We start from the raw sequence: 57671 nt of genomic DNA, 5'->3' as shown, positions 1-57671 counted from the left end.
ACGTGATGTGGCAAAACGCCGGCATCCTACTGATTTATATCGCAGCTGCCGAAATCCTCACCCTGTTGTACTTTGTCATCCGTTACCGCCGCCAGTACGGGGCGTTGCATGAACATGCCGTAGCAAAAGAAGTTTAAAGTGACGGCCGAGCTGCGGGGGCAATTTTCCTCTGGCCGGCTCGTACCAAATTGGATGCCGAGCATGACATTTCCTCTGGCCGGCTCATAACAGATTTAACAGGCTGCCCGGTGTAATGGCCGGGCAGCCTTTCTATATAAACTGAACTTAAGTTTTTCGCGTCAAAATCCATTACGATCAGGATAAACATGGATTCTTGTAACACATAAAGAAGCAGTAAAATTGAGTTCAATTTATCTATTTCAGCCCGCACCGGTTCCGGAAGCATTCTATTGATTTTTGTAGATACCGCTGGTTTTTGGGATGCGCTTCCTTTTTTGGATAAAAGTGAAGACAGCTTGCCGTTTTTCAGATTCCTTCACGTAGAGCGCGGGAACAGTACAGGCTGCCGGTAAAGATTCCGCTTTTCATTTTTGTACTTGCCCCTCCCCCCATGCTATGCACCTGGCAGCAGCCATATTTAAGTCCAGGATAAAAAACCACAAAAACATATTTTCCATGCCAAAATTCCTGCGAATCTTATACAATAGAAGTAATACAAGCAAATGTGGTGAAACGAAATGGATCAGATCATGAAGAAAGTTGTCGAAGCGAGTTATCTGACGGCGGATTCGGCCGCCCAATACCGTGTGATTTTGCGCTTCTTTTATCGACAACATGAAAGGATGCGCGACTTTATTGCACCGGAGGAAGTGCTCGAATATCTGCGTTCGCTCCCGGCCTTCCAGGATTATGCGGAAGAACAGCTGCACCAGCAGTTGGCCCAGCTTGTGAAATGGAATAATCTGGTTGCTCGCCAGGATATGACCAATGCCAAAACAATCGAAGAATATAAGAAAAAAAGATTCCGCTACCAGTGCACACCTTACACGGTAGAAATCGAGCGGATGCTGATCCAGCTTGAAAAATTGGGAGACCAGTTCCAAGGATCGCTCGAACGTTCGCAATTTGACCGCCTACTCGCCTCTTTGGAAAAACTGGAAGAGGAACTGGAACAGCCATTGAATAAACCTGCAGCCGATTACATGCATATTTGGGATGACATTTTTCACTTTTTCGGGACCATCCGGACGAATACGGCGGATTACATCGCTTATATCAACAGCGAAAAGACGTCACAACGGATGCAGACGGAAGCCTTTCTCGTATATAAAAACCAATTTACGGCTTATTTGCGTGATTTTATCGTATCGTTGCAAAAAACTTCCCTGCAAATCAGGGGAAGACTGCGTGAACTGGATGGGCAAAGATTGGCACCGTTTTTTGAAAAACTCGTGGAACACAGGCGCCAAATTCCGCGATTGGAAGATACGGCAGCTTCCGAACAAGAATGGCTGGAAGAGTTCCACGAATACTGGGGGTCTTTGCGGCGGTGGTTTCTTGGGGGCAGCTCTTCCCAAAGTGAATTGGAAATGTTGCAGATGCAAACAAATGAGATGATCCGGAGAATGGCCCGTTATGTACAACGGATCAGTGAACGCCAGCAACATTTCCGGAGCCGGAAAAAAGATTATTTGCATCTGGCCAAATGGTTTGCCGAATGCCGCAATCTTGAAGAGGCCCATCAATTGTCATCGATCGTGTTCGGGACGATGACAGTAAGGCATTTGCACCTGGAGGAAGCGACAACGGACAATCTTCATGCCGAGACATGGGAAGAACAGCCGGAGATGCGGCAAATCAAGCCGCGAACGAACCGGTACCGCGAGAAAACAAAGCCGGGCGCTTTCCGATCTAATCATGAACAGAAAGAAAAACAGCGGCTCGCCTATTTAAAAGAGCGCGAACAGGAAAAACAGCTGATTGAAAAATACATGAAAAACGGAGAGATTCGCCTTGCAGAAATTGGAACCGTAGAACCGTTTGTCCGGAAAGTGCTGCTCGGCTGGATTGGAAAATCAATGGCAGCGAAAAACCATGAGGTAAAAACGGATTACGGGATGACCGTAAAAGTTGCGATGAATCCGGATCATCTCATCACACTCGATGCAGAAGACGGGAAACTGATCATGCCGGATGTCGTATTTGAACGATCAGGAGGAGAGCGCTGATGGATCCGTTACAAATTTTTGATGAAAAAGCGGTGCAGGGAATGGACTTGTTATTCCATCATTATTGGATTTTGCGGTCCGAGCACCCGGACTGGTACCAGCTCATCCGCGAACGCGAAAAAGTGCTGCGCCGTTACATCAGCGAGAAATTTGGCCTTAGGCTGATCATCCATCAGCATTTTATCAAACTCGAAAAAATCCCGGTGGAACCGGAAAGCTGGATGGGCATCCTGCATTTTCAGGAGCCGATGGATTATGCAATTTTTTGCTGTGCGCTCTCCTTTTTGGAAGGAAAAGCGGTGGATGAACAGTTTCTCTTGTCGGAAATGTGCCAGGAAATCCAAAACAATTATCCTGTAGAAGATGAGCTGGACTGGACGCTTTATCTTCATCGGAAGTCGCTCATCCGGGCAGTCCAAGCTCTGATGGAATTCAGTCTGATTCGCACAATAGACGGCGATATTTCTAGGTTCGACACTTACGAAGACCAGGAAGTCCTATATGAAGCGACCGTTTACAGCCGCTATTTTCTAAGAAGCTTTCCGGATGATTTTACAAGTTATCCGGACTGGACCGGGCTCCTTGAAGAAGACTGGAAACAAAATCAGGAAGATGAACGGCGTAAGCGGGTGTATCGGAAATTGTTTTTCTCACCTGGCCTGCACCGGAAAGATATGCAGGACCCTGATTTTCTTTATATCCGCAATTTCCGCAACCGGCTTTTGGAGGACATTGAAGAACACAGCCATTATAAACTCCATGTTTTCAAAAACACTGCATTTTTATCTGCCGCAGAACCGCGGAGTTACCATCATGTTTACCCGAATGCAAAAGGTTCCACGGATCTGATGCTGCAGTTGTCTAAGACGCTACACGACCATCCGGAAAAATATGTCCCCAATGAAGCGGGGGAAATTTTGCTTACGGCAGGCGAGTTGGAAGCGGTGATAGACGATATGCGCACCCGCCTTGAACGCGGGTGGTCGAAACATTTTCGAGATGCCGGTACAAAAGCGGTATGTGCGGAATTGCTCGAAATGATGAAAGAATGGATGATGGCGGAAACGGATGAAGCAGCGGGACTGATCCGGATAAAACCGCTGTTGGGCGTGCTTGCAGGCGAGTATCCGGCTGATTTTGAGAAAGGGGATGAGGAACCGTGACAGAAGGAAAATGGGTGATGAACCGCGCCGGCTTGTTAAATTTTTGGTATTATGACGATGAAGTTTTTGAATTTGCAGACGGAAAGCTGTTGTTGCGCGGCACAAACGGTTCAGGGAAATCGGTGACGATGCAAAGCATTTTGCCGGTTTTGCTGGATGGGAAAAAGACGCCTGATCGGCTTGATCCATTCGGCTCAAAAGCAAGGAAAATGGAAGATTATCTGCTTGGGGAAAAAGAAGTGTCCGGCCATGACGAGCGGACCGGCTACTTGTTTCTGGAATATCGAAAGCAAGGGACAAAGCAGTATATCACAACGGGGATCGGCATGCAGGCAAAACGGCACAAAACTTTAAAATCATGGTATTTTGTCCTGACTGACAACCGCAGGATCGGCTACAATTTTGAATTGGCACACACCCGCCAATCGGAACGGATTCCGTTGTCTGCAAAAGAGCTTGAAAACCGAATCGGGTCTGGGGGGCATCTTGTCCATTCGCAGAAAGAATATATGGAACTGGTGAACAAATATATTTTTGGTTTCCAGTCGATGGAAGCTTTTGAAGATTTGATCAAGCTTTTGATTCAGCTCAGAAGCCCGAAATTGTCAAAAGATTTCAAGCCGACGGTCATCTATGAAATTCTCGAGTCTGCGTTACCACCTTTGACAGATGACGAGCTTCGCCATTTGTCCGACACGATTGAAAGCATGGACGAAACGGAGCAGCAGCTTGAACAGCTTGAAAGAGAGCACGAATCGGCAAAAAAACTGGTGCGCCAATACGATCTTTACAATCAATATATTTTGGCAGAACGCGCCCAAAAATGGCAGGAGGCCGAAAGCAGGCTGCAGGAAGCAAAGCAGGAGGCCGGTACGTTAGCAGTTCGCTGTGAATCCCTGCGCGGAGTGATTGAAAACCTGACAGAAGATCAAAAACAGAACGAACAGAAACGCGACGTTTTAAAAGCGGAACAGGAACGGCTGCAGCACCATGAGGTATGGCGCCTTGAAAAAGAAAAAGGAGAACAACAGGCCAGGGCTGAAAAGCTAAAAAGTGAAGCAGCAGATCTGGAGAAAAAGTGGGAATTAAAGAAAAGCCAGCTTTTAAACATCCGCTTGGAACAGGACCGGTTGGAAACAGAAAACAGCAAGGATGGAGCCAGCATGCAGGAGACGCTGGATGAACTTGCACTGGATGCCGGAGAAGCGGCTTTCCCCCAGCACGAGATCAATGCCGGAGACTTTTCTCGGCATGAAGGGGAAGCTTTTGATTTTTCTGTTTGGAAACAGGAAATCAAACAGCACAGCGGACTTTTGCAAAAGTTGCAGCAACTGGCCGGAGAAGCGGAGCGGCTTCACGAGATGCATATGAAATTGCAGCGCCAGTCATCTGCCAAAAAGCAGGAAATTGACGAACTCCGTAAACAACTTGACCATTTGGAGAACTGGTTTACCGAACAAAAACAAGAACTGGAAGATGCCGTGTTTTTATGGATTGAACAGCATCCGGCCCTCCCCTTTACAGACGAACGACTCCGGCGCATTGCCGGCGCGCTGGACGGGCTCTATGAAGAAAACCGTTATGAAGCGGTCAGGGAAGAAATTGTGAAGGCGGCAAACGATTATATTTTGCAAGTGCAGAAGGAAATTTCCCGCGCGGAGCAGGCGCAAAAGGCAAAAGAACAGGAATTGGCTGAAGCCGAAGAAACACTTATGTATTGGAAAAACTTGAAACTTGCCAATCCGGAGCGCCCTCAGGATACGGAAGCTTTCCGCGCCGGTCTCGATGGAGCAGGGAAACGCTATCTCCCCTTTTATGCCGCGGTGGAATTCCAGGATCATGTGACCGAAGCCCAAAAAGCCAGAATTGAAGCGGCACTCCGGCAGACGGGAATTTTGGACAGCCTGATTACGGAAGAACCGGTTACACCTGTGCACGACCGGGTTATCCGTCCAAATCCGCACATTCTCGGCTACACACTTGCCGATTACTTAAAGCCGGATCCGGATAATGACAGCCCGGTATCAGCCGCACGCATTGACGAAGTGTTGCGCAGCATTCCGCTTGAACCGTCGGACAGCGGCTTTCACATTGATGCGGATGGCTCTTTTTCAGTCGGCTGCCTTGTTGGCCATGCTCCGGATGAAGGACCTTCCAAATTCATCGGCAGAACATCCCGGAAACGGTACCAGCAGGAAAAAATAAAAGAAACAGAGCAAACGATTGCTGAAATCCGCCTAGCCCTTTTGCAAATCGAAAACCGCCTTTCGGAATGGGCTAGGAAAGTACAAGAAGCAGAAGATTGGAAAGCGGGCATTCCAGATGACAAAGATTTACGCGACCTTGAAGAACAGATTGAAAAAACAGCGCGCAGCCTGAAACAGGAACAGGAATTTCTGACAGAAATTGACCGCGATTGGAAACAAGTATACCAGCATTTGCAAAACATCCGGCTACAGCTGCATGAGCAAGGAGCCGGCTTGAACCTTGTCCTTCAAAGCGGTCCGCTCGATGAAGCACTAGCAGCTGCGAAAAGTTATGAAGAACATCTTCACAGCCTGGAGCTCATTTTTCAACGTTTGTTTTCCGGGCGCAAAATGCTTGCGCGTCTTGCTGCGGATATCCTTGAAAAAGAGCAGGAACTCGATGAAATTCGCGGTGAAGAGAACATCCGCCGGTCAGAATGGGAGAAAACGGTGGCAAATATTGAAGCGATTGAGCAGCAGCTGAAATTGCAGGGGATTGATGAGGTTCGCGCCCGGATTCAGGCAGTCCAACACGAATATACCAGTACGGAGGAAAAAATCAGGGAGATCTACGAAGAAAAGCCGAAAAAAGAAGCAGAACTAGAAAAATGCACCACCAATTTGTCTCTTGCCAAAACGCGTACCACGTTTTGGACAAATATGGCGGCGGAATGGGAGAAACTCGTAAAAGCAGAACTTTCCCTCGGCTTCGTGGAGAGCGAGCACACAGAACCGGAAAGCATTTTGACGGCGTTTTCTGGTGTGCTGGAAAAGTATGACCGCGCAAAATTAAATGAAAACTTGACAAAAGTTTTTTTCAACGAACAGTCAAATTTAACAGAATACCGCATGTCTGAGTTTACAAAAGAAGCGGACCCGCCGGATTGGTTCGCTGAAAAACTCGATGACTATTACGAAACGTTCAAAAAGGAATGGGAAGGCTTGCGGGGCCGCCGCCTCATCCAGATGGAATACCGCGGCCGCAGGGTGAGCCCGTATACGGTACTCGAGTCTCTTGAAAAAGAACTTTTAAACTTGCAAAGTTATTTGGATGAGCAGGACAGAAGGCTGTACGAAGATATTATCGTCAATACGGTTGGCGTCATTTTGCGGAACCGGATCCAGCGGGCAGCCAAGTGGGTAAAAGAAATGGATGCGATCATGAGAAACCGGGATAATTCGTCCGGACTTACTTTTTCGATTGCCTGGAAGGAAAAAACGGCGGAGTCCGAGGATGAGCTCGATACAAAAGATCTTGTCGCGTTGCTGCAGCGCAACAGCAAGTTTTTAAACGAGGACGATTTGAACCGGATTACGAAACATTTCCGCTCACGGATTGCGGCTGCCAAAGAACTGATTGAAATCCGCAATGAAGGGTCGACGCTCCATCAAGTTTTAAAAGAAGTGCTCGATTACCGGAAATGGTTCCAATTCGTGCTGTCATACAAACGTGCCGGCGAGCCGAAACGCGAACTGAGCAATACCGCGTTTTTCAAATTCAGTGGCGGAGAAAAGGCAATGGCCATGTACATTCCGCTCTTTACAGCAGCCTATTCGCGCTATTTGGAGGCAGGCAGTATGGCGCCGTACATCATTTCGCTGGACGAAGCGTTTGCCGGGGTAGATGAAAACAATATCCGTGACATGTTCGAAGTCGTCGAGCAGCTTGGATTCAATTACATCATGAATTCGCAGGCGCTCTGGGGTGATTATGACACCATATCCAGTCTTGCCATCTGTGACCTTGTCCGCCCGAAAAACGCCAATTATGTGACAGTGATCCGTTACCGGTGGGATGGGCATAAACGGTCGATTGTAGAGAAGCCGAAAGAATCATTGGCAGGCGCCACCCCGGATCTGCTTTGAAAAGCGTTCATCTACCCGTGCGTAGCCGGGATGCCAGAAGTCATTCCGGTCTCTTTTAATCGGCGTAAAATGGTCCCTGAAAGCGGGCAAAAAGATATCCGGTTAGGGCGTGGGAAAAGGAGTTTGAAATGATGAAGGATGCGATCGATCTGTTAAGGAAGGAACCGGGGATGCTGAAACTGTTCCACCTTTTTAAAGAAAAATACCGTTCGCTCGGCCATATTGGGGGAACAGTCAGCCTTTCCGGTTTTACGCGCACCGAACTGGAGGCGATTGCCGGGCTGGCCGGCACGTCCCCTGATTTGCTCAGAGAGAAAAACAAAATTTCGCTGCGGGCATTTGAAAAAGCGCTGGCACCGACTGTTTTCGGAAAATACACCCTTGTCGAACTGCTTGAAGCGGTTTTGAAGGAAAGAATTTTTTCCAAAGCGGAAGAGGAAGAAATTGAGAAAAAGAAAGAGGAACAATTTTTGGCACGGCTGACGGAAACGATGCCGGACGGAAATGGGTGGTGGCGCCGGATTGCCAGTAAAACGGCTGACACGCGTTTTATCTGGCATGCATACAAGCAGGACCCGGATACGTTGTCCGCACAGCTCAAAATGGTTTGGAAAGCTTTCACGATGCTTCCAGAAGAAGGGAAATACGAACGGATTCCGTTTTATTCCCAGCGTATTACCGGGAACCCGCATTTTTTTGATCAAACCCGTTTCGCGGGCAAGCTCTTTATCCACTGTTTGTTCACCGACCAATGGTTAAAAGGGCTGATCGAAGAAGTGCCGAAAACAACGGAAGAATTGAACGAACTGTACGCAAATGCTGGGCTGATGCGGGATGACTTATGGAGTTTCGTGACATGCCGCGCATTTTTGGCGGAAACCGAAAACGGCCTGCACCCGGTCTGGCGTGAAGCCGCAGCTACTGGGACGGTCATGAACGTCCCAGTGAAAGAATTATTGCAGCTAACGAATATTTGGCCACGAGCGGGAAAAAAGGTTTGGATCATTGAGAATTCCGGTGTCGCTTCGGCTGTGCTTGATGCAGTGTCCGATGCGCCTGTGATTTGCACGCATGGCCAGTTCCGCACTGCTGCCTGGATCATGCTGCAACATCTTGCAAAAAACGGCTGTACTTTTTATTATTCGGGTGATCTCGATCCGGAAGGCGTTGTCATGGCAGAGCGCCTCAGCAGCCGTTTCCCGGGGCAAACGGTATTTTGGCGGATGGATCCGGATGCATACTTTTTGACCCTGTCGGAAGAGGATATATCCACCCGGCTTTCCAAGCTGGATGCGGTTCAATCCCCTGAACTGCTTTTGGTGGCAAATGAAATGCGGTTAAAGAAAAAAGCAGGATACCAGGAAGGCCTTGCCGATTTGTTGATAGAAGATTTGAAGAAAAGATGGTTGAGTGGAAAAGAAGCATGACATTCGTCAGGTTCAGCTATATAAAATGAGTTGAGGTTTTTCCATCCACATGAATCGTTATGCAGAATGTCCCCCGCTTATCTCATGCCGATCCTCAGCCACAAACTTCACTTATAGGGTGCTCAATCAGCGGTCTTACAATCACGGGGGAAGCCCCGTAGACCCAAACAGTACAGGCTGCCGTTAAAGCTTCGGCAGCCTGTTAGGTTACAGACACCCTTTCCCTATTGATTTTCCTCACAAACGCAATGATGAGCCTGCAGATGAAAAATTTGCCCATCATACTGAAAAAAGAATGATACCATGTCCACCCTTTCCTCCAAGTGATCAAGTTCGTTTTTTTCTCAGCGATGGTTTCCATCATGACTTGCGGGAGGGAAATCAGAAGCACTTTAAAAATTTGGCTCAATGGTCTGCTGTTTAACGCCCATTGATTGTAGTAAAGCAATAGCAATGGATTATGCACGAGATCAAAGGGCAAGTGGATCTTAAATTTATCAGGAAATGGCCGGATCTTGTATTGAATAAACCCTTTCTTTACCAGATAGGTGTCAGCAAGCAAATTTCCTGCAGCACTGACAAGATAAACAATGATCCAATCCTTAAAGGAACGTTTTACGATGGCAAATGGCAGTAAAGCAATGCCGATTGCAGTGACTAATGACAATAATGTTACTTGGTGTTTTCGTTTCATTTTTTATCACTCCTGATTTTAATGAAGGCGATATAAAATGAACTTCAGTTTTTACATCAAGTCCGGGCGTTGACTGATGACTCCTTTTTCCATTAGGCAACAAAGATGTGAAATGTTGTTCATTTTATATACAGCAATCATTTGTTATTTTCTTTTCCGATGCCCTTTTCTATAAAAAGCGATGCAGCATGGGCCGCCTGATTCCCTTCCTGATTTCAAACACGGAGAAGGGTCTTTTCTGCAAAAACAGCCCCATTTTTTGAGGCTGTTTTTTGAAGCTATTTCGTGCTCTTATTTGGCGTGTTTTCGCCGGCTGTTTCGAGGCCGGTGCTCGGAGCGTGGCCGGTTTTGAAATGGTTTTGGCTTTTTCGGACCGCTTCCGGTATTTTGTATTGTTGCTCGTTTGTTTGGTTTTCTCCAGTATTTGGCATTTCCAGGCTCCTTTGCTTTCGTCTCATGCATAGGATGCCGGCTTCGAAACGTGTGTAATCAGGAAATTTTTTACAATCCCATCACGGATAACTACGGGGTGCTGAGAGCCTGCGCGGATTTTATGGCTCCAAAAATTTTTATTATGATGCCATGAAACATGTTTATCATCCTGAATTTAGGGAAAAAGAATAAAATTCGCATGTTTATACACAATTCTTTCCACAGGTCTGGATAACTTTTCCCAAGTTCTTGTGGCGTTCAGACTTTTGGTGCAGCCTTTTTCGATTTTACTTAAGAAGGAGTTGCCCCTTTGCCGCAGAAAGGTTCCCGTCTTTTATCTTTTAAAGGGGTTCATGGTGCGGTCTGGCATATTATAATTTAAAATGCTGGATGCCATCTTGCAGGTCCTGAGCCAAATGTGCAAGCGCGTTAGAGAGGGACGAGATTTCTTCCATCGTTGCCAGCTGCTCCTCGGTTGCTGCACTGCTTTCCTGGTTGGCTTCAGCGGTCTTGGTGGAAATAACCGCCAGTTCTTCCAGCGTTTTTGTAATTTGGGCGCCTTGGTCATTCAATGACTCAACCGAAGCTGCCACTTCCTGCACTTTTCCCAACACATTTTCCATCGATTCAGAGATTTTGATAAACGCAGCGCCGGCATCCGAAGATTCTTTTAGCCCCGTATTGACCTGATGATGGCCTTCTTCCATCGCTTTGACTGCATGTGTCATTTCCGATTGGATATTGGAAACCATCGTCCGTATTTCATCCGCTGATTTTTTGGACTCCTCTGCCAGCTTTCTGACTTCATTTGCCACCACCGCAAATCCCTGACCATGTTCCCCGGCTCTTGCCGCTTCAATCGTTGCGTTTAAAGCCAGCAAATTCGTCTGCTCTGCAATGGACGTAATAATTCCCATAATCCGGCTGATTTCCTCGGACCTTTTCTCCAGGCTGCGGATAATGTCAGAGGCATTGGCAACTGTTTTTTCGATATGATTCATTTGGTTTTGAACATTTGAAACGGCCTTGTCCCCTTCTTTTGTCAGCGTATTTGCAATTTCAACCGCTTTTTCCATGTCTTCACTGTTCCCGGCGATTTTGTGCAATTCCAGCGACATTTGTTCAACGGTTGCTGTTACTTGCTGGATTTGGACCATTTCGTGATCCGTCTTTTCAGCTGCCTCCTGGGTGACCTCGGCAATATGCTCAGAAACCTGGCTGCTTTGTTCGGCACTCGCTGCCAGCTCCTGGCTGCTTGCTGAAACCTGTTCAGAAGCTTCGCTGACCTGGCTGATGATATTTCTTAAATCTGAAATCATTTCATTTAATAAGCCGGCCATTTGCCCGAGCTCGTCCTTATTTTTCACATCCACTTTTTCTATATTCAAACGGCCTTCCGCAATGTTTTTTATGGCTTCGGAGACAACCCGCACCGGCCTTGAGATTGCCCGGCTCAGCAGCAGGAGCAGCCCGATTCCGATCAAAATGGAAACGGCCGAGATACTGCTGATCAGCAAAATAAGGAAATGCACGGTTTTTTCAGTCTTTTGCTTTTCAACATCCAGCACGTGGTTGATCCCTTTCACAAGCGCATCTGTTTGATTGCCCAGTTCCTTGCCTGTTTGCCGCCCGGAAGTGGATACAAGCTGCAATGCCTTTTTCTCCTGTCCATTTTGTTTATAGGCAATTTCTTCATTTAAGATTGCTGTGTACTGATTAAATAATGCTTGCTGCTCTTTTACATTGCTGATGTTTGACGGGTCGGTCAAGTGGCGCAGCAATGCTTTGCTTTGGGCTTTATAGTTGTTTGTTGCCTCTTTATAGTCATCTAAATAAGCCGGTTCGCCGGTCAGCAAATACCCCCGTACTGCGGCTGACTGTTCCCTCACACTGATCTTTATATTTTTGGCGGAATCCAAGTTTTTCGTTTGAACACCGATCAGTTTGGCATACGTGCTGTCCAGCTTGTTTAACCCGATATAGGCACCGGCTGAGACAATGATCAATAGTGACAAGATAGATCCAAATACCAAAAATAATTTGCGGGAGACGGTTAATTGCATGTTCTCTTACCTCTTTTCTGCCTTTATTTTACTTTCTATTTTATATCGGCAGAAATGATGGTTTTTGGAGATGGATGTGAATCACAAATTTAACAATTTAGGTAAATGCTTAAAGATGATCCAGCTTACGTTTGTATGGTTTAAACACAGCCGGCGATCGGGGGCTAAAAAATGTTCCTGAAATCCTTTTGATTGATTTCCGCTTCAATTTCCCCAGCCTTGCTCCGTCTTTTCCCCGCCTGACCTATTTCCTTTTACCTGCTTCAAGGTGGCCACGATCAAAAAGCTGACAATGACAAGCAAGAGCCAGGAGCTTACCTTGCCGAAGTGGACAGGGCTCCAGGCGTGGGCCTGATCCGGATATTGCCAGGCGCCAAAAAATGTTGCGATATTTTCAGCGATCCAGATGAAAAAGGCAATCAGTACAAAAGAGAAGGCAACCGGCATGCTGTAGCGGGTGCCGTTTACCGCATATGTAACCCGGGATTTCCAAAAAACAACGAGAACAAGTGCGGAAAGCCACCAGCGAATGTCGATCCAAAAATGATGGGTAAAGAAATTCAAGTAAATGGCAGCAGCAAGCGGAAACACGATTAAAAACGGCGGCCAGTTTACGAGCTTAATTTCAAGCCTCCGCCACGCCTGGCAAATGTAACTTGCGACGCTCGCATACATGAAGCCGCTGTACAATGGCACACCCAAAATTTTCACATACCCTTTTTCCGGATAAGACCAGGAACCCATATGAATTTTAAAAATTTCCAGTGCAAGCCCAATCAGGTGGAACAATGTAATAACCCTTAATTCGTCCACTGTTTCAAGCCGGGAATGCACCATCCACCATTGCATGAAAAGGCAAATGATGAGCAGCCAGTCATACCGTGGCAAAAATGGGAGCGGCACGATTTTTGTCAGCGCCAAAGACGCAAAAATCACAACAGGAAACAGGCAGGACAGGGCCTGCTCCCGGGCAAATGAGAGGAGTTGGATGAGCACCCGCTTCATTCGCAGCCTTGCCGTTTTTTTCTGAATATGCTTTTGAACGGTTGCCTCCATGGTCACTCCTCCTCTGTTCCCCGGTATTCCAAAATATCGCCGGGCTGGCATTCCAACGCCTTGCATATCGCGTCCAAAGTGGATAATCGGATCGCCTTTGCTTTCCCGTTTTTCAATATCGACAGATTGGCCATGGTAATGCCGACCCGCTCCGAAAGTTCCGTCACACTCATTTTCCTTTTTGCCAGCATGACATCAATATTGATGATGATCGCCATATTTTCCACCTCAGACCGTTAAATCATTTTCATTTTTCATTTCAATCGCTTCCTGCAAAAGCCTCTCAAGCACAGCGGCAAAGACGGTGATGACCGCTGATGCAAAAATAATGAAAAAACAAATGGCGAGAATCCCCGGGGCATCATCTCTATCCGCCATGAGATAAAAAAGCGGGCTGCCTGCCACGTACAACAGGCCGATCGCTGCGGCACAGGATTTAATTTTTTTCAGAGCTGTTACGGAATTTGCCGAAAAAGCAGTGTTTTTGTCTATCAAACCCAAGAGTATGAAAGCCTGGTACAATGCAAAGTAAAAAGGGAGTGCCGCCCCGTACATCACAAGCAGCACGAGAAATTCCATAAAAGCAAAATCCGGAACCAGGCGGGCTGCCAGTTTTCCGATTTCTGGTACCACAAAAATGCACAAAGCAAGTATCGGGATGCCAATCAAAATGACCGCCAGCCTTAAAAAGAGGGTTGATCCCCGTTTCATAAAAAAACACCTCACTGATGAATTGTCGTTTTGATTTTAGCACATGATTTATCGTTTTACAATAAATTGTTATTATATTTCAATGTATTTTTATCCTAATTCAATGTCTCATCCCTTTACCGGTATTCCCGCAGTACCCCCGGTAAACGGCCCGCCGCTTCATCGTGTTTGAAAAAAAAGAAAGCCGGAAACCATTGGATCCGGCTTAAAAGTTCCCGGTTTTAATCGGGGCGTTTCTTTTCATTACTCATCACAACGATCGCATTCATCCGGAATACCCGGATCTACTGTAATGTTCTGTTCATATCTTTGATAAACATGGCGCGGAACGTTTACAACATGTTTCCTGTTTACCTGGATGATGGGGTGCACATAAGTGACGTTTCTTTCAACATAAGTGTCCTTATAAACATACCGCGGTTCGCAAAATACCGTGTTGCTGGTACGATTGGATTGATTGCCTGTGTTGCTTACATTGCCGGTATGATCGTAACGGTCTTCAGGCTGTACAGCGCTGTTTCCTGCATTGGTATTGTCCGCTCTCCCATCGTCATGATGATCGTGCATCCAAGGGACGACTGGTGTCTTTTTCCGCCGTTTTTCCAAACTCTTCACCTCCCATTCTTTTTTCAATATATTAAATGAAAGAAAAGAACAGATTGAAACGGACAAGTAACCAATGGTGCATAAATTCCGCCGCCAAAAATCTCACTTGACATATCGGAATAAGATGATTAAGATGAAAAATGTTAACAAAAGGAGGGGAAAAATTGGACATTTTATACATTATCATCAATCTGGCCGTCTTCATGATCCTTTTGGCCGGTTTGTATGCCATGCAAAGAAAACATGTTTCGTTTTCAAAACGCGTTTTCTCGGCATTGGGCATTGGCATCGTTTTCGGCATTATCCTGCATTTCTTGTACGGCACGGCGTCGTATGTGACCAACCATACGATCGACTGGCTTAATATTGTCGGCAGCGGTTATGTTTCGCTGTTGCAGATGGTCGTCATGCCGCTTGTCTCCATTTCCATTTTAGCGGCGTTTACGAGGCTGAAATTAACCAAAAACATAGGAAAAATCAGCTTTCTTGTACTCGCGTTTTTACTTGGCACGACTGCGATTGCCGCTGCGCTCGGAATCGGATCCGCGCTTCTTTACGGGCTGGATGGCATCCACTTAACGCAGGGTGCCGCTGAAGCCGCACGGAATGCGGAACTGAAAACAAGCGTCGCCAGCGTAAAAGACATGACCATTCCGCAACAAATCGTTTCCTTTCTGCCGAATAACCCGTTTGCAGATTTAACCGGCGCACGCCCGACTTCCACAATCGCGGTGGTGATTTTCTCCGCCATATTGGGGATGGCCTATCTCGGGATAAAACGCAAACAACCTGAGCAGGCGGAACATTTTGCAAAAATTATTGATACTTTGTATACGATCGTGATGAGGGTGGTTACCCTTATTTTAAGATTAACGCCATATGGAGTGCTCGCATTGATCACCAAGGTCACAGCCTCAAGCGACTATGGCGCGATTGTAAAACTGGCAAAGTTTGTGCTGGCTTCTTATACAGCGATTATCGTCATGTTCCTGGTTCATTTGCTGCTTATCAGCCTGGCAAAATTGAGCCCGGTACGATATGTGCAAAAGGCGCTGCCGGCACTCACCTTTGCCTTTACTTCCCGTTCCAGTGCTGGCACGCTGCCGCTCAACATTGAAACACAAACAAAACGTTTCGGCATTTCAGAAGGGATCGCCAATTTTTCGGCTTCCTTTGGCCTGTCCATCGGGCAAAACGGTTGCGCCGGCATTTATCCGGCAATGCTGGCCATTATGGTTGCCCCTTCTGCCGGCATCAACCCGGCAAGCCCGTCTTTCATTATTACGCTGATCCTTGTTGTAGTTGTCAGCTCATTCGGCGTTGCGGGTGTCGGCGGGGGCGCCACTTTCGCATCCCTGATTGTCTTGTCAGTGCTCAACCTGCCGATTGCGATTGTCGGCCTTCTGATCTCTGTTGAACCGCTGATTGACATGGGCCGGACGGCATTAAATGTCAGCGGCGCCATGACTTCCGGTATTTTAACCGGCAAAGTCACCGGAGAAATGGACAAAAAAATATATCAACAGGAAGATGCCGATCTTCTTGAAGCATAATAGAAAAAAGCCCTGTTAACGGGGCTTTTTTCTATTATGCAACCGGCTACCGTAAAAACCGAAAATCCGTTAAAAAGCAACGGCTAAACCAAACCAAACGATCATGACGATCTGTATGAATGCTTTGGCGATACTGCTGTTAAGAAACCCAATGATCGTGGCAACGCCCACTTTTACAGCCTGGACGGGATTTTTCGTCATCAGGATCTCCGTTATACATACACAAACAAACGGAACAAGGATAATTCCAAAAGGCGGAATGACAAAAGAGCCAACAATCGTTGCAACCGCAGCAACCCTTTCAGATATTTTGGACCCGCCGTATTTTTTTACAAAATATCCGTTTGCAATGATATCCGCCGCAATAAGGACAATGCTTAGGATGACCATGCTGATCCAAAACCAGACAGACAATGCATGCGGATTAATGAAAAACTGATAGACTGCAAATCCGGCCCACAGCATCACAATAGATGGAATGACAGGATAGATGATGCCTGCAAAACTTAAGATGAATAAAATCACAATGGCCGTCCAAAGGATAAACGTCAATCAGATCCCTCCTCTGCTCCCGGCATGTGCCGGGACTGCATGAAAACCGTGATCATATGAAGGCCAAAACAGTCATTCCACTTTAACTTCCTTTCCCCGCCCTATATACCATTTGTAAAACATCCAGGCAAATTCGGTGGGGACATCCTTTACCCCGTTAAATTGAATCGGTTTTGCACGATTAATCGTTTCAATGGAGGCAAGGCCCAGCCATTTTTGAAAAAGGTTCCGGGATACGCGCACTTCAATCACTTTTTCCCGCTTGGAAAGGAACAAAGAAGTCGTAAAAATGCCCGATTGTAACTGAATAAAACGGTCATTCAATACATATTTCGTATGTAAATAACCGATCCATCTTGCGACCAGTATCGATACGAACAGAAAAGCGGACAAAAGCCACCACGGAACACGCAAGCCGAAAATTTCCGGTTTCCAAAAATATAACACGACTGTGGCGATGATCCAAATCCAGCTCGGGGCAAACAGCCGGACCCATAAAGATTTCTTGGGGAGCTGCCTCATCTCCTGTACCACTTCATAGTCCGGCAATATCTCGTTGATGATTTCGTACGCCCTTTTAACCGGCAAAAAAGGATACAGCGAGTTTAATTCAAGTTTCTCTCCTTCAAAGTCAAGCCTTCCTGCACTCGTCAGCTTGACTTCCGCCAGCCCGAGCAACCGTTTCAACAAAGACTGTTCCACTTCAACAGCCTGCACTTTATGCTTTTCGATAAAAAAAGACGTCTCTTCAATTACCCCTTTGGTAATATAAATCCGCTCTTCATCAGAGGAGATCTCATATTTCCCATACTTCAAAAAGGTCCGTGCCATGCCGAAAACCACCGCAACAATGGCCACAAAAAGGACAATGCCCGATACAATCCACCAGGAACCGATTATATAAGAGAGCATCCCTTTCGCCGTTTTATCAATATCAACAATATCGTCCACATTCGAATAAAAAGAAAAAAATACCGGGATGACGGCAAGCGGACTTAAAGATGTAAAACTTGCTTTTAACGTATCTTTTCTCGTCGGTTTAAAATGGACCACCCGTTCCTTTTCTTCCGCATCCAGTTCAAACGTTTTACGCTTATCATTCTGCACGATGTCAATGATTTTTTCCGCTTCTTTCCGGGTGATCACTTGAAATAACACGGCCGCTTCATCCCCGGAGATACCCGTTTCAAAGCTGACAGAGGTGACATGAAAAATCCGGTGAAAAAAGGATGTATGGCGGTTAATGTTTTGGATTTTCGAAAAAGGAATCGTCCGTTCCGTTTTGTTGAATATGCCTTTATACAGATGAAAGGAGCGTTCATCCAGTGCATATTTATGTGTGTACCATTTCAAAAAATGATATACCATCACGATTGCAAAAAAGAGCAAAAACAAATATCTGCCATATGTAAGCACGGGAGAACGGGAACCGGCATTTACGATAAATAAGATAATGAAAAGGATGAAATAGCTTTTTATAAAATCACCGATACGAAACAAGATCAAAAGGGGATGGTACCGTTTTTTCTTCACGACTCCACCTCCCTGATTTTTGCATAACGCGCAATTCGGTTTCTTAACGCAATGGCCTCCTCTTTAGGCAGAGCCGGAATGGTATGGGACGTCCCCATGGTGTCCACAGTCACGGAACAGAGCCTGTATTTCTTTAAAATGGGGCCTTGTTCGGTTGCCACCGATTGGATTTTGGTCATCGGAACCAAAGAATGTTTCTCGTTCAGCACACCCAATTTCATTTGTAAAAATTCTTCGTTCACATCGTAACGCCAATTTTTATAGCGAAAATACGAACTTATCCATGACCAGATCATACTGCCGATATCCAACACGAGTAAACCGTATAAAATCCAGCCGATCCATGCCGGCCAGGAAAAGTGGTGGCCGAGATAAAGCAGCACGGCGAGAACCACAACCCCTGCCCCGGCCTCCAGCGTTTCACGTATGATCCAAACCTTTATTGCATCTTTGGATAATGTTTGTCGAGGTTCATTGATATCTGAATACATTCCATCACCTTTAAACACGTTTTCTTCATTTCAATTCCTGGCAAGAGATATGGCTTTTTCGCTTTTCCCATGCACCATATGCCGATATACAAAATCAAAGATCAATTTCCAGTTGATCCGCCATCAGTTTTATGATTTCATCCTGTGACATATCATTTGTTAACATGGTTTCTCCTTTCACCCCAAGTTCGTCTCTCGGATTCCACCAGGCGCGTAAAGCTTCTTCTCCGAATTCCGTTTTTTTCAAACGCATATTATGGCGTTTGACTGTTTCCCAAAACGTTAATCGAAAATAATAAATATACGCCTTTGAATGGTAGAATTTCAATAAACGGGACAACATTTCCCCGTAACGGTTTTTGTTTAAAATTCCTTCGACAATCACAAATCTGCATTTCCCTTTTCCATATTCCGCAATTTGGCGAATGAGCTCAACGGAGAGGTTTCCTTCTTTGTCCGGCACCTTTAACATTTCACGCCGGACAGTATCTTGTGAAACAAGAAGCGTTCCCGGCCCCAAATGGCTTTGAAGCCTTTTAGCGATCGTTGTTTTTCCGCTCCCGGAGTTTCCCCGTATGATAATCAGCTTCGTTTCCAATATAACACCTCCCCGGATTTAGCCCCCGAAGAATAAGTCCAGAATATTAGAGGCGGTGGAAGTTTGTTTATGATAGAACTCCGAATAACCGCAGTTTTTGCAATACACGACAATGAACGTGTTGTTCTGGACATCAAATAATTTTGACAGACCTGTTCCCGTCATTGCCACTTCTTTTTTCCCCGCCTGCTTAGACCCGCACTTCACGCACCCTTTTTCAGACATGGCGCTTTCCCCTCCTCATCATTGTTACTTTTTTATACGGGCGTCAGCAAAAAAAGTTTCAGGCATTTCAACTGCATAAGGGGCAGCGGGGATTTCTGATCCCCTTTTACATCAAGGGGAAATTGGAAAATATGTTATAATAAAATTGAAAAAATATTTGGCTTTATCATGGACGGAATCCGTTATAAGGAGGGGCTGGCATGATACTTGCAATCATCGTATCTGTATTGTTTTTTGCAACCGTCGTATTTGGAATCGTCAAAATCACTCAGCTATTTAGCAGTAAAAAAATTTAATTTGATTGATAAAATAAGGATCCTGCATAATAGGAATCCTTTTTATTTTCCATTACAAAATGACGCTTTTTTCAAATCCAACACCTGCTGGAAGCCGCTATGTAACCCTGTGTGCGGCTAACTCCCATCCGCCCTATTTTTTTCAATGCTGAAATCATGGTGCTGTGAACTCTTCTGTCTTTACATGATGCAAGATGAGTAATCATAAACTTCACACCGGCCATTTAGAACACTTGTTTCTATTATTTTACCGCACGGAAATTGGTTTGTCTACCGCTTATTTTCCATTCTCCCCAAAAATAAAAATACTCAGATATTTTTTAACAGAAAAGGGGGATGCACCCACTTGCAAGCATGCGGATGCATGAACCAAGACGTGGCATTTTACGGCCAGAAACAACTTAAAAGAGGAGGAAGGCCATTCAAGCCGGTTCCGTGGTACGGGCAGCCAAAAAGCGGCCTTATGGATATGGTTAATTTTTGGGATTTTCCAATTCAGACGCTTTTTCCTCAATATTTCCTTTTTCCTCTTTCCACCATAATGCTTCATGGGGGTCTTCGAGAATTTTTGCAATTTCGTGTTTTTCTTCTACTGCCGGTGCCGATCCCCGCAGTGCTTTCCCGGTCGTATCTTTTACGAAAAACATCGTCAAGACACCAATGAGACAGGCTGCCATAATATAATAAGCGGGAACCATCTGGTTATTCGTTGTTTTGATGAGCCACGCCATTACCAAAGGCGTTGTTCCCCCAAATAAAGAAACCGAAATATTAAAAGCGATCGCCAGCGCAACATATCTTACTTCCGTGAAGAATAAAGAAGGCAGCATCGATGGCATCGTTGACTCGAATGTCGCCAGTAAGACGGCCAAGATCATCAAGCCGAAAAAGACCGTTAAATTCGTTCCACTTCCAATCAGCTTAAATGCCGGGATGGACAGAAAAATCAGCCCGACCAGGCCTCCCATAATGATGCGTTTGCTTCCGATCCGGTCGCTGTAATAGCCCATGATGAGCACAATCGGAATCATGATAAACATCACAATGAGAATGAATAAAAGGCCCTTTGACTGCCCGTAACCGAGAACGACACTTAAGTAAGACGGCATATACGACAACAACATATAATCGACAACATTAAAAAATAAAACGAGAACGATCCCTTTCAGCAATTGCGGCCAATGGAAAAGGAAAACTTTCCTGAATAGCCCTTTCTCATTTTCTTTGTGCTTCCCTTCCTTCATCGCTTCAAAAACCGGGGTCTCCTCCAAATGATTCCTCAAGTAAAGGCCAATCAAGCCCATCGGCGCAGCGATAAAGAAAGGAAGGCGCCATCCCCAGTCCAGCATTTTATCTTCGCCGAGCCAAAAACTGAGGATCGTGACAACGCCGGATCCCAAAATATATCCCGACAACGTGCCCACTTCGAGTCCGCTCGATAAAAAGCCTCTTTTTTTATCCGGGGAAGATTCTGCGATGTATGTCATGGCACCTGAATATTCACCGCCAGTGGAAAAGCCCTGAACCAGTCTGGCGACAAGCAGCAGAAACGGGGCCAGATTTCCAATCTTTGCATAACCCGGGATCAAACCCATGCTTAAAGTCGCCAGTGACATTAACACTAAAGTAACGGCCAATATCCGTTTCCGCCCGAACTTATCGCCCAGCATGCCAAAAAACATCCCGCCAATCGGACGGACGAGAAACGCTACAGCAAAAGTAGCAAACGAATAGACCAGTTGCAATGAACCGGTTACCCCTGAAAAAAACACCTTTCCGATGATGACGGCCAAATAGGAATATATCCCGAAATCAAACCACTCCATCGCATTTCCAAGAGCCGTTGCGACCACTGCTTTTTTTGTCACATCTGTATCCACAATGGTAATATCATCTTTTTTCAATCTTCTGCCGGGTCTTTTTCTGGATCCATACCATTTTTTTGTATTTTCCGCCAACCTTTTCACCTGAATTCTTTTTTAAAAATCAGTTCTTACGGTTATTTTGAACCGGCCTCTCTCTTGCTATTCAAAATACCTGCACGCCTCCTTAATATGGCAATGCCAGGCATTATGACCGCAAAAACAGCGGAGAATGGGGGTACCTTACTGCTTGCGCCCCATACTTGAAAATGCCGATTTCCCCTGCCGTAAAAAGCCGGGCGGATTGGACGGAATTTTTACTGCAAAACCTGGAACTTTCACGGGATTTTCGGGTCTGGGCTCCGCCAAAACGGCAGCAAACCCGAGATGGATGGGATCCTTTTTTTGCGGGAGCCGTATGAAACGGGAACCATCATATGCCGATGTGAGTGCCGCGGCGGATGTAAAGAGCCGGTGTAGTGGTCTCCGGGGTTTTCCTGTCTTTTTGCAACAGCCTTTTGGCAGTTTGGCACAGCCGCGCATCTATTGCGATGAAAAGAATATAAAAAACGGGCTGCTTTTGTATCGGGGATATGCAGGGGGAATGCTATACCGTTTCCCCCTCCATCTGTTTTGTTTCAAAGTGATCAAGCAAGGTGCGCACTTCATCTGTTGAATCTGTGCCCATCAGTTGGTTTCGCAACTCGCTCGCTCCCCTGAAACCTTTGACATAGATCTTAAAAAAGCGGCGAAGCGGTGGAAACGGGCGCGGCTCCAATTCTGTTGAATATTTGTCAAAGAGATCCAGATGCAGTCTTAAAAGATCAAGCAATTCCTTGCTGCTGTGCTCTTTCGGCTCTTTTTCAAAGGCAAACGGATTTTTAAAAATGCCGCGCCCGATCATAATCCCATCGACACCGTACTGGCGTGCAAGCTTCAGGCCGGTTTGACGGTCAGGGATATCCCCATTAATGGTCAAAAGGGTATCCGGTGCCACCTCATCACGCAGTTTTTTGATCTCCGGAATGAGTTCCCAATGGGCGTCCACTTTGCTCATTTCCTTTCTTGTACGCAAATGGATGGAAAGGTTCACGATGTCCTGTTTCAATATGTGCGTAAGCCAGTCCCGCCATTCATCCACATACGTGTAACCAAGCCTCGTCTTTACACTCACAGGTAATCCGCCTGCTTTTGCGGCTTGGATAAGTTCAGCAGCAACATCCGGACGGCGGATCAGACCGCTTCCCTTCCCCTTTGTTGCCACATTCGGCACAGGGCAACCCATATTGATATCAACACCGCTGAACCCAAGTTTTGCCATGCCCATACTCATTTGCCGGAAATATTCGGGCTTGTCCCCCCATATATGGGCCACAATCGGCTGCTCATCCGCCGTAAACGCCAAGCGGCCGCGCACACTTTGGTTCCCCTCGGGGTGGCAATAACTTTCCGTGTTTGTAAACTCTGTAAAAAACACATCCGGCCTGCCCGCTTTACTTACAACATGGCGAAAAACAACATCTGTCACATCTTCCATTGGTGCCAGTATAAAAAATGGCCGTGGTAAATCACGCCAAAAATTTTCTTTCATGATAAAAATCATAACCTCCCCTATCTGGATACCAAGCCAACACAAAATAAATAAGCAAAAAATATTTCAGCCTCTTTTACACTTATAACATGGTTCGGTACTTTTGATCAAACTATACTATTTCTTAACCTTGTCACAGATTTAGCACTGGCAAAAAAAATAAAAATCGCACACGACGTTGAAGTGGGCCTACTGCATCCCCGCGATGCCAAAATGCTGCTGGCCAGGACGATTGTCCGCATGTACCACGGAGAAGCTGTGGCAATCCAGGCAGAAGAAAACTTCAAAAATGTTTTTCAACAAGGAGCATTGCCTGCCCATATCCCGGTCATGCTATGGGACGGAGATAAAACAATAAACATCATTGATCTACTCGTACAATTGAAGCTGCAGCCATCAAAAAGTGAAGCCAGAAAAATGACTCAAAACGGCGGCATCCGGATAAATGGAGAAAAAGTAAAGGATATCCACGATGCTGTTCATGTAACAGACGGACTCATCATACAAGTAGGAAAGCGGAAATTTATAAAATTGCAGGCCGGGGAAGTCTGAAAGGCAGCTGGGAAAATGAAGTGCGGCAGGGGCAGATCCGTTTTCAATACTGACAACGTGGACAAAAATAAGTCTTATGTGAAGAAATTTCTTCTTTCCTAATAGGGGAGCTGCATCGCGGGCATGGCTCATTTTCTCTGCCGTGAACGTACATTTGATAGCGTCCCGTTTTGCCATCTCCCACGTGCAGCGGATGTTCCATATAACCTCCCTGCTCAATCCCTTTATGAAGGATAAACCGGATCGACTCATACAAACGGGCGAGTTGCTGATTGTCAAGATGACCTGCTTTTTGATCCGGCCGCAACTGCGCGTGCCATAGCATTTCATCGGAATACCGGTTTCCAATCCCGGCCAGCACTTCTTGATTGGTTAGTACTGTTTTAAGAATGCCTCTTCTTTGTTGCATCCGTTGTTGAAAAGCAGCTAATGTAAAATGGGGATCAAGCAGTTCGGGGCCGATTTTTTCAAACGCCGTCTGAACCGCTTCCGGTGTTAATAGATGCAGGTATCCTAAACGAAAACCAATGAAAAACAAGTGCCGGTCTCCAAAAGAAAGTTGGACTTGTATTGTCCGGTCCGGTTTGTCTTCCTCTTTGCCAAAAAACATCCATCCGCCGAGCATTAGATGCAGAAGCAGGCACGAACCATTTTCGAGCTGAAAAATTAAATACTTTGCGCGTCTTGAAATCGATTTGATCTTCTGATTGGCCACTGCCTTTATAAACTTGCCGGCAGGTATATTTATCGATTTTTCCCGCTGAATCATGGCATTTGTAATGGTCCGGCCGCCAATCAATGACGCCAGCCATGTTTTATAGGTCTCCATTTCCGGCAATTCAGGCATCACGTTTCCCCCATTCATGCGAACTGTATTAAACAGTTTTCCCGAATGGCGGGGATTCATGAATCAGGTTTGGCTGTCCTGCCCTTTGGTAATGTGCGGGGATGCAATGAACCGGGGATTTCGGAATTAAAATTTGTAGCATACATAAAATGAACTAAACATTGCTACTTTGTTGCCGGCTGCAAAAAGGAATCATCATGCAAATGGATGACCTTGTCTCAGTGCAAAAACTTAAGTTCATTTTATATAGCAAAAACAAGGGCAGTGTTTAACGATAAACAGCATGGGGACAAACCGGAATTTTCCTGTTTATCCTCGTGCTGCAGCATGACTTCTTTCATAAGCTGAAACTTGCTATTTATAAACTAAACTTCTGGAGAGACTCATTTATTTTATGGGCTAATTGATGCTGGTGGTCTACCATTTCTGCCGTTTCTTTCATTGCCAGTGACACTTCGGAAATATTAAATGACATTTCCTCCGTACCCGCAGCGGATTGCTGGCTTGTGGAAGATACATGTTGTATCGCCTTGTTGACTTCCTCAATTGCGTTTGCCATGTCATTCGAAGCCTGGGCGATTTCAAGCGACATACGGTCTAAAAATTCCGCATCGTGTTCATACTGTTCCCCTATACGGACCATTTTTTCATAATCGGGATTCACTTTAGTGTCTACATAGTCCAGAATTTCTTTTGAATGATGAATAAGGTTTGAAAAGGCTTGCTGGACCTGGCTAGTGACCACCCGGATATTTTCAACCGATTGGGTGGATTGTTCAGCCAGCTTTCTGATTTCTTGAGCGACTACTGAGAAACCTTTTCCTGCTTCCCCTGCCCTTGCCGCTTCGATCGATGCATTTAAGGCAAGGAGATTGGTCTGATTCGCAATGTCTCCAATCGTATCAGCCAACATTTTGATTTCCTCGACGATTTTCGCTTGTTGAATGGATTTCAAAATATTTTCCGCTTTTTCCGTATAGATTTGATTGGAAGAGCCTGCAGACTCAGTTGCTTCCTCTCTTACTTTTGTCCCGCGTTTCTTAATTTCCTGCGCGATGTTTTTTCCTTCATTTGCTTTTTCTGCTAATTTCTTCGTTGAACTTTCAATTTGTTCAGCAGATGCGCCAATTTGCTGCGTACTTGCACTTAGTTCCATTGCGCCATGTTCCATCTCATTTATCGTTTCTTTCACATCTTCCATCACATAAAACAGTTCCGTCATGGTTGCCGATAATTCATCTGAATTGGAATCTACACGCTCTATTCCTTTTTTTAAATCTCCAACCAGATTTCGCATATTGCTTGTTGCATTATTTAAGAAGTTAGAGATCGTGCCAAATTCATCTGCACCTAAAATTTCCAGCGATTCAGCCAGGTTTCCCGACTCCAGGCTGGAAGCGTATTGCTTCATTTTTAATAACTTCCCGGTTAACCGGAAAGATGACCATAAACCTACACCAAGATAAAGGATTGCGGCAACAGACACAAACCAAATGGTTAAGTATTGGGGGATGATGAACATGCTGCCAACCAACAAAATGCCAATGAGAATATAAGGCAGGATAACGGTTTTGATTTGGCCCATTGTAATGGCTTTGGACAATTTTTTAATTCCCATGGTACGGCTCCCTTCATTTGAAACAGATTCAATACATTTAATGTTTATACAACATGGCACAAGCAGAAGTTCCCGCACCAACCGACCAAAATATGGCATAGCTGCCCCTCGTTATCCGGCCGGTGCTTACAGCTCGTTCAAAAGCCATAAACGGGCTAGCGGCTCCTGTATAGCCATATTCCGTGCCCACAATTGGGAACTTGCTTATGTCTTCTTTGAAGATTTCCTGGATTTTGTATATATTTTTCCGTGACAATTGGGAAAAGCAAAAAGCCTGAATATCCTTCGCGGTTAAATGATTCCGGCTGAGCAATTTTTCAACAAGCGCGGCAGTAGACAGAAAAGCATTGTCATTGTTTACATTCTCCCATTTTATTTTTCTATTCTTTTGTTCGGCTTTTCCCTCAACCAGTTGGGATACGCCACAAGCCGGAAAAGTAATTTTATCAATTGATTCTGTGTTCACTTGATAGGCTGAGTCGATAAACCCTGTTTTAACATGATGGCTTTTTTCCAGCAATACTGCAGCGGCCCCGTCTCCGAAACTGGCATATGTAACCGCATCCCCCTCGTTTGCAAAGCGGTGCATTTGCTCGGAGCCCACGACAAGCGCACGCTTGATATGCGGATTTGCGAGCATATTGCGGCTTACTTGATCCACTGCTACCACCATTCCGACACATGCCGCATTCATATCATAAACAACAGCTTCTTCTTTTCCGCCCAAAGATTGATGAATGGCAACCGCATTCGGTGGCCAAAAGTATTCAGGTGTCCCTGATACAAATACAATCATATCGAGATCCCGGCCGGCCAACCCGCTTTTTTCCAGCACTTTCTTTGATGCTTCCACCGCCATTGTTAAAGTGGTTTCAGTTTTATAATCTGCTATGTATCTGTTTTCTCTGCCAAGCGCTTGCAAAAGTCTTGTAATATCTTTTCCTTGCTGGCGAAAATGGGCCAGGTAATAATCGTTATGGCGCACCTTTTCAGGATGATAGACAGAGACTTCTCTTATTGTCACACTCGAATCCATTTTTACTTAACTCCTTCAAGCTGTTTTTAACGTGAAAGTTCCAATCCCGCTTGTAAACTATTGATAAATTCACCCGTAAAATTCACTTTTTTCGCGATTCTCTTCAGCTGTAAACGCGGCGTCACCCTTTTCGGTGTAATCATCAGGATTTTTTTAAATCCTAAACTCATATACAACGCATAGCTCTTTTCAAGCACCGGCAAAATTTCAGGCTTAAATGTCCTTAAATCGGATGAATCCACAATTAACGAATAATTTTTCACATCTATTTTTGAAACTTCTTTTTTTAAATCGTCTACAAACGTAGATGCCTTTTCTGTTGCGGCAAATCCGCCTAATGTAATGATAAAAGCTTTATGACTGTTATCTGCTTGAAACTGTGCCATCTTTGCTTCCTCCTACTTATTAAATGAAGTTCTTCACATTTGATATCAGCACAACGAAAAAAGGACTAATCCCCTACCGATTAGCCCTTTTTATGTAAAATCGGTAACTGGCTGACATGGTCGTCTGACTTTAGTCCCTTTAGCTTTGCGTCTTCACCTTTCGATGAATTTGCCTTTTTCAATTTTTATTGGAATTTTGCCGGAAAGCATGGAAACCCTGCCAAGTATTTCCACAGCCTTTAACATTATATAAATATATTATCCGGTATGTCAATAGAATCATTTTTTGGTCTTCAGGTAGCATAATTGATGCATTTTTCAAAAAATCGAACGAACTGGCTTTCCTTTTTTTAAAATAGTGGATAACTTCAAATGAGATTCCTATGACAGGGTCGTTTTCCAAGCAGACAAAATCTCGGAAGGTATCATTCTTTCCCAAAACTGCAGAAAGAAGTAGCCCGCTAAAATTTGTAGTTTCGACGCATATTTGATTTTTGAGATAGAGGTGATATCATTCATCTTAAAGATGTGGTTGGCTTTTTTGCTGCTCGGGGCACATCTTTTTCTTTTAAGCTTCTGTTTTACTTTCGTCATTCAGGTCTATACCAATAATAAAACGGTATGCCTTTTCAATTTGGTGAATATTATCTGCCTATACTATACCAAGCAAGACGTTACTCAAAACAGCATGAATCAAATTGGCTTGGAACTCGAACAGATCGATACATTTGCGAATCAACGTTATTTTAAATTAGCCTTTGAGTGAGGTATTTTGGTCGGAATTCAAAAGAAGCGTAATGAGAAAATGTTTTACGGGAGGGAAGAACCTTGAGGCAAACTTCTTTATTTGAGAACGACAATGACCAAAACCGTCCCTTGGCCACGCGCGTACGTCCCAAAAATTTAGACGAATTCGTTGGACAAAAGCACCTGATAGGTAAAGGAAAAGTGCTTAGAGAAATGATTGAAAATGACCGTCTTTCTTCCATGATTTTCTGGGGACCCCCCGGCGTAGGCAAGACAACATTGGCGAAAATTATTGCAAATCAAACGCAATCGGAATTTATTAATTTTAGTGCTGTTACCAGTGGGATTAAAGATATTCGAAACGTTATGAAAGAAGCTGAAGAACGCCGGCAATTGGGTGAAAAGACAATTTTGTTTCTCGATGAGATCCACCGATTTAATAAAGCACAGCAAGATGCCTTTTTACCGTATGTAGAGAATGGCAGCATTATCCTTATCGGCGCAACCACTGAAAATCCGTCATTTGAAGTCAATTCGGCCTTATTATCGAGGACGAAAGTGTTTGTCCTTCATAAATTAACGAGTAGTGAAATCGTGGAATTATTAAAACAGGCCATCGTAAATCCCAATGGGTATGGCCTTCAAAAGATTGAAATTGATGATCAAACTTTATTGGCCATTGCAGCATTTTCTGACGGGGACGCCCGTACTGCGTTGAACACGCTGGAAATGGCTGTTTTAAATGGGCATAAGCAGGGGGATACCATCATCATCAGGAAAGAAGACCTTTCCCAAATGATCAACAGAAAATCATTATTGTACGACAAAAATGGTGAGGAACATTATAATATTATTTCCGCCTTGCATAAGTCGATGCGAAATAGTGATGTGAATGCAGCGATCTATTGGTTATCACGGATGTTGGAAGCCGGGGAAGATCCGCTGTTTATTGCGCGAAGATTGGTCAGATTTGCAAGTGAAGATATCGGTTTAGCCGACAATCGGGCTTTAGAAATTGCGGTATCTGTTTTTCAAGCATGTCAATTTATTGGTATGCCTGAATGTAATGTACACTTAACCCAAGCTGTCATTTACCTTTCACTGGCACCAAAATCTAATTCAGCATATTTAGCTTATATGAGCGCAAAGAAAGATGCACTGAACTCAATGAATGAACCCGTTCCCCTCCATTTACGCAATGCACCTACCAAATTGATGAAAGATTTAAATTACGGAAAAGGATACAAATACGCGCATGATACAGAAGAAAAATTAACAACGATGCAGACGATGCCGGATTCGTTAGCAGGCCACGAGTATTACCATCCGACAAATCAAGGTTCGGAGGCCAGATTCAAACAAAGACTTGAAGAAATCTCAGAATGGCATAAAAGGAACCGTAAATCGTAGTGCGACGAATGATGTTCGATCGTAAAAAACCATTGTGAGGTAATCTTTATGATTTGGATGTTGAATGTTTTTGCCATCCTGTCCGCCGTTATGCCTAATGTCGCTTTTCGGAAATTATCGCGTTTCGACATACTCCGGAAAGGGGCAGATACCCTTCATTTGGATCTTCTGATTAGATTACTGGTATACAATTTACTCGAAATCTTTATTGGCAAAATGAAAAGCATCCGCTCATTTGGATGCTTACTTTTTTAAAATATTCAAATTGCTTATATATCTATCATTTTATCCAAAGTGAAAGGAAACCCATATCCTTTCGTGGTGTTTTGTTGGATATTCAAGCAACATTTTCACTTAAATGATGTTCAGCAACCATAATGAGTAAGAAGACCTTCATATCGTTTCCCGTTACGATTGATAGGGTTGCTTGATTATTCGAATTTCAAATTAACCCTCCCCCTTAATATAAGTGGGGGATCTTCGCGAGTACCACTACGTTTAGAAAGTGTGTAGCAGCTTCTATTGTCTTCTTTACAGAGCAGCCTGTCATTACCTTTTCTGCCTGTCCCAGTATTTTTTTCGGGCCCACACAACTAATAACCCAGCAGCCACGACAAGCAAAGAAACATCCACTATTTTTTCCATCATACTATTGGCCCCCTATACTACCCCTTCCAGTCTAATTCCCAGTTTACCTTTTTTATTGTGATTCACTCTGTTCAAGATAAGATACTGGTGGAAGGCTTTCCAATTGATTGTCAGCTTCAGAATTTGAATGATTCATTCTATTTATGAGACTTTTCTTATTCTTATTACAATTGTAATGCATCCGTTATTCAAATGCGAGTTTTGTATGCTAAATAAATATAAATTTCTAAAAAAAGAAAAAGGCTTATTTTGACCGAATGCTCTTGAAACGAGAAATTTGAATTTGGGGAGGAGGAGGATCATGATGGCTATTTTCTTCCAAGGACTGGCTTACTTTTCTTCAGACTCCACCAAAGATCCAGTACCATTAAACCATATTTTCTTAAATCCTTCATCCCCCAAAAATTTATCCCATTGAAAAAGCATTTTTCACACTGTATGGTGACCATTCCTTTACATGGCCGGTGTGTCTACCTTAAATTGTTCAGCCACATATTTCGCATACGTTTCATGCGTACGTACCAATTCATCATGTGTACCTGATCCTGTGACTTCACCTTTTTCAATAAAGTAAATCTTATCGCTGTCCACAATGGTTGCCAAGCGGTGGGCGATGACTAAAGTCGTACGGCCTTTCATCAAGTTTGTTAAGGCTTCTTGGACTTTCATCTCTGACTCACTATCAAGACTGGCAGTGGCTTCATCCAGCATTAAAATCTTGGGGTTGCGCAAGAAGGCCCGGGCAATGGCAATACGTTGACGCTGGCCGCCGGAGATTTTCACACCGCGTTCCCCCACTTCTGTTTCAAGCTTGTCAGGCATTTCTTCAACAAATTTGCGTGCAAAGGCTAGATCTAAAACGTTCCAAAGTTGTTCATCCGTAAATGTACCATCTAATCCGTAAGTCAAATTGTCACGGATTGTACCGGCCATAATCGCAGAATCCTGTGAAACGTATCCGATTTGACTGCGGTAATTTGTTAAATTGATCTCTTCAATTTTCACATCTCCAAATTTGATTGATCCGCTTGTAGGTGCATAGAAACGTTCAAGCAAACTAAAGATTGTCGATTTGCCACCGCCGGAAGGACCTGCAAAAGCAATGATTTCATTTGGATTTGCCGTAAAGGATACATCTTTCAGAATGGGTTCATCCGGCGCATCTTCGTAGGCAAAATCCACATGTTCCACTGATAAGGTTTTACCAGCCAAATCCAATTCAATGCCTTTCGTAAAATCTTCCGGTTCTTCAGCAAGCAATTCTTGTACACGGCGCGTTGAACCGGCAGCCTTTGCCATTTCTGAAAATAAGGTTGCAATGACCGGCATGGCCCCAATCAAGTTAAACAAATACATCAAGAAGCTCATTAATATGCCGATTTGCATCTCACCAATTGCAATCCGGTGCATCCCATAAGCAAGAAGCCCAAACACCATACTCATAAATACCATCATCATGATAGGTTGCATCGTTGCATCAAAGACCGCTTCTTTTTTCCCAACTTTAAACAGTTTATTTATTTCTTTATTGGCACGAACTTGCGCTTGCTTTTCTGCATTTGAAGTTTTTACCAATCGGATTTCACTTAATGTTTCACTCGCAATCCCATTAAATTGAGCCATTGCCTCTTGACGGATATGTCCTATTTTCGTTCCAAATGCCATAATCGGTATCATGAGGATCACGACGACCGGCACCGCTACAATCATGGCTGCAGTCATGTGCCAGTCCATCTTGAACATCATGTATACTGTCCCAATAACTGTAATGATGCTCGCTAATGTTTGTGGAAATGTCACCGCCAGCAATTGTTTAACTTGTGCAGTATCGTTTACCAGGCGACTTGAAATTTCACCAGCCTTGACAGTGTCAAAATAGCTCACTTTCAAAGTGGTTAATTTTTGCCACAAGCTTTTCCGCAAGTTTTGGATTACATTTTCTCCAAAAATCCCCAAAACTGTTCCGCCAACTGCAGAAACAATGGCTGAAGTGACAAATAGTGCTACGACTTTCCCTAATAACCCATAGTCAATTCCTTTTGAAAAATGATTGACAAGAGATGACGCTAATTTTGGCACATAAATTTGGATACCGGATGAAACAATCAGCAACAAGACACCCATTGCCAGCAAAAGATATTTCGGTTGCGTCGTTTTGATGAGTTTTATAAATTGTCCAATTGAAAATTTGGTTTGATCTTTACGGACTGAACCATCGAATCCTCTTTCCATTATCTTTTACGTCCTTTCTTCCAGCCATCAAATCCGCCGCCCATGAATCCGCGGCCGCCAAACCCACCAAACCCGCTGCGTTCCAACATTTGTTCTCGTGCACGACCGAAACGGGCACTCATTTTCCCAAAAAGTTCCCAGCGTTTATCATTGCTGAAGACTTCGAGGAGCTTATCCTGAAATGCTTCACTTGAAATATTGGAAACCATGCGTTCAAGATATTGATCTAACATTTCAAGCTCGTCCTCTGCAAATCCTTGGAAGAGGACATCTTTTAGCGTCGTTGAAATGGAACTGCGCTCTTTTAAGCTTTCACGGCCTTTATCTGTAATTTTTACAATCGTTACACGGGAATCTTGCTCGGATTTTTCACGCCGGGCAGTGCCGGCTTCTTCAAGTTTCTTGATAATTTGCGTCACACTTGACGGCTTAATATCAAGCACTTCAGAAATGCGGCCCGCTGTCACATTTTCTTCCGCTGCCAACAACTTCAACGTTTCAAAAGCATTATCTGTTTTTTCTTCTACTTCATTTACAAAAATGAGAAATGGCTGATGCGTAATTTCCAATAATTTGTCCAGAATTTCATCTTTTTTCATTTTAGAACCTCCAAGGATATTTATTTAGTTTTCATTTTTGTTAACAAGGTAAATAATATACCAGATTATTTTGTTTGTCAATATAAAAACTAAGTAAAAAATGGGAGAACGAAAGGATCCTCGGGAAAAAGCAGGGATGACAGCGTTTGGACAAAAAAAGACCCTGAAATCGGAATGTTTATGATCCCGAAAACAGGGCCTGTTTGTTAAAAATTTAATATCCTCAATCGCAACAGATACTAGAGGCAAGTGAGCAGCCTAAGGAATTTCATACTTTTCTTTGCACGCCTAGATATGGCTTTATTTCTTCATTATTCGTGTTAAAAATGTATAACTCCCGGTTTTGATTTTCCACATGCAGTATTTTATACATGCTGCATTGCCGTTTTCAAAGTGATCAATGACTGATATTTCCTCGATGATTCTTTCTTTTCCTCTTGTTATGGATTTTAACGCTTCTACTAAGACACAGCCTCCTTTCACCATCGATATTATCAAAGGATTCATTTTTCCATCCGATTATCTGTGCATAGTTTAGTAGACTCATATTATTGCGTATGATCGTAATATTCTGATAATAAATATTAGCATTCGCTCGTTCCATGATTTCCTGGACTATTGACGTTTTGGCATCCGCATAGTGCTGGACATGCCTCCACTTATTCTTCGCCAAGCTTCGCTTGACTTGCGCATATTTCTCCCGGTCACTCTCATTAGACCGTAACCAATCTCGAAAGCGTAACATTCTATCAATCTCAGGTGTGCCTGAACTGAACACATGCAGGTTGATATCCGTATCGGGTCCTTTGAACATGCGGTGTTCGAACCACTGAGGTTCCCGAATCCGCAATGTATAGCCAGCTGATTCCAATACCGGAACATAGGAAGGCTCGTCAGCATAGTCCTCAACAACCAGTAGCATGTCGATAATTGGCTTAGCACACAACCCCGGCACCGAGGTCGAGCCAACATGTTCAATCTGCAGCGTTTTGTTGCCGAGTATGGAACGAATCCGATCAGCTTCCTGCTCAAACAGTTTAGGCCAGTTCGGATCGTATTCGACGAGAGTAATGTATGAGTTATGAGGTTTCAGCTTGCCCAACGTGAGCTTCTGAAGTTCTTCATCACTCCTATGTGAGGAGTTATTTTCAGATAGCATTATATCGCACTCCTTTACTGTTTATTGTTGAGGTTTCAGTTTTATCTTCTTTGCTATATAAAATACATGGCTGTAATAATCCGATAGCTAATTCTCCGGATATACATTAACCTAGTACTGCGAGAATTCCTCTGGCCTTGTATCGGCTAGCCATAAGATTTCAGAAACAGCCATGTATCCCTTATCCTTCAAATATATTCTCCACAGGGACAGCTCCTTTTCAAAACCATGTTGTAGATAGCCCCCCTCAGACCATATCACGTCAAAAGAATGATTATTATCAAAGGTCAATTTATCCATTAACATTTCTTTAGCTGCTATACGGTCCATGAGGTTATTCTCCTTGGCTTTTTCATAACTTTTTCAAAAAAATTCTAAACACTTGGAAAGGGATGGTGTGACTTTAAAAGATCAGGACTTTATTTTTGGGGCACATCTACTAAAGGCAAGTGATCAACCATATGAAATTTCATACTTTTCTTCGCACTCCTAGATATGGCTGCTCAATTACCTTTATTTCTTCATTATTCGTGTGAAAAATGTATAACTCCCGGTTTTTATTTTCCACATGTAGTTTTTTATACACTTTCCATGCTGCATTGCCGTTTTCAAAGTCATCAATGACTGACATTTCCTCGATGATTCTTTCTTTTCCTCTTGTTTCGGATTTTAATGCTTCCACTAAGACACAACGTTCTGGAAAATGTTCACGAACTTCAGACCATTTCATACATATGCGCCTCCGGTTTCATAAATGATTTTTATCAAATTAACCCAGAAAAGGAATCCGTATTGGCTTTTAACATCTTTCACATCTGTTATGGCCTTAAGTGAATAGTCCTATTTCTGACCCTTGACATCGATACCACACACTCCACGTGCAACGAGCGGGGTGGTTTGATGTCTTTTACATTATCGGTAGTCGGAAACACGTCATCTCCACTTTTTGCACTATCGGTAGGCGGGAACATATCGACATATATAATTATAACGCCAACTACTAGATTTGTAATTGGCGTTATAATTATTATGACTTTAGTTTTGCTTTTAACTCTTTTATTTTTGTTTCTATAGTTGATATTACTTTTTTAAATTCCTCATCACTCTTACCTGTAGGATCATCCAACCCCCAATCTTCCCTGTGTTTACATGGAAGGTAAGGGCATTCCACATTACACCCCATTGTAATAACAATATCTACTGGAGGTATTTCATCAAGCAACTTTGAATGTTGAGTTTTCTCCATATCTATATCATAAAGCTCTTTCATTAGACGCACAGCATCCTGGTTAATTTGAGGTTTTGTTTCTGTGCCAGCAGAGTAGCTTTCAAATATATCTCCTGCAAAGTGCTTACCAAGTGCCTCGGCTATTTGGCTTCGACATGAATTATGAACACATATAAATGCAACCTTTAGTTTATTACTCATTGGCCATACCTACTTTCTTGATTTTTCTGGAAACCAGTGTCTTGTATTATTCGCTATCTTTACTAATATCAACATAACAGGCACTTCTGTTAGAACTCCTACAATGGTAGCAAGTGCAGCTGGGCTTTGAGTTCCAAACAATGCAATCGCAACGGCAACTGCCAGTTCAAAAAAGTTAGAGGCGCCAATCATGCCAGCAGGCGCTGCTATCTCATGAGGAAGTTTTATAGCCTTGCTTGCTAGATATGCAATGAAAAAGATTAGGAAAGTCTGAATAATTAATGGTATAGCAATTAAAACAATATGCAGTGGATTATTCAGAATTACATCGCCCTGGAATGAAAAGATTATTATTAATGTTAGCAATAGACCTATGGTGGTGACATTCCCAAACTTCGGTATAAAGCTATTCTCAAAGTAATCGAGTCCTCGCCTTTTTGTGATGTAATTACGGGTAATTATGCCACCAGCTAGCGGGATAACAACAAACAATACTACAGATAAAATAAGAGTGTCCCAGGGTATGGTTACGCCGCCCACACCTAGAAGAAACGCAACTATAGGCGTGAAAGCTATGAGAATTATAAGATCATTTGTTGCCACTTGCACGACGGTATAAGCTGCGTTGCCTTTGGTCAAATAACTCCATACAAATACCATCGCTGTACACGGTGCTGCTCCAAGAAGTATTGCTCCCGCAAGATAGTCTTGTGCCAATTCTGCCGGAATTAGAGATTTAAAAATTACAAAGAAAAACAGCCATGCAATGCCGAACATAGTAAATGGCTTTATCAACCAGTTGGTTATCCATGTAACAAAAAGTCCCTTGGGATTTTTGCCTACATTTCTAATACTTTGAAAATCTACTTTTAGCATCATTGGATATATCATAAGCCAGATTAAAATCGCCATTGGTATTGATACATTTGCATATTCAAAACGTCCTAAAAACGCTGGTATTCCAGGTAAAAACTTTCCAATCAATACCCCTGCAAACATACATAAAATAACCCATACGGTTAAGTACTTTTCAAAAAATCCAATTCCACTATTTTGTTCCTTACTCATGTTAAATCAATCCTACTTTCTTTCCAAGCTATCAAAAAATGTAATTAAGTTTTGTGGGATTTCATATTTCTCATTTGTCAAGGGGATTGAACTATGGCCATCATAAACTTCTTTCAAAATTGCGTTAATAATCATGGATTTTGGTGGTTCCGTATACTCTATACCATCCTGCACCCAAACTCTGCAATCCACAGAGTCGCCACATAGATCTCCACATTCCTTGCAGGAAGATTCCTTAACCTCAAGAGCAATATCCCTGCCATTTACACGAATGGTTGGAGAACTTAAAAAATGGTGTTCAATGGCTAACTCCCTTGAATTTATATTAATCTTATTCAATACTATATCAAACCCTGCCGCTCTTAATACCGTTGATACTTCATTAACTGCATCCTCAAGATTAGTTTCAGTTCCTTGACACCTCTTACATACACTCAGATCAAGATAAAGAAAATCTATTATAATCTGCCTTTTTTTTCTGTTCTTGTCCGCAGCAGCCACTGCCACAAGAGCAACAGCCAGCATCACTTTTATTCATCACTTTTACTACCTCCAGAAAAGTTCACTATATTTTCAATTGATGCATCCTGAAACCAGGGGATTGCAACAAAGTTATCAGAACTTATTTGCTTAACTTTTTCCAGCCATTGCTTTTCAGCATCAGCGCGAGCTATTAACATACTATTTTTAGTATTCGTCAATGAAAGGCACTGATTAACCACCCACCATTTGTTATTAATTCCCGCTCTATTCAGGTCATCACCCAGTCTCTGAGCTTCAAATACCGGTGTTGCTTCAGGTAATGTAACAATAATAACCTCTGTTTGTTTCTCATCCCGAAGTCTTGGAAGTAATCTTTGAACAGATATTGGCGTTTCACCTTTTGTTCTCTGAACCTCATTATGATAACTCTGTGTAGAATCAAGCAACAGAAGCGTGTGACCCGTTGGTGCAGTATCAATTATTACAACTTCGTTTTCAGCCTTGTCAACAATCTCAGCAAATGCTCTAAATACTGCAATCTCCTGTGTGCATGGAGAGCGTAAATCCTCTTCAACATAAGCAACATCATCTTCGCTCATTGTTTCACGAGCCTTACTTAATACCTCATTTTGATATCGCAATAGTTCCTGCTTTTCATCTATTTTACTTAGCTTAATATTTTCAGTATCTTCAACCACATATTTGAGATGATTAGCTGGGTCTGTAGATGTTAAATGTACCTTAACACCCTTTCTAGCAAGAGCCACAGCAATGGTTGCAGCAATAGTTGTTTTTCCAACACCGCCTTTGCCCATTGTAAATATCACTTTTTTACCTGCCCTATAAATATCTTCAATCAGAACATCTAGGTGTCTTAAATTTAAGGATTTGCTATAAATACTATTTTTTGTGTATTCGTCACTATATAAAAATGTTCTAATATTATCAATACCTACAACGTTATAGGAACGAAGTGGTATAGTGAAAATCTTAAACTTTTTTAAACCCTGTGGCATATTTTCCAAAGCCTTTTGCTGCTTATCTAACATTTTAATCGAAACATCGTCAGTTGCTTCACTCAGTATACCATTGATAATTAAAACCTGATTGTTTATCCCTAGCTCACTAAGCTCATGGCTTGAACGTTCAGCTTCAATCAAAGGAGTTTCCTCCGGCCTTGATACCAATATCAAAGTTGTTTTATCTTTATCTGCAAGGTTTTCAACCGCATTCTTATACATATCCTTTTTATCTTGAAGTCCAGCGAGCTGACCTAAACATGACGCCCCATGTGTACTTTCACTGATAAAATTACTCCACGCTGATGGTAATTGCAGCATACGAAGTGTGTGCCCTGTCGGAGCAGTATCAAAAATAATATAATCGTATTTATTCTCTGTGGATTTATCAGTGATGAAGTTCGAAAACTGGTCAAAAGCGGCAATTTCAACTGTACATGAACCTGAGAGTTGTTCCTCCATATTTACAATTACACTATCCGGCAACTTCCCCCTATATGGAGCAATAACCGATTCCCTATACTCTCTGGCAGCTTCCTCTGGGTCAAGATTCGCCACAACTAAACCCGGCACTCCATCAATCGGCACACCTTTGCCATCAAGCTCAGTATTAAAAACATCCTGTAAATTGGATGCAGGATCAGTGCTTATAAGGAGAACACTTTTTCCATTATCAGCTAAATTTACTGCCACAGCACAAGCGGTTGAAGTTTTACCTACACCACCCTTTCCTGTGAAAAACATATACTTAGTCAGATTTATCCCATCTAAACTAAATGGCTCATAATTATTCTTTAACATCTTAACAGCACCCCTTTGGTCCGCAGCAGCCACTCTTCTTTTGAGGTTTTGTGCTTATTTCCACCCCTAACCATTCTGAAAACTCTTCGTTTGTTGGGTAGCTTTTGGTTTTTACAATTTCACCATCTGCCAGTGTTACAGGAAGAATATCTGCTCCTTCCTTTTGTAGAATTTCACTTATAACTTTATTGGAGATAAAATCCTGGGGTTCACTAGACAAACCATGCCTTTTTATAATAATCCCTTTTTCTTTAAGCGAATTAATTACAGTTGCTACTCTTAACAGCTCCGGATCAATAGATGGACCACAAACTCCTGTTGAGCAACACATTGCTGGGTCAAAAATCTCAATATTTTTCATTACTAAATCCTCCTTAACAACATTGATTATCAGATTTTTTATTTTTGCTCTTTTTACAAATACAATCTTCTTTGTCATTTGTTATGCATGTAAAGAAAGCTATTACCTCATCCGTTTTTTTCTTGTTTAATGTATATCTCATCCATGCCCCATCACGTACTGCATTTACAAGACCACTTTCAGATAATATCTTCATATGATAACTAAGAGTGGATTGAGAAATACTGAATTCTTCTAATATATCGCATGCGCACATTTCTCCACACGATAGCATATCAATAATCTTTAACCGTGTTTCATCTGACATAGCCTTAATTGCAGGAACATAATCTGCATATGAATGTTTCATGAAATTACCTCCTATATATTCATATGTATCAATGACATCGAATGTTCTCGATATCTTATAATAAGAATATCAGGCATATCGATAGTTGTCAATATGGTTTTATAATAAGCAGTTCTGAAGAGTAAATTCATCAATTTTTAGATGTTTTATGATAAAATGACTTATCCACATTTAGAAAATTTTTCCATCTATTTTTTCTGCTTTCAAAGTCAAAAAGAGCCGAATTTGCAAATTTCTTTTTTAAAATTGTGGATAACTTCAAAAAAACCTTTTTTTACATCACATCCTTTGCTATAATATAACCATTAAGTAAACCTTACTTGTATTGGCTTACTTAAATGGGTGAAATCCTCGTCTGTTAAAATGCGTGTCCGAAACGATTCCAACAGATTTGAGGATTTTTCTTTTGCCGTTTTTTTGAGTGCTTTTAAGATTGACGAACCTTTTTCAAACAGCTGTCTAATAATATCTGTTATTTGAACTAATAAATAATGATTTTTCATGGCTGTGTAGTTTTGGCTATTGGCATGTTCTATATTGTAACGATTATTTTTTTGTTCGTTAAATCCTTGATTTTCAATCTTCCAGCGGCTTCTTCCTGCAGCGATGAGTCGTTCCACGTTCTTTTTCGTGATTTTAATATCCGTTATAAATACATACTCTTTCGATTTCCCATCCTCTGTTTTCATTGTGGCCTCCATCAGATTGACCGTTCTGTCTTTGTAGGCAATATCATTCACCCAAACTAATGAATTCTGATCCTTACTTTGTTCCAGCTCTTTTATTGCCTTAAACTCCGTCGAGATACTTTTAATTCTCCCTTCCTTAAATCTGCATATATATTTCCATTTGTGCGCCCTGCACAGATTAAATACCGTTTCACATGCATAGAGACTATCTCCCAAGATACAAATCGGTAGTCTTTTAAATATTTTTTTTATTTTCTTTGCCAGCCTGTCGAAGGCTTTTAATTCACAATCTTGCTTAGAAACATTTTCTGATTCATTTTCGATAAATTCGGAGGCAATACTGAAGACCATATCCCCCACGACAAGCTTGGCTTCAAGTACATGGTGCATATAAAGTACGTTCGTTTCTCCTGTTTCTTTATTTGTATATGCCCGTCTCAGGCAGTGTTTACAATGTTTCTCATGAAAGGTGTGTAATCCAGTTCCATCAATGATGACACCCCAGTACTTTCCTTCAATTCGATAAGACTCGAGAGACCTTTTTTTCAATAATTCTTTAATCATATACGTTCTAATTTTTTCTAATTCATTTACATCTAAGCCAGATAAAAAGTCGTTAATTGTATCATAATGTGGAAGTTCTTCAAGAGAATCTAAGCCTAACACCTTCCCTACATTTTTAATACATTCTTCTTTATTAAAACTCTCACTCATGTTTCTCATGGATTTTAGGCCGGTCATATTTTTCAACATCATCGTAAATAAAAGGACCTCTGGACCATAAGTGATATAGCTTTGATGTCGGTGGTCTGCTACCTTTTTTAGGTTATTCATCAGGTCTTTGAAAAAATGCTTCTGAATTTTAAGGAACTCGAAAAAATAATTTGCTTCTTTTTCACGATTTCTTTTTTCTTTTCTAGTAACCAAAATAAAAACCCCCTCAAAACAGCCAAGTTTAATTAGGGCTTGCTGAACGAATCAAATTTTAGCTTGTATTCGACTTGTCACTAAGCCATGCCAAAATATTCGTCCAGCAAGCTCTAATTATTTAAATTATTACATATTTAGCCGCATTTTTGGGGGGGGAATAGTTAAATTATCACGAAAAATTTTTACTCCTCAGAGCTGTATAATAAGTTAACGACAAAAAGCGCCGACTAAGATGCCACTGCACCTCAATCGGCGGTCAAATTCGTTTTATTTTTCTATATCAATTTCTACACCAGATTTAAATTCAATAGTTAGTTTATCATCATAGACCGTTATTTTCTCTATAAGTCTCCTTACTAGTTGCTCATCATACTCCTCGAGGAGGGTGGATTGTTCATTAAGGAATTTTTCCATATCTTCTAGCCTTTGCTTGGAGCCTTTTTTGCCGGCTTCTTCTGCTAAAGCCTTATGCCTTTCCTCTCTGAGCCTGTAAATCTCATCGGCTATATCGTTATAATCCTCTTTGGAATTGGCCAGTCTCAAAAGGTCTTTTTGTAATTCCTCTAGCTTTTTATCTATCTCGGAAACAACATTATTGCCCGTTTCACTTATCACTGTTTCTATATTTTCCTTTAAGATAGTTAAAAAGCCATCCTTTTGCCCTATTAGTTTATTAATTGCATCCACCGTAGCAAGGCCTATCATATCCTCCAGCACGGTTCGGGAATGACAAGTTAACCCTGTATTCTCAAGTCTACTGACGCATCTCCAAACAATCGATTTTTTGCCTCTGTTATTCCAATGAACTCTACGGTATATTTCACCACACTCTCCGCAGAAAATAATTTGTGAAAATACATGATTTGCACTAAAGTTTCTTTTCTTTCCACTAGTACTTATATGTCCTTTACTTCTATGAACTAACTCTTCTTGAACCTGCATGAAAATTTCACGCGGGATAATAGCTTCATGACTATTCTCAACATAATATTGAGGTACGATACCGTTATTTACAACCCTCTTTTTTGTAAGAAAATCTACCGTATAAGTTTTTTGGAGCAATGCATCACCAATATATTTTTCATTGCTTAATATCTTCCTTATAGTACTGGTATGCCACCTTTTTTCCCCGCACCTGTAAGTATGCCATCAGCTTCAAGTCCTTTTTTGATTTTATCCATACTGGAGCCATCAAGATACTCTCGGTAAATCCTTTTAACTATTTCAGCTTCCTCCGGCACAATTACTAATCGCTTATTTTCATCTTTGGTATATCCTAAAAACCTAGAACAATTGACCATTACCTCTCCCTGTTGGTATCGGTATTGATAGCCAAGCTTTACATTCTGGCTTAATGACTGGCTCTCTTGTTGCGCTAAGGATGCCATAATGGTAAGCATAATTTCACCTTTGGCATCCAGTGTATTGATATTTTCTTTCTCAAAATATACCGCTACATTTTTATCTTTAAGTTTCCTGATGTATTGTAGACAGTCCAAGGTATTTCTAGCAAATCGGCTTATTGATTTGGTAATAACCATATCAATTTTCCCAGCCATGCACTCATCAATCATTCGATTAAATTCGTCGCGATTTTTTGTATTTGTGCCGCTGATACCATCATCAGCAAAGATCCCTGCAAATTCCCACTCTGAATTCTTCTTGATAAACTCTGTATAGTGTTCAATCTGTACTTCGTAACTACTAGCCTGCTCATCACTATCTGTAGAAACTCGGCAATAAGCAGCGACCCGAAGTTTTGGTGTATCATCTTCTTTTCGGCTGTTGCCTACACGTTTAATTGCAGGTATAATCATTACATTTTTATTAACTGCCATCTTGCTGTCCCTCACTTTCTATTAAGCTATATACAAATTCCGCTTGTGTAAAAGGATTTGTATACTTCTGAATTACTTGTCCTATGGTAAACTTCTTAAAAATAGTAGGTTCATCTTCTTTCTTGGGTTCAAAGATTCTGCCTAGCTTTTTCGCTCTCTTTACCCTCTCTGCTTCTGCTTTTTCGTAGGTTTCTTTATCAATGATGGCAGGGTAATAATCATCACCAAGATAACGCTCATTTCTTAGCATCCTTCCAGCAGTTCCATGATAAGCATCTATTCCAGCAGTCTTTGCAGCGACCGTTAAGGAAAGGCCTGATAAGTAGCCCTTATACAAATTCCTTACTTTTTCAGCTTTTTCTTCATCGATAACTGCTATTCCATTCTCTATCCTATAGCCATAGGGCGTGTGCGCCATTTTCTCACATCCTTTCCCTTAGTGTGATTCCACATTTCAGAACGAAACCTATCTCTACCCTTGAGTAAACGATAATTTTTTCAATATGATCATTGAAAATTTGCTCTTTAAAGGTATTTATCATTTCAGCCTTATTCGTAAACTTTATTAAGTTACTGACTTCCTGCACCTTTGATAATTCTCCATTTAAAGCATGAATTAAAGCTTCTTTTTGCCCCATATAATTATCTGCTTCCATTTTCAGTTCATTGTTTTCTCTGTTAAAAAGGGCAGGTTCTAGATAACCCTTTGCCATAAGCTTTACAAGCAGTTCTCTCTGTTCTGCATTTTTTTCAATTTGCTTCTCTAATTCCTGAATTCTTGAAAGGTTATCAGAGTTGCTCATTCCACGCAAAGCATCTAATAGTGGTTGTAGAATAAGTTTTCTACCGAAAATCAGCTTGTTAATCATAGTAACAAAGGCCGTCTTTATATCCTCATCTCGAATAAACTGCATGGAACATTCTGTTATCTGCTTTAAGTGTTTACTGCAACACCAGGCTACATATTTTCTTGTGCCGGACGAATGAATTCGTCTTTTAAAGGTGCTACCACATTCCGAGCAAATAATTTTTCCGGAGAAAGAATACCGATTTTGGTACTTATCATTACGCTTTTCTATTCCCTTTTCTTTTGCCCTTTGATTTAAGGCAGCCTCTACTGCTTCAAACACTTCATGGCTGATAATTGCCTCATGGTGATTTTCTATTAAATATCTGTTTTTCTCACCATAATTGGTGCGCTTATTAAAACGGGAATCTGTATAGGTTTTTTGCAGTATAACATCCCCGGTATATTTCTCATTTTTTTAGAATTCCTCGAATTGTTGTAGCGGTCCAACGACCACCTCTTTTGGAGGGGATACCCTTTTGATTAAGATCATCTGCTATTTTCTGTGTACCCTTGCCTGATAGTACTTCTGCGAAAATATACTTCACAATTTCTACTTGCTCAGGGTTTACCACCATTTGTCCATCAATGTTGTCATAGCCATATGGTGGGTAAGAAATCTTAAAAGTTCCGTTCTGAAATCTCCTTTGAATTGCCCACTTGTTATTTTCCGAAATGGAGATTGACTCACTTTCTGCAAGCCCGCTTAATATAGAAAGCATCAACTCACTTTCCATTGATTGGGTATTGATATTTTCCTTCTCGAAATAGATATAAATCCCAAGGTCCAACAGTTTACGAACCATCTCCAAACAATCCGTAGTGTTTCTTGCAAACCTACTAATGGACTTTGTAATAATTAAGTCAATCTTCTTGTTTTCACAATCTGATAGCATTCTAAGAAGTTCTGACCGGTTTTCTTTTTTGGTCCCACTGATCCCCTCATCATAATACAAGCCAACATATTCCCATTCTGGGTTTGCCTTTATGTAAGTCTCATAATGGGATTTTTGTGCTTCTAGGCTCACTAACTGTTCATCACTGTCCGTAGAAACACGACAGTAAGCAGCTACTCGTAATTTGGGCTTGATAATTGATGTACCCTTATTCCCATCTATTTTTGTTATCTTTTTCATCGACTCACCTCCTCGAAAAGAATGGCAAAGCCATCATTGACTCTGTGGTAGTTGTTACAGACCGTGTAATACTTGATAAACAAATTCGGGATACGATAAAACAGTTTATGCAGGTTTCTAGCACAGTAGCATGGGCAGAACACTCTGATGATTTAAGGAAAGCAATCAATGGCGGTAAGAAGATTATAATAACTACTGTACATAAGTTCCCTATTATTCTTGATAGCATTGGCTCAGAACACAAAGGGCGCTCTTTCGCCATAATTATTGACGAAGCCCATTCATCACAAAGCGGTAACATGTCGGCTAAGATGAATATTGTATTATCAGGTGAAGTTACTGGAGAAGAGGAAGATTTTGAAGATAAAATCAACCGTCTTATGGAAGGGCGCAAAATGCTGAAGAACGCCAGCTATTTTGCATTTACCGCTACTCCTAAAAACAAAACCCTTGAAATGTTTGGTATCCCATACCAAGACGGAGATGAAATTAAACATCGTCCGTTCCATGTATATACAATGAAGCAAGCAATTCAAGAAGGTTTTATTTTAGATGTATTTAAATACTATACCCCTGTAGACAGTTATTACAGGCTTGCTAAAACCATTGAAGATGATCCTTTATTTGACAAGAAAAAAGCACAAAAGAAACTCCGTCAATTTGTAGAAAGTAATAAGTTTGCCATATCACAAAAAGCAGAAATCATGGTGAACCACTTTCATGATCAGGTTATTTCAAAAGGGAAAATCGGAGGAAAAGCACGAGCTATGGTGGTTACGAGTAGTATAGAGCGCTGTATCGAATACTATTACGCAATTAATAAATGCCTTGCTGACAGGCGTAGTCCTTATAAAGCTATTATTGCTTTTTCCGGGGAAAAAGAATATGGTGGTAAAACTTTAACCTCTGCAGCAATTAATGGCTTCCCAGATAATACAATTGAGAAGGTGTTCCGTAAGGATCCATATCGATTTCTTATAGTGGCTGATATGTTCCAAACGGGTTATGATGAACCACTACTCCATACAATGTACGTTGATAAAATGCTATCTGATATAAAGGCTGTTCAGACTCTATCTCGGCTGAACCGCTCTCATCCGCAGAAACATGATACTTTTGTACTTGATTTTGCAAATAAAACAGAGACCATTGAAGCAGCATTCTCAAAATATTATCGGACAACTATTCTGTCTAATGAAACTGATCCGAACAAGCTTTATGATCTCATAGCAATTATGGAAGCCCATCAAGTATACGAAAATGGGCATGTTGATTCGCTTGTTGAACTTTACTTAAATGGTGCAGATCGCGATAGGTTAGATCCTATCCTCGATGCATGTACTGCTATTTACAAAGAGCTTGATGACGAAGGGAAAATTGAATTCAAAAGTGCAGCAAAAGCATTTGTTCGAACATACGGCTTTCTTGGAGCTATTCTTCCTTACGGTAATGCAGAATGGGAAAAGCTATCAATATTTTTAAATTTATTAATACCTAAACTTCCTTCTCCCAAAGAAGATGATTTGTCTCAAGGAATACTAGATTCAATTGATTTAGATAGTTACCGAGTCGAAGCTCGTGATTCTATGTCTCTTGTATTAGATGATGCTGACGCTGAGATTGGCCCTGTACCTGCTGGTCGTGTAGGCGGCATAGTGGAGCCAGAAATGGATTTGCTTTCTAGCATTCTTTCATCATTTAATGACTTGTTCGGCAATATAGACTGGAACGATGCTGATAATGTTCGCCGCCAAATTCTAGAAATACCAGGAATGGTTACAAAAGACGAGCGCTATATTAACGCAATGAAAAATTCAGACAAGCAAAATGCGCGTATGGAAAGTGAACGTGCCCTTCAGTCTGTTATATTTAGTATAATGGCGGATAATATGGAGTTATTTAAGCAGTTTAATGATAATCCTTCGTTTAAGAAATGGCTGTCGGATCTTGTTTTCAATTTAACGTATAACCCTGAAGGAAAGCCATTTGAAACTCCTTCCAATGATTCAAATAACAAATAAGCTGTTACGGAGGGAGATAAAGGATTATGGCTAAACGAGGAAAAAGTATAAATCTGTTTTTGATGGATGGCACACCAAATGGGAGAATAAAGTGTACTTTGGCTAATTGGACTGGCGTTGCTTACAAGATACCTCGCACTGAACTAGATAAATGCAAAGGACGCGAAGATTTATCCCAGAGCGGCGTTTACTTTTTATTTGGCACTTCAGATCAAACAGATGACAATATGGTATATATTGGGCAAGCCGGTGTTCGGAAAAACGGAGAGGGTCTTCTTTGTCGGTTAATAGAACACAAGCGAAATCCAGATAAGGATTATTGGACAGAAGCTGTTGTATTTACTACGTCCAATAACTCCTTTGGTCCCACAGAGATAAGTTATCTTGAGAATCGTTTTTGTGGGCTTGCAGTAGAGGCAAACCGGTATGTGGTTAAGAACGGAAACGACCCTACTCCAGGAAATATAACCGAGGAAAAAGAAAGTGAGCTCGAAGAATTCATTGATTACGCTAAAATTATAATGGGTGCTCTTGGGCATAAATTATTCGAACCACTGACAGATAAACCTAAACCAGCTAATACAGTAGAATCTGCTGAAGAGGAATTACTTCTCTTTATGAAGCGAAAAAGTCGTAAGAGCGGACAAGTAATTGAAGCAAGCTGTAAGCAAACGAACGAAGGTTTTGTCGTCTTACAAGGCAGTCATATTGAAACGATAGATTCTGAAAGTATTCCGCCTGGAATTAAAGACCGCAGACAAAAAGCCAAAATAGATGAAAATGGCATACTTCAAGAAAATATCTTATTCCGTAGTCCATCATATGCTGCTGCTTTTGTCATTGGCGGCCACGTAAATGGACTGGTAGAATGGAAAACTAAAGACGGGGTATCATTGAAAGAAATAGAAAACAGTGAAGAAAATTAAGCAGAAGTTTACATCTATCCTGTCTCCTCAACCCCTACAAAAATAAGCGTTATCTAACCTGTCAACTCAACCCTATTACTTTCAGGGCAGTTGATATGTTCCCGCAAACAATAAAAAATGAGGGTCTCCAGATATTGTCACCTCCGGCAAAGTAGCCTACAGAAAAGTTCAATATCTGGAAACCCTTTATTTATAGGCATTTACAGCCCTTCTATTTATCAACCCTTGACATCAATACCACGCACTCAACATGCACCGTTTGCGGAAACATATCCACAGGCTGCATATAGGCTATGTTATAAGCTTTACTCAGTATGTGTAAGTCCTTTGCCAAAGTGGAAGGGTTGCATGACACGTAAACAAATTTCTTTGGTTTTACCTTCAGAATCGTCCGTAAAAGGGCTTCGTCACAGCCCGAACGCGGCGGGTCGACGATGACAACGTCCGGGCGCCAGCCTTCGTTCAGCCATTTTGGCAGGAGGACTTCTGCTTTACCGGCAAAGTAATGGGCGTTCGGGATGTTGTGGGCGGCGGCGTTTTTCTTAGCATCTTCAATCGCTTCCGGAATCACATCCATACCGCGGATTTCGGATGCGCCATCCGCGAGCCACAAGCCAATGGTGCCGACACCGCAGTAGGTATCCGCAATTTTCTCCTTGCCAGTCAACGCAGCGGCTTTTTTCACTTCATTGTAAAGCTTCACCGTCTGGATCGGGTTCAGCTGGAAAAAGGCGCGGGCGGAGAGTTCGTATGTGAATTCTTCGAGCCGTTCTTCAATGATTTCTTTTCCGGATAAATGAATCGTTTCGTCGCCGAAAATAACCGACGTTTTTTTGGCGTTCACATTTTGCGCAACCGATACGACTTCCGGCAGGCGCTTTTTGATCTCGGAAAGGATGACATCTTTGCGCGGCAGTTCCCGCTTGGTCGTAATCAGCACAACCTGGGCCTGGCCGGTCTGGATGCCGACCCTTGTGACAATGGTTCGCACGATGCCTTTCCCGGTTTTTTCATTGTACACCGGGACATGGAAATCATTTAAAATTTGTGTCACCACTTGCGTCACTTTGTTTGTCAGCGGATGCTGGACGATGCATTCCGGGACGTTGATCAGCCGGTGAGAATCAAGGCTGTAAAGGCCGGAAATGATTTTCCCATGGTCTTCACCGAGCTGGAACTGGCTTTTGTTCCGGTACAGCCATGGGTTATCCATACCGATCGTCGGGCGGATATCGAGTTCGTCCACTTTTAACTTTGTATGGCGTTCGAGCGCCTGGATGACAATGTCGCGTTTTTCGATGAGCTGCTGCTTGTACACAAGGTGCTGGAGCTGGCAACCGCCGCACTGCTCGTAAACCGGGCACGGGGCTTTTACCCGGTGGGGCGAGCGTTTGCGCACCTTTTTGACAATACCTTCCACATATTTCGGGTGTATCCGTTTGGCTTCCACGACCACCTCTTCGCCTGGCAGCGCACCCGGCACGAAAACGACCGTCCGTTTAAAATAGCCGACCCCTTCCCCGTTGATGCCGAGCCGTTTGATCGTCAAAGGGAATTGCTGTTTTGGTTTAATAATGACTTGTTTTTGCATAAAATCCGTCCCTCTATTCAATGCTACGCCATAAATACAGGGAGGCATAACTCAAATAAGGCTCCCAGTCTTTTGCGTAAGCGTCCATTTCTTCATAAGTCGGTTTTTTCTCAAGCTGGAAAAGTTTTTTCAATGCCTTTTGAATGCCAATGTCGGCTTTTGGAAAGTGATTCAGGCGGCCGAGCCCGAACATGAGAAAATTTTGCACGGTCCACGGGCCGATGCCGCGGATTTTCACGAGCGTTTTTAAGATTTCTTCATCCGGTTTCTTTTCAAGTTCTGCCAAGTCGAGTTCGCTTGATGCCACCAATCTGGAAAGCCCGATTACATACTCTGCTTTCCGCTCGCTAAACTGCAGGGCGCGTAAATCTGCAACTTGCAATGCAGCCGTTTTTTCCGGAGACGGATAAAACCAGACACCGTCTTTTTGAAAACCAAAGTGGTACACGAAACGCTCTGTCAGCGTATGGGCAAATTTCATATTGAGCTGCTGGTGGATGATGCATTTGATCAGGCAGGCATATGGCGAAAAGTCTAGCACAAACGGCGTGCCGCGGTGTTCTTTAAAAAGCGGTTCAAGGGCAGTGCCGGTAAAATGGTTTGTGATGCCTGCAATATCTTTCTCCCACTGAAAAAGGTGGAAAATCCGCTTCTCAACGATTTCAGCGGTATCCGGATTTTCGCCTTTGATGAGAAAGGCAGGTTCCTCCGTTGTGCCGGTTGCAGTGATGGACGCTGTTTCCGGCTGTTTGCCGTATATCGGGATTTTCACTGTCCGACTAAGCGGATCCACCGCCTGTAACGGGTCGAGGCTTAATCTTTCGAGCGCACGGTCAAAATTGTACGGGCCATTGATTTTAACGATTTTCTCCCACATGGCGTCCTCTCAATTCGTTTTTAAGTATTATAGCACAAGCGCTCGCCCTTTTCATTGCCGATTCAACGCGGCATGAAAACATCACAGGATAAAGAGACCCGGCCGGTTATCTGTCTAATTAGGTTTTCAATGGGACAAATGCAGGAGGGATGCGCGGGCATTTGTACAGTTAGACCTTCCAACAACTAGACAAACGTGGGCGAGCAGCGCGGGCATTTGTCTAATTAGCTTTTTCAATTAGATAAAAGCAGATGAGTGCCACGATCATTTGTCTAATTAGAACCGCCAATTGGACATTTGCAGGAGGATTGCACGCTCATTCGTCTAATTAGCGTTTCCAATTAGACAATTGCAGATGAGCGGCGTGGTCATTTGTCTAATTAACATTTCCAATTATATAAGATGAACTAATCATCTTTGCTCAATTTCTTGGTCCTTTTTCGGGTATAAAGTCTGTAACTATACCAAAAAGGATGGAGAAAAAATGGTAAATCATGAAATTGAATCCTTACGAAATGCAATGAAAAATACAAAAGATAAACGTCTTTATGAGCGTTACCTTTCTGTGCTATTACACCTAGAAGGCCATACTTATATGGATATCGCTAAGATTATAGGACGTAATCGGCAGACGGTTATGGCATACTTTCATTCTTATGAAGAAGGTGGAATTTCCGGGCTACAAATGAAAAAAACAACAGGTAAACCCGAAAAGTTAAGTAAAGAACAACAGGAACAGTTGGCCGATACCATCGTAAATAAAACACCTGCAGAAGTCGGTTTCGAAGCAAAATACACTTGGACGCTCCAATTAATTGCCGACTGGATTCAACAAGAGTTTCAGCAGTCTTTTACTCCCAAGGGCGTTTCTGAGATGTTACACAGGCTTGGATTCAGCTACACTAAGGCAACGTATACTTTGGCAAAAGCTGATCCGGACGAACAAAAGGAGTTCAAAGAAGTCACTTTTCCAGCGTTGAAAAAGGAACTGGAGAATGGTCTCATTGATCACTTGTTATTCGAAGATGAAGCATTCATCCGTGCTTATCAGGCCCTGCAGTATAACTGGTTTCCGAAAGGTCAGCAGCGAAAGATTATGACATATGGCCAACATAAAGGTGCTAAATTGTTCGCCGCAATAAACTATGAAACCGGCGAAGTCACGCATTATGAAGAAGAAAAAAGCAACTCTTCGGCCTTTAAACGATTTTTGGAACTCCTTTTAAGCGAATACCCACAAGGTAAAATTGTAATGGTCCTGGATAATAGTAAAGTGCACAACGTCATCAAGGATTTTCTGAAAGAAAATCCACGGCTGAGGTTTGTCTATCTTCCTAAATACAGCCCTGAGCTGAATCCAGTGGAAGGATTATGGAAATGGCTGAAGCAAGACGTCGTTAATAATGTTTTTTTCAGCAAGTTTTATCAAATCCGGTCCCACGTGGCTGAATTTATGAAACAAGCTAGCCAAAAAAGTCAGAAAATTATTGACCGGCTGCTTGTTAGATTAGAGCTGTCGAAAACTTAAGTTCATCTTATATAGACAAATGCAGGTGAGTGCCACGGTCATTTGTCTAATTAGAGCTGCCAATTGGACAAATGTAGGCAAGCGGCACGCCCATTTGTCTAATTAGAACCGCCAATTGGACATTTGCAGGAGGACTGCACGCTCATTCGTCTAATTAGCGTTTCCAATTAGACAATTGCGGATGAGCGGCGCGGCCTTTTGTCTAATTAGCTTTTTCAATTAGACAAAAGCAAAAGATCCGCGTGCGCATTTGTCGAATTAGACGCCCATGCGGCAGTGAACGCGGCGCCATAGGAACTTTGCTTATGCAGCAAACCCTCATTCGACCCGGCAAGCACTTTTTCTTCTGGCCGGCAAGAAAAACAGAGCTGCCCTTCACTTTTAAGGCAGCCCTCTTTGGTTACTTTTTCAATTTTTCAGTTTTCATAAACTCATCCATGCTTTTGAATTTGTAGCCTTGTTTTTTCAAGTCTTTGATCACGCGTTCCAATGCGTTGGCATTGTCTTTTGACACAGTATGGAGCAAAATAATGGCCCCAGGGTGGATTTGTGACATGATGCTGTCATAAGCAAATTGTGTGCCGCGCTGGCGGTTCACATCCCAGTCGAGGTAAGCCAGTGACCAGAGGACATGGGTGTAGCCTTCTTCATTGCCCAACTTCAGCGTTCGTTCGCTCAGGATGCCGCGGGGCGGGCGCAAATATTTCATTTCTTTCTGGCCGGTAAGGCGGGCGGTTTCCGCTTTCACTTTTTCCAATTCTTCACGTACTTGCGCATCGGAAATCTGTGTCATGTCCGGATGGCCCCACGAGTGGTTGCCTATGATATGGCCTTCTTTCACCATTCGTTTCACAAGATCCGGCTGTGATTTTAAATAGTGGCCGGTGACGAAAAAGATGGCGGGGACTTTTTCTTTCTTCAAAACATCGAGTATTTTCGGGGTATACCCATTCTCGTATCCATTGTCAAACGTCAAATACACATACTTGTCATTCGGATTGCCCTTGTAAATGCCGCCGTATTTTTGCAAAAGGGCGTTATAAGCGGCGCCGGCATCCGCCTGCTGCCCGTTTTTGCCTTTGTTAAATCCCCAGTTGATCGGGGCGTTGGAAAGGGCAAAAGCATCTCGCTGCGGGCATATTGAAAAAAACAGGAAGACTGCAAAAAGTGTTGCAAAAACTTTTCTCATAACCAAACTCCTTTTTGTTGTTTTCCTTATCTTTCTCATTTCTGCAGCCGGAAATACTGGCAGTATCTGTTCGTGCAGAAAAACAGGGCAATATCGTTCCAAAACAGCATTCGTCCCCCGATGCCAGATAAAAAACCGGCCTTTACAAAGAAGGGGCCGGTTTGCGCTTTTTGAATTGGTCCATTTTCATTTCAATTTCATCGATCATTTGAATAAGCCGATCAATATCTTCAAGGCCTGCCGCTTCCGGATCAATCGAATCCAGAACCTCCAAAAAGATATTCAGCCGTTCCATTAAATAAGTAAGTTGCTGGTCCTTGTTATATACCGCTTTCCCCAAAAAAATCCTCCTCACGTACTTCTTTCTTATTATAGTATACCCCATTTTCCGCACAGAAAAAAGCTGCTGTTCAGACAGCTTTCTTATTGGCGATTGCCCATAGAAAATTGGCATGAGACAGGCCTCCTCAAAATCCGGTGAACCTGCCCGGGCCAATCTAAATAAACTTCTTTATTTCGGCTGTTCGCTCACAGAAAAACTGAACGAAACATAGTCCTGAATGGGAATCCAGGCACCAATGCCGTGGGAAGTGACGTTTTTAACCAAAATTTCCCGTTTCGTCCCTTTAAGGACAAGGTACACTTCGCCGTATGTGACTTTTCCTTTTTCATTCACGGCCGGGGCATATGCATACAAATAGCCGAGCCGTTTTTTCGGGACATTGTATTCATGGCCTTTTTTCGTGCCGGCCCCGATAATCGTGTCAAAGGAAAGCGGCAACTTCGAGTTTTCCATTGCTTTTAACAGCATCATTTTCTTGACATCGTCCGCTTGCGGAATCCTGGCAGTCAGGCCGCCGCGCACGATCTTTTGCGCTTCCTGGACGTAGTGCATTTTATAATTGGCATCGCCGCCGCGGTTATCAAAGTAGTTCGTATTGATTTTTTGGTATTGCCAGTTTGGCGACGTTTCGCTGGATTCATAATTCAGCGGCCATTCGCCCAGGTAAATTTTCGCGCGCAGACCGAGCGATAAAAACGAGCGGTTCACGCTTGTTTCATTCAACATCCGCACGAGATTCGGATTTTCAATTCTCACATTGGACGTTTTCAGCAAGGTTTCGGTAAACTGGCTTGGCTGCAAGTAAGGCAAATCTTGCGACGAGTTCGGATACGTATTTTCTTTTGTAATGTTTAGGACCGACTGTGGAATTTGCACCTGTTTTTCTGTCGGCTTTGCTTCTCCCGCCGGCGCAGCAAAAAGTACGGCGAGCAGGAAAATCAGGATCGTCCGCATCCATTTCATTGATGTTATCTCCTTTCACAAGAGGTTCACGAACGTACCGTTATTTTTTCCTGCCCGGATTAAAATATCCGCTTCCAGCAAATAAAACCTGATCCCTGTATGCATCGTGCACTCGCCGCTCTATGCCATAACGGCCGGTAACATTCCGGCGTACTAAAAAAACTGGTTAGCCGCATGACAACTTCTGGCATTACAGCAAGTAAAAGCCGATCCCCATGATAATGTAGGCTGCCAGCATAGTAGCCCCTTCAAACCAGTTTGTTTCGCCGTCATTTGCCAAAATGATCGTAAGCATGACCGCAGCGATCATCGAGACGAGCTCCGGTATGGAAAAGACAAGCGGCATGGCTTTTTCAAAAAACAAAGATGCAAGCACAAGGACAGGGACGACAAACATAGACACTTGAAGTGTGGAGCCGAATGCAATTTCAACCGCAATGTCCATTTTATTTTTCACCGCCATCAAAATAGCAGAAGCATGTTCCGCAGCATTCCCGACAATGGCGACGATGATAATCCCGATAAACATTTCGCTCCATCCGAAACTTTTTGCAACGGACTCAAAAGTATGTACGAGATTTTCCGAGATATAAGCCACTGCAAGCGTCGCAAGGGCAAGCACAATGATTGATTTTCCTTTTGACCATTCCGGCTCTTCGTGTTCTTCCTGCTCCTTGACCCGGGCTTCCCTGTCCTGGTAAATCCCGCGGTGTGTCACCAGTTTAAAAAACAGGGCAAACAAGTAAAGCAGGATTAAAATAATGGAAATGCCAATGCTGAGGCTGACCGTCTTCCCTTCTGACATCTTCATGGAAAAAATTTCAGGAATCACAAAAGCGACAAAAATCGCGAAAATTAAAAGGCCTGAGTTATGCCGTGCATCATATACGTTGAATTTTTGGCGTTTGTATTTGATCCCCCCGAACAAAAACGACATGCCTGCAACAAGCAGCAAGTTTCCGAGCACAGAGCCCGTCAAAGAAGCAAGCACGACTTGATGGAGCCCGGCCGCTAGGGAAAACAATGAAATAATCAATTCTACCGCATTCCCGAATGTGGCGTTTAACAAACCGCCGATCCGCGGACCCGCTATAATGGCGAGACTTTCGGTTGCCCTCCCCATAAAGCTGGCCAGTGCAATGATGGTCAGGCAGTAAACGGCAAACATCAACACGTTCGGCCAGTGTAGAAGTGCGCCTGCAACCGAGACGGGAACCCCGATGATCACCATAATGGCAAACATTTTATTCATAGCCATCCTCCTATCTGCTTTCTATAAAATTTTACAAAAGATCGGTTGGCTTGCCAAATTTTTCTGATCTGATTATGCTATAGAGAGCGAATGCACAACGAGAACAAGCCGGGTGAGAGCAATGAATCGTTATGAAAATATGCGTTTTTGGATTTTGGTGTTGATGACTTCTGTTTCCGGATTTACACAGGGCATGCTTTTGCCGCTGATTTCCATTATTTTTGAAAAAGACGGAATTGATGCATCATTGAATGGGCTAAATGCAACCGGCCTGTATATCGGTGTTTTATTTGCGTCGCCGCTCATGGAAGCGCCGCTGCGGAAATTCGGATATAAGCCGCTTATTTTAACAGGCGGGCTGACCGTTTTTGCCTCACTGCTTTTATTTCCGGCCTGGAAATCGTTATGGTTTTGGTTTATTTTGCGCCTTTTCATCGGCATTGGAGACCATATGCTGAATTTTTCGGCGCAGACATGGATCACGTCTTTCTCCCGGAAAGGACGGCTCGGGCGGAACATCGCGCTATACGGACTTTTTTTCAGCCTTGGATTTGCCGTCGGGCCATATATGACAAGGCTTGTAAATGTGGATGAGCGTCTTCCTTTTATTACCTGCTCCATCATCAGCCTTTGTTTCTGGCTGACCGTTTTTCTTTTAAAAAATGAGCACCCGGAAGCAGACTTGGAAAATGTTTCTTTTCTGGCCACATTTCAGCGTTTTGGAAAGGTCTGGAAATTGGCGTGGGTTGCATTGCTCCCGCCGCTCGGTTACGGATTCATGGAATCGTCTTTAAACAGCAGTTTCCCGGTTTATGCATTGAGAAACGGAATAAATGTCGATGCCGTTTCCATGATTATCCCTGCCTTCTCGATCGGAAGCATCGTTTTTCAACTTCCGCTCGGCATGTTAAGCGACCGGTTCGGAAGGCGAAAAGTGTTGATTGCAGTCCTTTTGATCGGCTGCGCCTGTTTTGCGGGGGCTGCTTTTAGCAAATCAAACGCCATCGCGCTGTTTGCCTGCTTTTTCGTTGCCGGTATGGCCGTCGGCTCGACGTTTTCCCTCGGGATCAGTTACCTGTCCGATCTGCTGCCACGGCCGCTGCTTCCCGCCGGCAACATCATGTGCGGCATTCTGTACAGCTTTGGCAGCATGGCCGGCCCTTATTTTTGTGGCGTGATCATTAAATATACAAAAGGGCCCGTATTTTTCCTGCTGATTTGCATGCTATTGCTTGTTTTGTCCGTTTTGATTTTCCGTTTCAAAAAAACGGCCGCTGCTGTTCCCCGGCACTCCTGACAGCTGCCCGCTTCCGGCTTCGCCTTTTTTTCGCCGTTCTTCGCAGCCTCCTTTGCAGAGAACGGCTGCGATAAGATCCACCTGAAAAACCGGCCGCGATCTTAATCCAGGGATCTCTGCGTTTAGATCGCGCGGCATTTTGACTGCCTTCCTCTAACGAAGAAATTTGTCCGTCTGTTTTAACTTAGAACGCTTCGCTGTTAAGACAGGCGGAAATTGGAACGCCTTTCTTCACTTAGAATGCTTCGTCTTTTTACTAAGATGTCATGGTAACTTGCCGCTTTTTTAATATGCGCATAAAAGCAATGATCCAAATTAGCAATTTTTGTGTTTATCATTTAAAACG

General features: G+C 42.9%; 53 protein-coding genes, 2 pseudogenes and 1 riboswitch (2 of these 56 only partly in view). Of the genes and pseudogenes, 12 read left to right on the top strand and 43 right to left on the bottom strand.

The window, feature by feature from the left end; translation table 11 throughout:
- The 5 genes from ABR335_RS03950 to ABR335_RS03930 form a co-directional block, all read left to right on the top strand.
- Positions 1-137: the end of a YhgE/Pip domain-containing protein gene (locus tag ABR335_RS03950; protein WP_350346593.1), read on the top strand. Its footprint begins 2788 nt before the window's first position; 137 of the gene's 2925 nt are visible here — the last part of the coding sequence; the start codon falls outside the window, past its left edge; the stop codon is at positions 135-137.
- Positions 138-698: 561 nt separating this feature from the next.
- A complete protein-coding gene (locus ABR335_RS03945; RefSeq protein ID WP_110134155.1) occupies positions 699-2189 on the top strand; it encodes a TIGR02677 family protein in 1491 nt (496 codons plus the stop codon).
- Positions 2189-3352, top strand: a complete 1164-nt coding sequence (locus tag ABR335_RS03940; RefSeq protein ID WP_017550120.1) for a TIGR02678 family protein — start codon at positions 2189-2191, stop codon at positions 3350-3352. Before ABR335_RS03945 ends, ABR335_RS03940 begins: the two co-directional genes overlap by 1 nt.
- 17 nt (positions 3353-3369) lie before the next feature.
- Positions 3370-7464, top strand: coding sequence for a TIGR02680 family protein (locus ABR335_RS03935; protein ID WP_061086501.1), 4095 nt, complete (start codon positions 3370-3372; stop codon positions 7462-7464).
- Positions 7465-7595: 131 nt separating this feature from the next.
- Positions 7596-8891 (top strand): TIGR02679 family protein, encoded by a 1296-nt coding sequence (locus ABR335_RS03930; RefSeq protein WP_017550118.1) that lies wholly within the window; start codon positions 7596-7598, stop codon positions 8889-8891.
- Positions 8892-9093: 202 nt separating this feature from the next.
- Here the strand turns inward: ABR335_RS03930 and ABR335_RS03925 are convergent, their stop codons facing one another.
- The 7 genes from ABR335_RS03925 to ABR335_RS03895 form a co-directional block, all read right to left on the bottom strand.
- Positions 9094-9585, bottom strand: a complete 492-nt coding sequence (locus tag ABR335_RS03925) for a CBO0543 family protein (RefSeq protein WP_014097292.1) — start codon at positions 9583-9585, stop codon at positions 9094-9096.
- A 278-nt stretch (positions 9586-9863) separates the two neighbouring features.
- Positions 9864-10016 carry a hypothetical protein gene (locus ABR335_RS03920; RefSeq protein ID WP_014097291.1) on the bottom strand — a complete coding sequence of 51 codons (153 nt, stop codon included), beginning with the start codon at positions 10014-10016 and terminating at the stop codon, positions 9864-9866.
- Positions 10017-10388: 372 nt separating this feature from the next.
- On the bottom strand, positions 10389-12080 hold the full coding sequence (locus ABR335_RS03915) for a methyl-accepting chemotaxis protein (RefSeq protein WP_014097290.1): 1692 nt from the start codon (positions 12078-12080) through the stop codon (positions 10389-10391).
- A 204-nt stretch (positions 12081-12284) separates the two neighbouring features.
- Entirely contained in the window at positions 12285-13136 is an 852-nt protein-coding gene (locus ABR335_RS03910; RefSeq protein WP_350346592.1) for a DUF817 domain-containing protein, read from the bottom strand.
- Positions 13137-13138: 2 nt separating this feature from the next.
- Positions 13139-13354, bottom strand: coding sequence for a helix-turn-helix domain-containing protein (locus tag ABR335_RS03905; protein ID WP_017554817.1), 216 nt, complete (start codon positions 13352-13354; stop codon positions 13139-13141).
- Positions 13355-13364: 10 nt separating this feature from the next.
- The gene (locus tag ABR335_RS03900) at positions 13365-13847 is read right to left on the bottom strand and encodes a DUF2975 domain-containing protein (protein ID WP_061565000.1); all 483 of its coding nucleotides are present in this window, start codon (positions 13845-13847) and stop codon (positions 13365-13367) included.
- Between the two features lie 243 nt (positions 13848-14090).
- On the bottom strand, positions 14091-14462 hold the full coding sequence (locus ABR335_RS03895; protein ID WP_350346591.1) for a hypothetical protein: 372 nt from the start codon (positions 14460-14462) through the stop codon (positions 14091-14093).
- Between the two features lie 194 nt (positions 14463-14656).
- Between ABR335_RS03895 and ABR335_RS03890 the strand changes: the two genes are divergently transcribed.
- The gene (locus tag ABR335_RS03890) at positions 14657-16006 is read left to right on the top strand and encodes an L-cystine transporter (RefSeq protein WP_350346720.1); all 1350 of its coding nucleotides are present in this window, start codon (positions 14657-14659) and stop codon (positions 16004-16006) included.
- A 69-nt stretch (positions 16007-16075) separates the two neighbouring features.
- Here the strand turns inward: ABR335_RS03890 and ABR335_RS03885 are convergent, their stop codons facing one another.
- From ABR335_RS03885 to ABR335_RS03855, 7 genes are all read right to left on the bottom strand, one after another.
- Positions 16076-16558 (bottom strand): DUF456 domain-containing protein, encoded by a 483-nt coding sequence (locus ABR335_RS03885; protein WP_013860333.1) that lies wholly within the window; start codon positions 16556-16558, stop codon positions 16076-16078.
- A gap of 72 nt (positions 16559-16630) precedes the next feature.
- Positions 16631-18091 carry a PH domain-containing protein gene (locus ABR335_RS03880; RefSeq protein WP_350346590.1) on the bottom strand — a complete coding sequence of 487 codons (1461 nt, stop codon included), beginning with the start codon at positions 18089-18091 and terminating at the stop codon, positions 16631-16633.
- Positions 18088-18582, bottom strand: a complete 495-nt coding sequence (locus ABR335_RS03875; RefSeq protein WP_071452071.1) for a PH domain-containing protein — start codon at positions 18580-18582, stop codon at positions 18088-18090. The genes ABR335_RS03880 and ABR335_RS03875 overlap by 4 nt, the downstream gene beginning before the upstream one ends.
- Before the next feature lie 94 nt (positions 18583-18676).
- Positions 18677-19180: a kinase gene (locus tag ABR335_RS03870; protein WP_061577669.1), complete on the bottom strand. Its 504-nt coding sequence runs from the start codon at positions 19178-19180 to the stop codon at positions 18677-18679.
- 18 nt (positions 19181-19198) lie between these two features.
- A complete protein-coding gene (locus ABR335_RS03865; protein ID WP_014097279.1) occupies positions 19199-19405 on the bottom strand; it encodes a zinc ribbon domain-containing protein in 207 nt (68 codons plus the stop codon).
- Positions 19406-20174: 769 nt separating this feature from the next.
- Positions 20175-21659: a glycine betaine/L-proline transporter ProP gene (proP, locus tag ABR335_RS03860; RefSeq protein WP_179234612.1), complete on the bottom strand. Its 1485-nt coding sequence runs from the start codon at positions 21657-21659 to the stop codon at positions 20175-20177.
- Between the two features lie 511 nt (positions 21660-22170).
- Positions 22171-23166, bottom strand: a complete 996-nt coding sequence (locus ABR335_RS03855) for a tRNA dihydrouridine synthase (protein WP_026684531.1) — start codon at positions 23164-23166, stop codon at positions 22171-22173.
- A 228-nt stretch (positions 23167-23394) separates the two neighbouring features.
- On the opposite strand from ABR335_RS03855, the gene ABR335_RS03850 reads away from it, so the two are divergent.
- A complete protein-coding gene (locus ABR335_RS03850) occupies positions 23395-23706 on the top strand; it encodes a S4 domain-containing protein (protein WP_225620916.1) in 312 nt (103 codons plus the stop codon).
- Between the two features lie 43 nt (positions 23707-23749).
- Here the strand turns inward: ABR335_RS03850 and mutM are convergent, their stop codons facing one another.
- The 4 genes from mutM to ABR335_RS03830 all read right to left on the bottom strand — a co-directional run bounded on the left by mutM (position 23750) and on the right by ABR335_RS03830 (position 27593).
- Entirely contained in the window at positions 23750-24553 is an 804-nt protein-coding gene (gene mutM, locus ABR335_RS03845) for a DNA-formamidopyrimidine glycosylase (RefSeq protein ID WP_328229825.1), read from the bottom strand.
- 358 nt (positions 24554-24911) lie between these two features.
- Positions 24912-26171 (bottom strand): methyl-accepting chemotaxis protein, encoded by a 1260-nt coding sequence (locus ABR335_RS03840; protein WP_017550100.1) that lies wholly within the window; start codon positions 26169-26171, stop codon positions 24912-24914.
- 37 nt (positions 26172-26208) lie between these two features.
- Positions 26209-27207: a 3-oxoacyl-[acyl-carrier-protein] synthase III C-terminal domain-containing protein gene (locus tag ABR335_RS03835; RefSeq protein ID WP_014097273.1), complete on the bottom strand. Its 999-nt coding sequence runs from the start codon at positions 27205-27207 to the stop codon at positions 26209-26211.
- A gap of 26 nt (positions 27208-27233) precedes the next feature.
- Positions 27234-27593 (bottom strand): hypothetical protein, encoded by a 360-nt coding sequence (locus ABR335_RS03830; RefSeq protein WP_013860344.1) that lies wholly within the window; start codon positions 27591-27593, stop codon positions 27234-27236.
- Positions 27594-27692: 99 nt separating this feature from the next.
- A riboswitch (cyclic di-GMP riboswitch) is annotated at positions 27693-27777 on the bottom strand.
- Positions 27778-28421: 644 nt separating this feature from the next.
- On the opposite strand from ABR335_RS03830, the gene ABR335_RS03825 reads away from it, so the two are divergent.
- Complete coding sequence (locus ABR335_RS03825; RefSeq protein ID WP_013860345.1) at positions 28422-29750, top strand: replication-associated recombination protein A; 1329 nt, start codon at positions 28422-28424, stop codon at positions 29748-29750.
- A 1101-nt stretch (positions 29751-30851) separates the two neighbouring features.
- On the opposite strand, the gene ABR335_RS03820 is transcribed toward ABR335_RS03825, so the two are convergent.
- From ABR335_RS03820 to ABR335_RS16790, 18 genes and pseudogenes are all read right to left on the bottom strand, one after another.
- Positions 30852-32630, bottom strand: coding sequence for an ABC transporter ATP-binding protein (locus tag ABR335_RS03820; RefSeq protein WP_013860346.1), 1779 nt, complete (start codon positions 32628-32630; stop codon positions 30852-30854).
- Positions 32630-33229, bottom strand: a complete 600-nt coding sequence (locus tag ABR335_RS03815) for a MarR family winged helix-turn-helix transcriptional regulator (RefSeq protein WP_014097266.1) — start codon at positions 33227-33229, stop codon at positions 32630-32632. The genes ABR335_RS03820 and ABR335_RS03815 overlap by 1 nt, the downstream gene beginning before the upstream one ends.
- A gap of 586 nt (positions 33230-33815) precedes the next feature.
- Positions 33816-34388 (bottom strand): annotated as a pseudogene (locus tag ABR335_RS03810) (GrpB family protein); the annotation flags it as partial.
- A gap of 111 nt (positions 34389-34499) precedes the next feature.
- Entirely contained in the window at positions 34500-34718 is a 219-nt protein-coding gene (locus tag ABR335_RS03805; RefSeq protein WP_014097263.1) for a hypothetical protein, read from the bottom strand.
- Between the two features lie 139 nt (positions 34719-34857).
- Positions 34858-35118: a hypothetical protein gene (locus ABR335_RS03800; RefSeq protein WP_014097262.1), complete on the bottom strand. Its 261-nt coding sequence runs from the start codon at positions 35116-35118 to the stop codon at positions 34858-34860.
- A gap of 297 nt (positions 35119-35415) precedes the next feature.
- On the bottom strand, positions 35416-35817 hold the full coding sequence (locus ABR335_RS03795; protein ID WP_014097261.1) for an arsenate reductase ArsC: 402 nt from the start codon (positions 35815-35817) through the stop codon (positions 35416-35418).
- A gap of 9 nt (positions 35818-35826) precedes the next feature.
- Positions 35827-36885 (bottom strand): ACR3 family arsenite efflux transporter, encoded by a 1059-nt coding sequence (gene arsB, locus ABR335_RS03790; RefSeq protein WP_014097260.1) that lies wholly within the window; start codon positions 36883-36885, stop codon positions 35827-35829.
- 12 nt (positions 36886-36897) lie between these two features.
- Complete coding sequence (locus tag ABR335_RS03785) at positions 36898-37410, bottom strand: DUF2703 domain-containing protein (protein WP_014097259.1); 513 nt, start codon at positions 37408-37410, stop codon at positions 36898-36900.
- 5 nt (positions 37411-37415) lie between these two features.
- On the bottom strand, positions 37416-39188 hold the full coding sequence (gene arsA, locus ABR335_RS03780) for an arsenical pump-driving ATPase (RefSeq protein ID WP_350346589.1): 1773 nt from the start codon (positions 39186-39188) through the stop codon (positions 37416-37418).
- Between the two features lies 1 nt (position 39189).
- Positions 39190-39549 carry an arsenite efflux transporter metallochaperone ArsD gene (arsD, locus tag ABR335_RS03775; RefSeq protein WP_014097257.1) on the bottom strand — a complete coding sequence of 120 codons (360 nt, stop codon included), beginning with the start codon at positions 39547-39549 and terminating at the stop codon, positions 39190-39192.
- Positions 39550-39562: 13 nt separating this feature from the next.
- Positions 39563-39898 carry an ArsR/SmtB family transcription factor gene (locus ABR335_RS03770; protein WP_014097256.1) on the bottom strand — a complete coding sequence of 112 codons (336 nt, stop codon included), beginning with the start codon at positions 39896-39898 and terminating at the stop codon, positions 39563-39565.
- Between the two features lie 305 nt (positions 39899-40203).
- Positions 40204-41514 (bottom strand): transposase family protein, encoded by a 1311-nt coding sequence (locus ABR335_RS03765; RefSeq protein ID WP_013858128.1) that lies wholly within the window; start codon positions 41512-41514, stop codon positions 40204-40206.
- A gap of 270 nt (positions 41515-41784) precedes the next feature.
- Positions 41785-42591, bottom strand: coding sequence for a recombinase zinc beta ribbon domain-containing protein (locus tag ABR335_RS16810; protein ID WP_434063208.1), 807 nt, complete (start codon positions 42589-42591; stop codon positions 41785-41787).
- 26 nt (positions 42592-42617) lie between these two features.
- Positions 42618-43355: a recombinase family protein gene (locus ABR335_RS16805; RefSeq protein ID WP_434063184.1), complete on the bottom strand. Its 738-nt coding sequence runs from the start codon at positions 43353-43355 to the stop codon at positions 42618-42620.
- Positions 43345-43773 (bottom strand): recombinase family protein, encoded by a 429-nt coding sequence (locus ABR335_RS03755; RefSeq protein WP_014097250.1) that lies wholly within the window; start codon positions 43771-43773, stop codon positions 43345-43347. Before ABR335_RS03755 ends, ABR335_RS16805 begins: the two co-directional genes overlap by 11 nt.
- 4 nt (positions 43774-43777) lie before the next feature.
- On the bottom strand, positions 43778-44485 hold the full coding sequence (locus ABR335_RS16800) for a zinc ribbon domain-containing protein (RefSeq protein ID WP_434063183.1): 708 nt from the start codon (positions 44483-44485) through the stop codon (positions 43778-43780).
- 24 nt (positions 44486-44509) lie between these two features.
- Positions 44510-44590 (bottom strand): annotated as a pseudogene (locus ABR335_RS16795) (hypothetical protein); the annotation flags it as partial.
- A gap of 22 nt (positions 44591-44612) precedes the next feature.
- Positions 44613-45338, bottom strand: coding sequence for a recombinase family protein (locus ABR335_RS16790; protein WP_258434576.1), 726 nt, complete (start codon positions 45336-45338; stop codon positions 44613-44615).
- Here ABR335_RS16790 and ABR335_RS03745 point away from each other — a divergent pair.
- Positions 45299-47359, top strand: coding sequence for a type I restriction enzyme subunit R domain-containing protein (locus ABR335_RS03745; RefSeq protein WP_350346719.1), 2061 nt, complete (start codon positions 45299-45301; stop codon positions 47357-47359). The two genes, ABR335_RS16790 and ABR335_RS03745, sit on opposite strands and share 40 nt — an antisense overlap.
- A gap of 26 nt (positions 47360-47385) precedes the next feature.
- Positions 47386-48285 (top strand): GIY-YIG nuclease family protein, encoded by a 900-nt coding sequence (locus ABR335_RS03740; RefSeq protein ID WP_014097248.1) that lies wholly within the window; start codon positions 47386-47388, stop codon positions 48283-48285.
- A 211-nt stretch (positions 48286-48496) separates the two neighbouring features.
- Here ABR335_RS03740 and rlmD read toward each other — a convergent pair whose 3' ends face one another.
- Positions 48497-49876, bottom strand: a complete 1380-nt coding sequence (gene rlmD, locus ABR335_RS03735) for a 23S rRNA (uracil(1939)-C(5))-methyltransferase RlmD (protein ID WP_014097247.1) — start codon at positions 49874-49876, stop codon at positions 48497-48499.
- A 13-nt stretch (positions 49877-49889) separates the two neighbouring features.
- The gene (locus tag ABR335_RS03730; RefSeq protein ID WP_014097246.1) at positions 49890-50753 is read right to left on the bottom strand and encodes a DNA-3-methyladenine glycosylase family protein; all 864 of its coding nucleotides are present in this window, start codon (positions 50751-50753) and stop codon (positions 49890-49892) included.
- Between the two features lie 484 nt (positions 50754-51237).
- On the opposite strand from ABR335_RS03730, the gene ABR335_RS03725 reads away from it, so the two are divergent.
- Positions 51238-52281, top strand: a complete 1044-nt coding sequence (locus ABR335_RS03725; protein WP_350346588.1) for an IS630 family transposase — start codon at positions 51238-51240, stop codon at positions 52279-52281.
- 400 nt (positions 52282-52681) lie between these two features.
- Here ABR335_RS03725 and pdaA read toward each other — a convergent pair whose 3' ends face one another.
- The 4 genes from pdaA to cax all read right to left on the bottom strand — a co-directional run bounded on the left by pdaA (position 52682) and on the right by cax (position 56028).
- Positions 52682-53470, bottom strand: coding sequence for a delta-lactam-biosynthetic de-N-acetylase (gene pdaA, locus ABR335_RS03720; protein ID WP_350346587.1), 789 nt, complete (start codon positions 53468-53470; stop codon positions 52682-52684).
- Positions 53471-53612: 142 nt separating this feature from the next.
- On the bottom strand, positions 53613-53810 hold the full coding sequence (locus ABR335_RS03715) for an SE1561 family protein (protein ID WP_350346586.1): 198 nt from the start codon (positions 53808-53810) through the stop codon (positions 53613-53615).
- A 171-nt stretch (positions 53811-53981) separates the two neighbouring features.
- Positions 53982-54776 (bottom strand): YfkD famly protein, encoded by a 795-nt coding sequence (locus ABR335_RS03710; protein WP_014097242.1) that lies wholly within the window; start codon positions 54774-54776, stop codon positions 53982-53984.
- Between the two features lie 190 nt (positions 54777-54966).
- Positions 54967-56028, bottom strand: coding sequence for a calcium/proton exchanger (gene cax, locus ABR335_RS03705; protein WP_014097241.1), 1062 nt, complete (start codon positions 56026-56028; stop codon positions 54967-54969).
- A 112-nt stretch (positions 56029-56140) separates the two neighbouring features.
- On the opposite strand from cax, the gene ABR335_RS03700 reads away from it, so the two are divergent.
- Positions 56141-57325, top strand: coding sequence for an MFS transporter (locus tag ABR335_RS03700; RefSeq protein WP_350346585.1), 1185 nt, complete (start codon positions 56141-56143; stop codon positions 57323-57325).
- 315 nt (positions 57326-57640) lie between these two features.
- Here ABR335_RS03700 and ABR335_RS03695 read toward each other — a convergent pair whose 3' ends face one another.
- A protein-coding gene (locus ABR335_RS03695; protein WP_061577439.1) for a YihY/virulence factor BrkB family protein crosses the window boundary here: on the bottom strand, positions 57641-57671 show its end. Its footprint extends 812 nt past the window's final position; the window shows 31 of its 843 coding nt (coding positions 813-843); its start codon lies off the right edge, out of view; it ends in the stop codon at positions 57641-57643.

Origin of the sequence: Heyndrickxia faecalis (genome assembly GCF_040267745.1) — a bacterium.
GTDB classification, from domain to species: domain Bacteria; phylum Bacillota; class Bacilli; order Bacillales; family Bacillaceae_C; genus Weizmannia; species Weizmannia faecalis.
Note: the sequence above shows the minus strand (reverse complement) of the source record. Positions and strands in the feature narration are given on the sequence as shown.

Coding starts and splice junctions, on each gene's coding strand:
- ABR335_RS03910 (WP_350346592.1), bottom strand. CDS start 13,136: ATGGAGGCAACCGTTCAAAAGCATATTCAGAAAAAAACGGCAAGGCTG.
- ABR335_RS03920 (WP_014097291.1), bottom strand. CDS start 10,016: ATGCCAAATACTGGAGAAAACCAAACAAACGAGCAACAATACAAAATA.
- ABR335_RS03855 (WP_026684531.1), bottom strand. CDS start 23,166: ATGATTTTTATCATGAAAGAAAATTTTTGGCGTGATTTACCACGGCCA.
- ABR335_RS03875 (WP_071452071.1), bottom strand. CDS start 18,582: ATGTATTCAGATATCAATGAACCTCGACAAACATTATCCAAAGATGCA.
- ABR335_RS03745 (WP_350346719.1), top strand. CDS start 45,299: ATGTACCCTTATTCCCATCTATTTTTGTTATCTTTTTCATCGACTCAC.
- ABR335_RS03865 (WP_014097279.1), bottom strand. CDS start 19,405: ATGTCTGAAAAAGGGTGCGTGAAGTGCGGGTCTAAGCAGGCGGGGAAA.
- ABR335_RS03930 (WP_017550118.1), top strand. CDS start 7,596: ATGAAGGATGCGATCGATCTGTTAAGGAAGGAACCGGGGATGCTGAAA.
- pdaA (WP_350346587.1), bottom strand. CDS start 53,470: ATGAGAAAAGTTTTTGCAACACTTTTTGCAGTCTTCCTGTTTTTTTCA.
- ABR335_RS03900 (WP_061565000.1), bottom strand. CDS start 13,847: ATGAAACGGGGATCAACCCTCTTTTTAAGGCTGGCGGTCATTTTGATT.
- mutM (WP_328229825.1), bottom strand. CDS start 24,553: ATGCCTGAATTGCCGGAAATGGAGACCTATAAAACATGGCTGGCGTCA.
- ABR335_RS03805 (WP_014097263.1), bottom strand. CDS start 34,718: ATGGACCGTATAGCAGCTAAAGAAATGTTAATGGATAAATTGACCTTT.
- ABR335_RS03800 (WP_014097262.1), bottom strand. CDS start 35,118: ATGAAATGGTCTGAAGTTCGTGAACATTTTCCAGAACGTTGTGTCTTA.
- ABR335_RS16805 (WP_434063184.1), bottom strand. CDS start 43,355: ATGGCAGTTAATAAAAATGTAATGATTATACCTGCAATTAAACGTGTA.
- ABR335_RS03925 (WP_014097292.1), bottom strand. CDS start 9,585: ATGAAACGAAAACACCAAGTAACATTATTGTCATTAGTCACTGCAATC.
- arsA (WP_350346589.1), bottom strand. CDS start 39,188: ATGTTAAAGAATAATTATGAGCCATTTAGTTTAGATGGGATAAATCTG.
- ABR335_RS03935 (WP_061086501.1), top strand. CDS start 3,370: ATGAACCGCGCCGGCTTGTTAAATTTTTGGTATTATGACGATGAAGTT.
- ABR335_RS03785 (WP_014097259.1), bottom strand. CDS start 37,410: ATGCTGGCTGTTGCTCTTGTGGCAGTGGCTGCTGCGGACAAGAACAGA.
- rlmD (WP_014097247.1), bottom strand. CDS start 49,876: ATGCAAAAACAAGTCATTATTAAACCAAAACAGCAATTCCCTTTGACG.
- cax (WP_014097241.1), bottom strand. CDS start 56,028: ATGAATAAAATGTTTGCCATTATGGTGATCATCGGGGTTCCCGTCTCG.
- ABR335_RS03710 (WP_014097242.1), bottom strand. CDS start 54,776: ATGAAATGGATGCGGACGATCCTGATTTTCCTGCTCGCCGTACTTTTT.
- ABR335_RS03820 (WP_013860346.1), bottom strand. CDS start 32,630: ATGGAAAGAGGATTCGATGGTTCAGTCCGTAAAGATCAAACCAAATTT.
- ABR335_RS03740 (WP_014097248.1), top strand. CDS start 47,386: ATGGCTAAACGAGGAAAAAGTATAAATCTGTTTTTGATGGATGGCACA.
- ABR335_RS03940 (WP_017550120.1), top strand. CDS start 2,189: ATGGATCCGTTACAAATTTTTGATGAAAAAGCGGTGCAGGGAATGGAC.
- ABR335_RS03850 (WP_225620916.1), top strand. CDS start 23,395: ATGTACCACGGAGAAGCTGTGGCAATCCAGGCAGAAGAAAACTTCAAA.
- ABR335_RS03755 (WP_014097250.1), bottom strand. CDS start 43,773: ATGGCGCACACGCCCTATGGCTATAGGATAGAGAATGGAATAGCAGTT.
- arsD (WP_014097257.1), bottom strand. CDS start 39,549: ATGAAAAATATTGAGATTTTTGACCCAGCAATGTGTTGCTCAACAGGA.
- ABR335_RS03770 (WP_014097256.1), bottom strand. CDS start 39,898: ATGAAACATTCATATGCAGATTATGTTCCTGCAATTAAGGCTATGTCA.
- ABR335_RS03835 (WP_014097273.1), bottom strand. CDS start 27,207: ATGGATTCGAGTGTGACAATAAGAGAAGTCTCTGTCTATCATCCTGAA.
- ABR335_RS03915 (WP_014097290.1), bottom strand. CDS start 12,080: ATGCAATTAACCGTCTCCCGCAAATTATTTTTGGTATTTGGATCTATC.
- ABR335_RS03795 (WP_014097261.1), bottom strand. CDS start 35,817: ATGAGTAATAAACTAAAGGTTGCATTTATATGTGTTCATAATTCATGT.
- ABR335_RS03890 (WP_350346720.1), top strand. CDS start 14,657: ATGATCCTTTTGGCCGGTTTGTATGCCATGCAAAGAAAACATGTTTCG.
- arsB (WP_014097260.1), bottom strand. CDS start 36,885: ATGAGTAAGGAACAAAATAGTGGAATTGGATTTTTTGAAAAGTACTTA.
- ABR335_RS03815 (WP_014097266.1), bottom strand. CDS start 33,229: ATGAAAAAAGATGAAATTCTGGACAAATTATTGGAAATTACGCATCAG.
- ABR335_RS03840 (WP_017550100.1), bottom strand. CDS start 26,171: ATGGGAATTAAAAAATTGTCCAAAGCCATTACAATGGGCCAAATCAAA.
- ABR335_RS03730 (WP_014097246.1), bottom strand. CDS start 50,753: ATGTGGGAGAAAATCGTTAAAATCAATGGCCCGTACAATTTTGACCGT.
- ABR335_RS03830 (WP_013860344.1), bottom strand. CDS start 27,593: ATGGCACAGTTTCAAGCAGATAACAGTCATAAAGCTTTTATCATTACA.
- ABR335_RS03725 (WP_350346588.1), top strand. CDS start 51,238: ATGGTAAATCATGAAATTGAATCCTTACGAAATGCAATGAAAAATACA.
- ABR335_RS16790 (WP_258434576.1), bottom strand. CDS start 45,338: ATGAAAAAGATAACAAAAATAGATGGGAATAAGGGTACATCAATTATC.
- ABR335_RS03905 (WP_017554817.1), bottom strand. CDS start 13,354: ATGGCGATCATCATCAATATTGATGTCATGCTGGCAAAAAGGAAAATG.
- ABR335_RS03945 (WP_110134155.1), top strand. CDS start 699: ATGGATCAGATCATGAAGAAAGTTGTCGAAGCGAGTTATCTGACGGCG.